Raw genomic sequence first — 40,769 nt, forward strand, 5'->3', positions numbered from 1 at the left:
ATCCACCCTTGTTGTCATGACCGGAAAACCGGTTGCTGATTATTGTGCGAGCCAAGCCTGGAATTTTGCGTCCAGGTCGTCGCGGTAATCAGCCCACCACTCATAGTTATAGAGGAAGGTGTTCTTCGCGTTTGCCGGGTCGGTCGGCATGTGTGGAGCCATGTCAATGCCGAGTTCTGCATGCTTGCCGACAAGCGGAGCAGAGGACTGGCGAGCCGGACCGTAGGAGATGTACTTGGCCTGATCCGCAAGACGCTGAGTGTCAGTTGCAAAGTTCAGGTAGTCCATCACACGCTGTTGACGCTCTTCGGAAAGACCGGCAGGAACAATCCAGCCATCAAGGTCAAACACCTGTGCGTCCCAAAGCATGGCAACCGGCTGCTTCTGCTCTTCGATCAGAGCAAAGAGACGGCCGTTGTATGTGGAGCCGATCACAACTTCCTTGTCTGCAAGAAGCTGCGGTGTTTCAGCACCAGCTGACCACCAGACAACACTGTCCTTGATGGAATCCAGCTTGGCAAATGCCTGCGCCTGACCTTCTTCGGTCTCAAGAACGTCGTAAACGTCTGCTTTAGCTACGCCGTCACACAGAAGAGCCCATTCCATGTTGTTGATCGGACGCTTTTCCAGCGAGCGCTTGCCCGGGAATGTTTCCAGATCAAACACATCACAGATGTCGTCCGGGGTTTTTCCGCCCCACTCGTCTACATCGGTGCGGTAGCCGAAGGTGGTGGAGTAAACGATCTGCGGAATGAAGCAGCCGGATACAATGAGGTCGCCGAAGTCTTCAGAAGCAGGCGTACCATCTGGAGCTGCAGCCAGAGCCTTGTCGTGGTCGATTTCTAGCGCAAGGCCTTCGTCGCACAGACGGATGGCGTCAGATGCGACAACGTCAACCAGATCCCAAGTGATGTTTCCGGCTTCGTTCATGGCGCGAAGTTTTGCCACAGCCTCGGCAGAGGACTCATCATTGATGATGTTGATGCCCGGATTCTTTTCCATGTAAGGCTTGTGATAGGCATTGTTCTGCGAAGCAGAATATGCACCACCCCAAGAGACGATTGTCATGTCTTGAGCGAAGGCAGTGCCTGCCGCCATGGCCAAAGCAGTGCTGGCCAGTACCATAGTCTTGAGCTTCATGTAATTAGCTCCCTCTTTCTGGTTTGGGACGGTCGAGCCGTCTTTGCCACTGGCGCGCTTCAGGGCGCGCCTGTGTTTGTCAGGCAACCGGGTCCAACGCCTTGCAGTCTCCTAGGGACCAACCAATCGGCACGGTATCCCCAACGCTGAGATTGCGCTTTTCACCACGGTTGCGGACCTTTGCAATGAACTCGTCATTGCCGGCGACGTTCATGCGCACACGAATGTGGTCGCCAAGGTAAATCAGTTCTTCGATCCGGCCGTTCATGATGTTGTCCATGGCATCATGTGTGTCGAACTCGACACGTTCCGGCCGAAGGGAAATGGTTGTGCGATCACCCACACCTCCGACATTCACCTTGTCGGCTTTAAGCTGGGTGCCGTCGTCAAGTTCCACACGGCATTCCTCGCCCTGGATTTCGACAACCTTGCCGCTCAGTTTGTTGTTCTCGCCAATAAACTGGGCAACAAACGAGTTCTGCGGATCTTCATAAAGAATGTCCGGGGACGACAGTTGCTGGATCACCCCATCGTTAAACACGGCCACCCGATCCGACATGGTCAGGGCTTCCGTCTGGTCGTGCGTCACATAGACAACTGTAACGCCAAGGTTTTCGTGGATGTGCTTGATTTCATATTGCATCTGCTCGCGCAGCTGTTTGTCCAAAGCGCCAAGCGGCTCATCCATGAGAACCAACTCTGGGTCAAACACGAGCGCACGTGCAACAGCAACACGCTGCTGCTGACCGCCGGAAAGCTGAGCCGGGCGCCGGTTTCCGAAGTCACCAAGCTCAACCATTTCAAGGGCCCGCTTAACCTTCTCTTCCTGCTCAGCCTTGCCCATATTTCGGACTTGAAGCGGGAAGGCCAGATTCTCAGCAACCGTCATGTGCGGGAAAAGGGCGTAGTTCTGAAACACCATGCCGATGCCACGTTTGTGCGGTGGCACGTTGTTGATTGGTCGGTCGTTCAGAAAAATCTCGCCATGGGTTGCCGGTTCAAATCCGGCCAACATCATCAGGCAGGTTGTCTTGCCGGAGCCTGACGGCCCAAGCATTGTCAGAAACTCGCCTGGCGGGATATCGAGGTTCAGGTTTTTGACGACGAGACTTACCCCGTCATAGCTTTTTTGCACGCTCTCATAGCGGACAGCCGCGCCGCGCGTTGTTGCCATGCTTCCCCTCAGAAGTGTTATCGTTATTCCGCTGGTCGATAAGGGGAAATTCTTTTCCCTCCGTCGATGTGCCAGCGGCAATTTGTGCATAAGAAAAGCAAAATCCAAACGGTATTGGAAGGGGGGAGTGAAAAAAATATCGAAAATTATGTGAAGGCGATTTGTTGTTATGCGATGTCTGGCAGGATTTTTGGAAATACTTTCTCGTTCCGCGAAAATGTGAGGAGCATTTTGGCGGATATTTCGTTCAGGTGTATTTTCCTTGCGGGAAAATCCAATAAGAACTTTATGCTTGAAATGATTGAGAGGATTGGGTTGGAAACGACGATGGTTGGCGAGAATTCGTCATTTAACGTACCACGAAACACCTAGACCTCGGGGTTTCTGCGATCCAGTTGTGGTTTGGTGATCAAGTTCTGGCGTGTTTTGGTCAGCAGACCCGGTTTATTTGTGACGTGGAGGTCGTGTAGACAATGCAAGATCACGCAGCGGAAATTTCGCGTGCGATTGTGGTCCCGAATTTCAATCTATGCTCAATGCACGGATTGCATTGGAGGTTAATTGGATGAAAAATTGGAGTGCTCCGGCACTGATTTGCGCCGCACTACTGATAACTGCGACGACCGTTGTAGCTCATCAGGGTGCAACGGGTGTGGTCAAAAAGCGTATGAACCAGATGGGCGAGCTGAAAGAGGCCATGAAGGCCGTTGGTCAAATGCTGAAGTCGGACGATGACCTGAACGCGGATGTAATTGCGGCAACCGCACAAGCGGTTCAGGATAATGCAGGTCATCATTTAACAAGCTTGTTTCCCGATGGCAGTCTTAAGAAGCCAAGCGAAGCGCGCCCGGAAATTTGGAAAAACTGGACTGAATTTCAAAGATTTGCAGATCAATTGAAGGCAGCGGGAGAGAGGCTTGGCAAGACCGCCTCCGGCGATCGCAAGGATGTGGCAGAAGCTTTCAAGGAGCTGGGACAAAGTTGCAAGGCGTGCCACGAAAAATTTCGCTTGAAATCCAACTGACTACGGCATTTGGAACGGAGACTGCCTAGCGTCGCTATTGGATATCTTGCCAATCCGGGTTCCATCAATTACCTGCTGGCGCAACTTGCCTTATGCTGGCCACGAATTGAGTGTTTTTCAGGTCCCTGAAATATGCTGTTTGATGTGCTGCAACAATTGGAGCCCTTCCCGGTATGACCATTCGGTTTCACAAGAACGACCTTTCGGATCTCACACACTATGTCTCTTGTGACGCAGTGGCCGTGGATACGGAAACCCTTGGCCTTAATCTGCTGCGAGATCGGCTGTGTGTCGTGCAATTGTCTCCAGGTGATGGCTCTGCGGATGTGGTGCAAATAGAAAAGGGCATGACCGCAGCACCAAATTTGACTGCGCTCTTGTCAGACCCGGCCAGGACAAAAATCTTCCACTATGCGCGTTTTGATGTTGCAATCCTTCGGCAGAACCTCGGGATTCATGTTGATCCAGTGTGGTGCACCAAGATTGCTTCGAAACTTTGCCGGACTTACACCGACAGGCACGGCCTGAAAGACATTACCCGCGAATTGCTCGGCGTCGATATTTCCAAGCAACAACAAAGTTCTGACTGGGCTGCAGAGCAGTTGACGGATGCTCAATTGGCATATGCTGCTTCGGATGTTCTTCACCTTCATGCTCTTAAGGAGAAGTTGGAGTTTATGTTGCGCCGGGAGGAGCGAACGCATCTGGCAGAAGCGAGTTTCGGGTTTCTCCCGACACGGGCGGAACTGGATCTAAAAGGATGGGGCGAAACTGACATCTTCGCGCATTCCTGATCAAGAGTTGAAAGACAAGACAATGCAAGGGATTGGATAGCCGTTGAGTCTGGGGTCGGAAAATCTGGCAGGACTGGGAGCTGCAGATAGACTTCTGCGTCCGGAAACGCCTGTCCAAAGAGCGGCCCGGCGTCATAGCCGTCTGGTTAAGACATTGCGGTTCCTGTTCCCAGCGCTTGGCGCATTGATTTTCGCAGGAATGATCGGGCTGATCGTTCTCTTTAATCTGTTTTCAAGTATGGGCGCTGCAAATGTCATTTTAACAGCGGACGGCTTGGTCATGGATTACCCGGTCCTGTCCGGTCATGATGGCGAGAAGTCCTACAATGTAACAGCCCGGCGCGCGATACAGCGGCTAAGTGACCCTCGTATCCTCGATCTGGAATTTATCGATGCTGACATCGTTCTGGGTCCGGACGAAAAAGCCAACGTTACAGCAGTCAAAGGCATCTATAACAACGCTGGAGAAACCCTGAAACTTTATGACGGCGTGCAGGTGGACTGGAGCCAAGGTTATGAAGTTGAAGTGAGTGAAGTCGATATCGACATGAAATCAGGTGCCTTGAAGACCTCTGAGCCCGTCGCAATCGATTCCGACAAAGGACGGCTATTGGGCGGAAAAATGGACTATGATCAGGACAACGGTATTGTCCGGTTCACCGACGGCGTAAAGATGACCATTGCGCCGTCCGCTCAAGCCTCACAGGAGCAATAATGTACAATACGCTTTACCGTCTCATGGGAATTGTGGTCACACTTGGGGCCTTGGCAATTGCTCCGGTGTCTGCCCAGACGTTCTCCAACGCCTTTGAAGGCTTCGGGTCAAATGATGATGACCCGATCCAGATCGAAGCGTCCGAGCTGCAGGTCGAAGACAAAAACAATCTCGCCATTTTTACGGGCAATGTTGTGGTCACTCAGGGTGAGGCGCAGCTGAAGACGCATCGTTTGAAAGTCTTTTATGATGGTCAGGGCGGCGGTGCCGGAACCGGAACCGGGCAGCGGGATATCTCCCGTCTGGAAGCGTCAGGGCGCGTGTTCATCTCGTCGGAAGGCCAGACAGCGACTGGCGACGAGGCAAGCTTCGATATGAAGCGGGATATTATGGTCATGACAGGCAAGGAAGTTGTTCTGAGCCAGGGACCAAATGTCGTGGTGGGCAACAAGCTGACGGTTAATCTGGTGACAGGACAAGCTGACCTTCAAGCTCCGAAATCTGGTCGCGTCAAGGTGTTGATTAAGCCAAATTCTGTTGAAGGCAACTAACTTTTTGCCTATTTCCGCAATAGTATGAGTAAGGCCGGTCAAGGCTTCAACAAGGACAACCCACCATCGTGAACTTTCCCGCCCACCCGACTGAAGGTGATCTTGCCAGACCATCGGCATCCGAGCATCCCGATTATGCCAGCGCTCTTGTGGTCAACGGGATTGGGAAAACCTATGGCCGTAGACAGGTGGTGAAATATATCAGCTTGTCCGTGCGTCCGGGGGAATCAGTTGGTCTTCTTGGCCCAAACGGGGCCGGAAAGACGACAACATTTTATATGATCACTGGGCTGGTTCGTCCGGATCAGGGGCAGATCAGCCTTGAAGGATTTGATATCACGCGCCTTCCCATGTACCGGCGGGCGCGCCTTGGTATCGGATATCTTCCTCAGGAAGCTTCAATTTTCCGCGGTCTGACTGTCGAGGAAAACATCCGAGCTGTTCTTGAGGTGATCGAGCCGAACCGGAAGAAGCGGGCCGAAGAACTCGATTCGCTGTTGGAAGAATTCGGCCTCACGTACTTGCGTAAATCACCGTCCATGGCACTGTCTGGTGGTGAGAGACGGCGTGTTGAGATTGCGCGGGCTCTGGCGAGTCGACCATCCTTCATGCTGCTCGACGAGCCATTCGCCGGCATCGATCCGATTGCCGTGGGCGATATTCAGGCGCTGGTTCGGCATTTGACCCAACGTGGTATCGGCGTTTTGATCACCGATCACAACGTTCGTGAGACCTTGGGATTGATCGATAGGGCGTACATCATTGCAGCCGGGGAAGTGCTGACCCACGGTTTGCCAAACGAGATTGTCGCAAATCCGGATGTTCGGAGACTTTATCTCGGAGAACAATTTACTCTTTGAAGACAATTGGCCGAATAGGGTATAGGCAAGAAGCGGACCAATTCCTGAATTGAAGGCTTAAGCTGACCTAAATGGCATTGTCGACAAAGTTGGAGCTGCGTCAGAGCCAGTCTCTGATCATGACGCCGCAGTTGATGCAGGCGATTAAACTGCTGCAGCTTTCCAATCTGGATCTTAGCACCTATGTCGACGCCGAATTGGAGCGAAATCCCTTATTGGAAAAGGGTGAAAACGATGACGCTTTTACTTCAGAAGGTTCCGATGACGGTCCGGACGGAAATGATCTAAACACAGGTGATGCGGAATCTGGTGATTGGCTCGGCACGCAGTTGGAAACGAGCTCAGAAACCATCGCATCACGAATGGACACGGATCTCGGAAACGTTTTTCAGGATGAGCCGGGAACAGCAACGCACAAGGACGCTCCAGTTCTGACATCGTCCGAAAGTATCCGCCCTGTGGCATCGGGTGGCGCGTCGGAAGATTACAATCTGGAGGCCTTTGTTGCGGAAAGCGAAACGCTGACGCAGCTTCTGGAAGACCAAATGCATATTGCGTTTAGTGATCCTCGCGACAAGCTGATTGCAGCTCATCTGATTAATTCTCTGGATGACAACGGTTACCTTGATCTCGATATGGATTTGGTGACTGAAGACCTCGGTGTCTCAAAACCTCGGGTCGAAACAGTCCTGTCTGTCGTTCAGACCTTCGAGCCCGCAGGCGTTTTTGCGCGAAACCTGCCAGAGTGTCTCAAGCTGCAATTGATCGAAAAAAACCGTTTCGACCCAGCTATGGAAGCGATGCTTGAGAACATTGAGCTGCTGGCAAAACGTGACTTGGCAGCGCTAAAACGAATTTGCGGGGTCAATGATGAAGACTTGGTTGAGATGGTGGGGGAAATCCGAGCACTCGACCCAAAACCGGGTGCCGTCTACGGTGCTGCTCCCGTACAGCCACTGATTCCAGACGTGTTCGTTGCCCCTGCAAATGACGGGACGTGGAACGTTGAACTGAACAGTGATGCGCTGCCGAAAGTACTGGTGAACCAGACCTATTATGCCACGGTGAGCAAATCGGCGCGCGGCGACTCGGAGAAGGACTATCTCACTGATTGTCTGCAAACCGCGAACTGGTTGGTGAAGAGTCTGGATCAGCGAGCGAAAACAATTTTAAAGGTGTCCACGGAAATTGTGCGTCAGCAGGATCGTTTTCTGACCCATGGAATTGAGCATTTGAGACCGCTGAACCTGAAGGTGGTTGCTGATGCAATAAGTATGCATGAATCAACCGTAAGCCGCGTTACTTCAAACAAATATATGGCGACGCCGCGCGGGATATTTGAGCTCAAGTACTTCTTTACATCTGCGATTTCTGCGACCGGGGGCGATGAGGCGCATTCAGCTGAATCTGTTCGTTACAAAATCAAGCAATTGATCGATGCTGAAGATCCGAAAAAAATCCTGTCCGACGATACCATTGTGAAGATATTGAAAGACGACGGCGTGGATATTGCGCGTCGCACGGTTGCAAAGTACCGCGAAGCCATGAAGCTTGGGTCATCTGTTCAAAGACGGCGGGAAAAACGAGCCAACCTTTAGAGTGAAGTACTTTTGGGTATAGTAGTCCGGAAACTAAGATTGTCTCTGTGAAAAACACAATTTCCTTTTCACTTCAGGATGCTTGCGTCGTTTTAGAAGTTTTGCTCCGTAGAGCGCTTGATCTTTGAATTGACTCCTTCATTTCTGGCCGTTATACGCCCACCCCAGTTCTGTTGCGTTAGGGGATGGCGCTTCGGCGCAGACTGGTCCATTCTGTAGGCTTGAAACGTCCGCTGTTTCAAGCGCTGTCCGGGAGGGCAGCGACCCAAAGGTCCACACAAAAAGAAGGGGTCCCCATGGCATTGCGGATTTCGGGCAAACACGTTGATGTTGGTGATGCGTTGCGCACTCACATCACAGACAGAGTAGAAGACGCGCTGTCGAAGTATTTCAATGGCGGCTACACTGGGCATGTAACATTGAGCAGAGAAGGGGCGGGGTTCAAATCCGAATGCTCTCTGCATCTGGACACTGGAATAGTGTTGCTGGTCTCCGCACAGGACCACGATCCACGCGCGAGTTTTGATCTCGCCGCAGAGAAGATCGACAAGCGGCTACGCCGATATAAGCGTCGCCTCAAAGATCACCATGCCAACAACGGCAATGGTAAGGAACATTTTGAAGCGGCCTCCTACGTTCTGGCGTCGACCGAGGACGAAGAGGAATTGCCGGAGGACTACAATCCTCTGGTCATCGCTGAAACCGCAGCCAAGGTGAAAACCATGACTGTGGGGATGGCAGTGATGGAGCTGGATTTGACAGAAGCTCCGGTTGTCATGTTCAAGAACGCTGCCAATGGTGGATTGAACGTGGTATATCGCCGCTCCGATGGCAATGTTGGCTGGATTGATCCAGCTCTGGTAGCACAAGCTGCCGCGGAATAATCGAGTATGGCCCGTCCTATCGTGCGATTGGACGGGCCCTGTTTTGAAGAAGATGCGTGTAGGCAAAACCAATGGATCTGAGTGATCTCCTGAGCAAGGAAGCCGTAGTTTGCGGCTTGAAAGCGAAAAGTAAAAAGCAGGTGATTCAAGAACTGGCTGGAAAAGCTTCGGCTGCGACCGGATTGTCCGAACGAGAAATCTTCGATACGCTTTTGCAGCGTGAGCGCCTTGGCTCAACGGGGGTTGGTCAGGGAATCGCGATACCGCATGGAAAGCTCACGCGTCTGGACAAGCTGATTGGGTTTTTCGCCAAGCTTGATCGCCCTATTGATTTTGACGCACTCGATGATGAACCAGTTGATCTGGTTTTCTTGTTGTTGGCTCCTGAAGGGGCTGGCGCGGATCACCTAAAAGCTCTGGCGCGCATTGCCCGCCAACTTCGCGATTCTTCCGTTGCTGAGAATCTGCGCAATGCTGGAGATGAAGACGCAATATACGACTTGCTCGTCCAGCCACTGACGTCTTCCAACGCAGCCTGAGTTTACCACACAGCTTCCCGAACCTGCGACGAAAAAAGCTTGGAAGGCATTATACGTCAGGCTTGAGCCGGTGCGGGGTCGCCCGTGTGATCAGGGTCCCGTGGTTCTTCCGCAATTCCGCCATGTTGGATCAAGCCGAGGTCCCGAATAAGAGGGCTCGGAGCCTGTTCTTCAGGGGTCCGCCAAAGGCCGGATCGTTGGGTGAGGCGACCAAGCCATTCGGTCGAGGTTGCCATTGCAAACGGGATGGCAAACAACGGGCCAAGCGCAATTGGTAAGACGGGCCAAGTCAGAGCGAATGGTTGTGAAACCATCCAGAAGCCTGCCACCAGACCAAAAAGGGTTTGGGGCCAGAGTTTGCTGGCGCACAAGACGAAGGGCAGGCGTTGAAGGTCGCGCGCCTGCGCACCCCAACCGATACTCTTTCCAAACAATAGCCCGATCATGAAAACGGTATGGGCGATCGCCATGATTGGTGCCACAAGGGCAGAAAAGAAGAGCTCGCCAAATGCACTGACAAGCACGCGCACCCCGCCGCCAAAACGCGCACGTGCATGCTTTGAGGACAGAATGTCGATGACAGTGGCAATTTTGGGCGCGAACACCATTGTCATGATGGACAGAAACAAAATGCCACCGGAGGACGTGTTGATCGGCCAATGACCGGGAGGCATCATCAGGGATATGGCGGCAATGCAGCCAAGGAATACCATCCAGGCTGGCGAGCCGATAAACATCAGAATTGCCAAGCCAAGCTGAATGCGGCTGGTTAGCTTGAGGCCCGGCAAGCCCAAAAGGCGCATATACTGCAAATTGCCCTGACACCAGCGCAGGTCACGACGAATGAATTCGAGCAGGTGCGGCGGGTTTTCTTCGTAGCTGCCGCCTTCTTCTGGCACGACGCGGATGTCGTATCCGGCCTTGCGCATCAAGACAGCTTCCACTTGATCATGGGACAATATAGGGCCGGAAAGAGGGCCTTTTCCTGCAAAATGCGGGAGGCGGCAATGCTCCTTGAATGGGGCGATGCGGAAAATGGCATTATGTCCCCAATATGGACCACAATCTCCCTGCCACCACGCGCTGCCGAGCGTATAAGACCGCATACCCAAACGCATGCCAAACTGAAAGATTCGCGCAAAAGAACTTGCAGCTGGAAGACCGACTGCAAGGCTCTGCAGGATACCTAAGTTAGGGTTTGCTTCCATTTTGCGCACAAGGTCCAGCAGGCGGTCGGCGGACATCACGCTGTCGGCATCAAGAGTGATTGCGAAATCATACTGGCCACCCCAGCGGTCGCAAAAATCCATGACGTTTCCGGACTTGAAGCCGGTATTTATGGTCCGCCGTCGATATACGATCTCAATATCCGCCGACCAGTGTTGCTTCAGGTCTGAAACCATCTGCTCTTCAAGGATGGCAACATCCTCATCGGATGTGTCACTCAGAACAAACAGCGAGAATGGTGAGATCGCTTTGTCTCGGACCAGCTCTGCCAGCATCGCTGACAACCGGATATGGAGCGCTTCTACATCTTCGTCGCGAATACATGACAAGAGCGCAGTCTTGGTGGAAATTTGTCGTGAGGCGTCACCCGGTTCAATCGGACATACATTTTTAACCGGGTCTTTGCTCAACCGCATGAGCAAAAGGCCGATGACGGCGTTGAGGAACCCAATGATTGTCCACGGCAGGGTAATCATGAAACAGACAAGCAGCGTGGCATCGAGCAGGCTGAAGCCGCCGGGTGCCAATGTTACGGCCATCAAGGCGGTGAGTGACACAAAAGACAGCGCAAACAAGAGGGTGAAACCAATTCTGCGGCCGGTTACTGATTTTGAATTTGGAACGAAAGCCAGGTCACGCATTCTTGTGCTGTCCAATATTGCTTAAGGGGACAAAATATCTTTTTTTGTAGGCTGTTACGCATCTCTGCGCGTGATAGTTCATCAACCTCGCAACATTCTTCACAAGGGTGACAAGATTGTGTCCGAACCCCGTCACGCAGAAGCGCTTTGGTATGTCGGCGAAAAAACCTGCGAGATCCGCAGTGAGCGGCTGCCGCATCAAAATGAAACTGAAGCTCATGTTGCGACGAGCTATAGCTTGATCAGCCGAGGTACAGAGCGACTTGTTTTTCAGGGGCGCGTTCCGAAAAGCGAGCATGCGCGCATGCGCGCGCCGTTTCAGGTCGGTGAATTCACATTTCCGGTAAAATACGGGTATGCCTGTGTGGGCAAGGTCACAAGTGGCCCGGCCGACTGGCTGGACCGTCCTGTTTTTTGCCTTCACTCTCATCAAACAAGTTTTGTTACGCAAACCAACTACCTGACACCTGTACCTGACACAGTTCCTGTCCGCCGGGCGGTTCTCGCAGCGAACATGGAAACGGCTTTGAATGCTTTATGGGATGGAAAGCCATCACCTGCAGATCAAATTTGTGTGGTCGGGGCGGGCGTGGTTGGATTATTGACTGCGTATCTTTGTCAGAAAATCCCAGGAACGAGCGTGACTGTGGTCGATATTAATCCGGCGCGGGGGGGCTTGGCCAACCGGTTGGGGTGTAAATTTGCGTTGCCGGATAATGCTCCTGAGGAACAAGATATTGTCTTTCATGCCAGTGCAAGTACCGCCGGCCTGCAAACTGCCCTGTCGGCGGCGGGCAAGGGGGCGACAGTCGTGGAATTGAGCTGGTACGGCGACAAACCGGTCACCGTTAACCTAGGGGCAGAGTTTCACAGCCAGCGATTGACCCTCCTTTCCAGTCAGGTCGGCAGTATACCAGCTGACAGGCAAGAGCGCTGGACGTTCAAACGGCGTCTTCATGCGGCAATGAAGCTGTTGAACGATCCCGTCCTTGACGCACTTTTGACCCATGAAGTCGCTTTTCGTGACTTGCTTTCGAGCCTGCCAGCGCTTTTAACCGAGCAAGACGATATCCTCACACCTCTTGTTCGGTATGACTGAGTTTCTCATTAATCAGAAAGTGTCAGAATGTTTGCAGTAGAAGTTCGTGACCACATCATGATCGCCCACTCGTTTCGAGGCGAGCTTTTCGGCCCTGCTCAGGCATTGCACGGGGCGACATTCGTTGTTGATGCTGCGTTCTTTTCAAGGGAACTGGATGCCAATGGTGTTGTGATTGACATTGGCCGAGCCCACGAAGTTCTCAAGGAAATTTTGGCTCCGCTCAACTACAAGAATCTGGATGCGGTGGAGGCATTTGAAGGGCAGAACACAACCACAGAGTTTCTGACCAAACACATCCATGATCGTCTGGCCTTGGCTGCTCGGGAGTTGCGGCTGGGGCGTGCGGACGGCGAAATTACGTTAATCCGAGTAACTCTGTCAGAATCCCATGTGGCGCGTGCTTGGTATGAAGCACCGGTCGAAGGGTGATGAAGCATCTTGTCTTCGCCTATCCGGGTGATCTTGATACTCCAACGGGCGGCTATGTTTATGATCGGCGTATTATCACTAGCCTAGAGCAGCTTGGTTGGGATGTCGAGCTTCTGTCGCTTGGGGAAGGGTTCCCCTTTCCGGAAGAAAAGGTTTTGCGGAAGGCAGAAAAGCGATTGCTCGGTTTGCCGAGAGGCGCCCGTACGGTGATTGATGGGTTGGCCTATGGCGTGATGGACCACAGCGCGCCTCAATTTGCCACCCATCTGGACATAACAGCTTTGGTGCATCATCCGCTTGGATGCGAAACAGGGTTGTCATACGAGCAGGCCGCAGAGTTTATCAATAAAGAACAACGGTCTGTGCAGGCTGCCAAGCGCGTCATCGTGACCAGCCCAGCCACCGCCCAGCAGGTCGAAACCCTTTTTGGTGTCCCGAGGGAGCGCATCCATGTGGTGGTTCCTGGTACAGAGAAAAGCGCGTCTGTGGATCGAGCCCTAGTCCCGTCCAAATCTACCGCACCCAAGCTCCTCTGTGTGGCCACCGTCACACGTCGCAAGGGATATGATTTGTTGGTTCAGGCGCTGGGCCAGTTAGCGGATTTGGATTGGCATCTTGATATTGTCGGAGCGACAGACCGCGATCCTGCGTGTTTTGGTGACGTCACAGAATTGATCGCAAAGCACAGCCTTGAAGGTCGGATCACGTTTCACGGGGCACTGCCAGCGTCAGAACTTGGTCAGTTCTATCGTTCTGCTGATATCTTCGTGCTTGCCAGCCGGTATGAAGGGTATGGCATGGCCTACACGGAAGCTCTCGCCCACGGCTTGCCGGTCATTGGCAGTGGTGGAGGAGCTGTACGCCAAACGCTGCCCGAGGGGGCGAGCCTTTATTGTGAGACGGAAAGTGTTGTCCAGCTAACTGAGGCTCTGAAAAGGCTGATTATGTTTCCGCAAGAGCGGATGCACTTCGCTCAAGCCGCGCGGGAGGCTGCGAATACCCTGCCGACATGGGCTGCTGCAGCAAAGCTATTTGCCAGTGCGCTGGGCGATCAAGCGGAGCGGGGCAGATCATGACCACTTTTGGCGCAGATTGGCTGGGTTTACGCCACCCTTATGATCTTGAAGCGCGGTCTCAAGAAATTGAGAGCCGATTTCTTGAGGCATTGCCTCGTGCAAGCGTTCGGATTCTGGATTTGGCGAGCGGAACCGGAGCAACTGTCAGGGCGTTGAGCGAGAAGTTGCGGCGATCTGGTCGTGTCCATCAACATTGGATCTTGTCAGATTTTGACAGCGGACTTCTAGAAAAAGCTGAGGCCCTTCAGGGCCAAGGTGAAGGCGTCACCATTGAAACAAGACAGGTGAATTTGGCAGAAGACTGCGCAAGCCTGCCGTTTCAATCCGTGGACGGGGTCACAGCCTCTGCTTTCTTCGACTTGGTTAGCTCAGACTTTGTAGAAGAGTTGGTGTCTGGGTTAGCTTCACATCGGCTGCCGCTTTTGGCGGGCCTTAATTATGACGGCCGAACTGCGTGGACGCCCGAACATCCTGCCGATGAAGCTGTTATTTCGTGTTTCAATCACCATCAACGTGGGGATAAGGGATTTGGTCCTGCCTTGGGGCCGACCACCACAGAGTGCCTAACGAACGTCTTAAAAAGTTCCGGGTATACCGTCTCAACCGATCAGTCAGACTGGGTCATCGGTAATGGTCACGGGGATATGCAAAAGGCTCTCCTTTCCGGTTGGATCCAGGTGGCAGAGGAAATGGCGATGGATCCAGCAGAACTTGCGGCTTGGCGAAAAGAACGGACGGCGCAGTTGGCCTCTGATAATCAGTCGATGATGGTTGGCCATATGGACCTTTGCGCTCGAATGGGCGCTGTTTGACCAGTGATAGTGCCGCATCCTGAATGAAGTCAGGCCGTTCAGATTCGGTTAACTATCGCCTGAATAAACAGATTTGCTTACCTGCGCGCATCCGTCTATTTTAACGCTTACTTTAAGTTGGCATTCTACCTGATTACATAGATAAACGTGTCGAGGGTTTTTCATATTCGCCCTCCGCTATTTTAAGGACTGTTCGCAATGCATGATGTTGTTCGCCAATTGCTCGCCAAACATGGTAGCCTTCCGGTTTCCGTTGATGAGATTGCCAATAACGCTGATCTTTATGATGCTGGTCTCTCGTCATTTGCGTCAGTGCAGTTGATGCTCGCTCTGGAAGAGCATTTTGATGTCGAGTTTCCAGAGCATTTGCTGAACCGAAAGTCCTTCTCTTCAATCGACGCAATCGCAGCAGCCGTCTCTGAAATAGCAGACGATCAGGCGGCGTGAGCATGACCGCTGCTGGACCTGTAACTGCTATGAGTTTGCCGGAACGCGCGAAACGTGCCGCAAAGGTTGCCGCCAAATATGCCGATGCTGTCGATCGCGAAGGTAGGTTTCCCAGTGAAGCGCTGGACGCGATGAAAGCCGAGCGCTTGATGGGCGTCATGATCAAGGCTGAACTGGGCGGTGAGGGTGCGAGCCTCTCAGAGGTGGCAGACGTTTGCGTCACCCTCGGCCAGGCATGCGGGTCAAGCGCCATGGTTTATGCCATGCACCAGATCCAGATCGCGAGCCTCAATGACTATGCCGTTGGAAGCGCATGGTATGAGGAATTTCTGGGCCGCGTTTGTGATGAGCAGCTTCTGATCGGATCTGCCACCAGCGAAGCCGGTGGAATTGGCGGCAATCTGCGCAATTCTATTTGTGCTGTTGACGTGGTCGGTGATGTGGTTCGTCTCGAGAAAGACGCCACCGTGATTTCCTATGGTGAAGCTTCTGATGCGATCATGGTCACCTCCAGACGCAACGCGGATGCAGCGCCTTCGGATCAGGTCTCAACGGTTTTCGTCAAAGGGCAGTACACGCTCGAAAAAACGACCGATTGGGACACCCTCGGTATGCGCGGCACCTGCTCGGAAGGTTTTATCTTCCGTGCCGAAGGGGCGAAAGAGCAAATCTTGCCGCGGCCTTTTGCCGAAATTGCGGCTCAATCCATGCTGGCGGTATCGCACCTCCTTTGGAGTGCGCTTTGGTATGGCATTGCCTATGACGCATTCGCGCGCGGGCAATCCTTCGTCAAAGCGGCAGCACGGAAAAACCCGGGCCAGACACCGCCGGGTGCGCTGCGGGTCGCTGAGGCAGCCAATCTCTTGCAGCAGGTCAAGGGCAATGTCGTGTCAGGTCTGAAGCAGTTTGAAGCTGCCAAGGGCAATCCAGATGCCTTGAACGCCATGAGTTTTGCGGTGGCTATGAACAACATCAAGATCGGCACGTCCCAAACGATCCTGACAGTCATCAATCATTGCATGCTGATTTGCGGTATCGCTGGGTACAAGAATGACACGCCCTACAGTTTGGGGCGGCATCTGAGAGATGCTCATTCGGCGCAGCTAATGATCTCCAATGACCGTGTCTTGGGCAACACCTCGACAATGCTTCTGGTCAACAAACCTGACCCGAGCCTTGTGGGGTAAATGATGGAAAAGCCGATTTCATTTCTCGACCAGCTGTTTGAGAAGCGCATTCTCCACGACAGCGGCGTTGACGGCCTTTATGCGCGCAGCGCGCAGTTTGAGGATGTGGTCAGCCGGTTTGAAACCTTCGCGCTCACTTTTGGTGCAGATGAAATCACCGAATCCATGATGTTCCCGCCCGGTATGCCCATGGCTGATTTTGAGACCAGCGGGTATATGAAGAGCTTTCCGCATTTGGCGGGAACGGTTCATGCCTTTTGCGGGTGCGACAGTGACCATATGGGTTTGCTGCAATGCCTGGCCGAGGGTGAGGACTGGACGAAGAATCAAAAGGCAACACAGGTGGCACTGACACCTGCAGCTTGCTATCCGCTTTACCCGATATTGGCGCGCCGCGGTGTTTTGCCGGAAGATGGTGCCTACGTTGCTCTGCAGTCTTATTGTTTCAGGCATGAGCCGTCGAAAGACCCGGCGCGGATGCAAATGTTCCGTCAGCGGGAGTATGTTCGCGTGGGAACCGCTGAACAGACCATGGCCTTCCGGAACACATGGAAAGAGCGGGGGTCGGTGATGATGGAGCGCCTGTGCCTGCCGCATGAGGTCGATGTTGCAAACGATCCGTTTTTTGGGCGCGGTGGCCGCATGATGGGTGTAAGCCAGCGCGAGCAAGCCTTGAAGTTTGAGATGTTGGTCCCGATCAACTCGACGGAAAAACCTACGGCCTGCATGAGCTTCAACTACCACACCGACAATTTTGGCAAGGCATGGGACATTCGGCTTCCCGATGGCAATCCAGCCCATACCGCTTGTGTAGGCTTCGGTCTGGAGCGGATCACGCTGGCCTTGTTCCGCCATCACGGGCTTGACGTCGATGCGTGGCCGGATGAGGTCCGTTCCGCTCTGTGGGGGTGACGGGTCATGTCGCATGCCATTTTCCCGGATCTCAACCCGGCCACCTATCAACGCCACAGTTTGCATTCGGCTGAACGAGACTGGCCGGAAACCAACTGTTATCTGGATGTCTGGATTGAGCTGCTTAATGCAATGGGATTACCGCCCGAGGCCTGCCTGGGGTCGTTGATCACGCAAGATTTTGAGGGCGATCAATTCACTTTCTTCAAGGTGCCACTGGAAGACCTGGAGACTCTATTCGACATTCGTGTCACCGAGTTGGCTATCTATAAACGGGTTGAGGATCATATCCTCGAACAGCTTTCACGGGGGCGTCTATCTCTCGTTGAGGTAGACAGCTATTACCTCCCGGATACGCAGGGCTTTGGCTACAAGCAAGCTCACGGAAAGACCTCAATTTCGGTCAATCGGTTGGATCTTGAAGCTCGGACAATGGATTATTTCCACGGCTTGTCCTTTTACCATCTGGAAGGAGACGATCTGGACGGCATTTTTCAGCGCGGAGCTTTCGCGCGCGAGCTTCCGTTCATGCCGTATGCCGAGTTTATAAAGCTACCGGACCAATTCCCCGCCCGCGAAATGGTTGTCGAGCGGTGCCGCGCCCTTTTAAAGCGCCATATTCGGAGGCGGCCCAAAGAAAATCCGATACGCTCATTTGCTGCCGTGATGCCAGACCATGTCGAAGGACTTGCACAACAGCCTTTCGAGGCTTTTCATCTTTACGCTTTCAATACACTGCGTCAGCTTGGGGCCAATTTTGAACTCTATGCCTCGCACCTGTCTTGGCTGGAAGAGCAGAACAGTGGGCCGGTGACGGAGGCAACAGAAGCTGCCCGCCAAATCTCGCAAACCTGTAAGACGGTCCAATTTCAGCTTGCCCGCGCAGTGATGCGAAAGAAGTTTCAAAATCTGGACCATTTGCTCGACTCAGCGATTGATGCATGGGACGAGCTTGTCCAAACTTTGGATACCATCCCGCAGTCCTGAGGCTTGGACCTAACCTTGACCGAACCCAAAAGTCTTTCTCCGATCTGGTCCCCGTCAGGGATGCATCTGTACGCCGCAGAAGCGGTCCTCAATGAAGGTTGGTCACTGGCGCTAACTGAACCGGATAGATTTTTAGACCCTGAAGAGCTGGCGGATGCGGGGCTGAACTGGGTTGCCGCCAAGGTGCCCGGTACGGGCGCTGCATCATTGGCAGAAGCGGGCCTCTATGACCCGGAAAACCCGCACCCTCTTCATGACCGTGATGTCTGGTACAGAACCCGGTTTGAAGTTGAGCATCCGGGCGCAAAGCGAATTGTTTTCGGCGGTTTGGCTACAATTGCCGAAGTGTTCTTAAACGGCGAAAAACTCTTGGAAACCGAAAGCATGTTTCTGGCTCAAGAGGTTTTCGCCAAGGTCAAAGATACAAACACGCTTGCCATCTGTTTTCGCGCCCTTGAACCACGCCTTGGCAAGAGGGGGCCACGTGCGCGATGGAAAACGCAGCTTACCGCTACGCAAGGCCTGCGCCATTTCCGCACCACCTTGTTGGGGCACATGCCGGGCTGGTGCCCGGAAGTCCATGCCGTTGGTCCGTGGCGCCCCATCACACTGCATGATGCGCAAGCTCCGGTTCTTTCAAACCTGAAAATTCAGTCCGAGCTCTTGCCAGACGGCGCTGGGCGATTGTCCGTGTCTTTTGAGGCAGGCAAGTTAGACGCTGTCCCGCACATTTCGTGCGCGGGCTCTGAGTGCGCGATGACAAGGGGGGGAAATGGTCGATGGGTGGCAAGTGTTGAGCTTGCCGATATCCATCCCTGGATGCCCTCCACACACGGCACACCACATGTGTATGAGGTGGCTTTAGACATCGACGGACAGGCTGTCAGTTTGGGTAAAACCGGCTTCCGGCGCATTGAGGTTGATCGCGGAGCAGATGGAAAAGGCTTCGGCCTCAAGATCAACAGTGTCCCCGTCTTCTGCCGGGGAGCGGTGTGGACGCAGGCCGATTTGCTGGGCCTGTCGGGTACTAAAGAGGCCTATCGCCCGCTGCTTGAGCTTGCCCGTGATGCGGGCATGAATATGCTGCGCATCGGTGGGACTATGACCTACAAGACACGGGCGTTCTTTGACCTGTGTGCGGAGCTGGGTATTCTGGTTTGGCAGGATTTCCAGTTCGCCAATTTCGACTATCCCGTTGCCGATGATGCATTCGCGGACCTCGTACGCGCTGAAACCCGTCATCAATTGCAGATGCTCGAAGGTTGTCCTGCCCTTGCGGTCTTATGTGGTGGCAGCGAAATCTTCCAGCAAGGCGCGATGATGGGGCTTCCGGAAAGCCGTTGGCGGGGGGCGCTCTCTCAAACGCTTTTGGCGGATTGTGCAGCAGAACTTCGGCCGGATGTTCCTTACGTTGAAAACTCCCCGGTCGGCGGACATCTTCCATTTTCTGCCAATGAGGGCATTGCACATTATTATGGGGTTGGGGCCTATCAGCAGCCTCTTGAGGATGCTCGCCGCGCCAATGTCCGATTTACGACCGAATGTCTGGCCTTCTCCAACGTGCCAACGCGGAGAGCATTGGAGCAAAATTTCGCCCTGTCCGTTGATGATCCGAGATGGAAAGCAGGTATCCCGCGTGATCGCGGCGCGGATTGGGACTTTGAAGATGTCCGAAACCACTACCTGAAACGCCTTTACGACATCGAAGGTCCGGACATTCGCGACGCCGATCCCGAGCGCTACCTTGACCTCTCAAGAGCCGTTGTTGCAGACGTTCTGGAGGCAACGATTTCCGAATGGAGGCGCTCACAAAGCTCGTGTCAGGGAGCGCTGGTCTGGACGTTTCAAGATGTGGCAACCGGTGCAGGCTGGGGCGTTGTAGATGCTGCCGGTCATCCGAAGTCCGCTTATTATGCGCTTAAGCGGTCGTACCAACCGCTCCATGTTGCCTTGATCGATGAAGGGACAAACGGTGTTCAGGTTCATCTGACCAATGACACGCCCTTAAGTCAAAACATTCGCTTGGAAGTCACGTGTTTGCGGGGCGGTGCAGTTCCAGTAGTCAAAGGACAACGCGATCTCGTGCTGACGGCCCAAGCTCAAATGGACCTGCCAACGACGGACCTGTTCGGGGCATTTTTTGATACCGGATATGTTTTCAAGTTTGGCCCTGCCTCACATGATGTTGTCGTTGCGCGGCTGATCGCTTCCAACACCGATTTGGTCTTGTCGGAGGCGGTTCATTTCCCGCTTGGTTTTTCAACCGAGCAGTTTCCGCTGAAGGTATCTTTCGAGTTCACGGAGGTGGATGGTGGTGAGTGGGTCTTGAGCCTAGAAACAGAGAAAACGCTTCGGTTCGTGCAACTGGACTTTTTGGACTTTCGAACATCAGATGACGGGTTTACGCTTGTCCCGGGGCGAAAAAAGCAGGTGCGCTTGAAACCGGAACCCGGAACCGAACACACCCGGCCGCAGGGTAGCCTTCGAGCGCTAAACGGTCTTGGAGAACTGAACCTCAGCCCTGACGTATCGAAAAAGACCTAGCGCTCAATCAGGTTTTCCAGATATCCAAAAAACGATTCTCGAGCGGCTGGTGGTGTCAGATTGTGGTCTGCGTTTGGCACCTTGGTCAGGGTCACGTTCGGATAGGCGCGAAGGCCCTTCCGATCTTTGCCAAAATAGAGCGCCAACTGTTCTAGGCTCTGATCGCCCTCACTGCAGAGAAAATACATTGAAACATCACGTGCACGAAGGGCTTTGAAGATCTCATGGCACTCCTGGCGAAACCGTCCATGCTTGGAAATGTTAGGCCAGACTGGTGCAATCATGTGAGAAACACGCGTGACAGCATGGCTGCTCAAGCCGCGCATGACACCGGGAATGCTGATGTCCCCGGTCAAAAGCCGCTTCAAGGTTTTGGGGTCACCAAACCGCTTCTTGTAATCCCCCATGGAGCGCGGCCCCATGCGTGTTGGGTCAGTCAGGCTTTCCTCCGGGTCCCAAATCAATCGGACCTGATTGCACAAAAACAATTGAGTGATCCGATCATCTCGAAACGCGGCCTGAAACGCAGTATAGGCCCCGCTACACCGTCCCACCAAGGTGATCGGGCCGGAGGTCTTTGTTCGGATGAAATCAATGAGCGCGCTGGTGTCCTTGATCGGACCCTCCGTATAAAGCACTTGCTCCGGCTCACTGTTAGCTGGAGGACTATCGCCAATATTGGCGAAATCAGCCCGTAAACAAAGCGCACCTTTCGAGGCACATCGTCGGCTTGCCTCAACCCACGCACGCGCCCAACCACCATGATGGTCGTACCCAGAATTCAAAAAGATAAGTGCAGGCGCATCCGGCTCGGAGGCTTCAGGTGAGCAAAGCACTCCATAAAGCGGCGCGCTTCCTTCAATAATGACACCCTCTTCAATGTAGCCAGAGCCACTTACATGCGTGGACCAGGTGGTCTGAAGCGGGAAAATGCTGGTAGCTGCGGAGGAGTGCTCAATGCACCAGTCAACAATCTGGCTCAATACCTGATCAGGAATAATGGAGGCCGTTGGGTCTTCCAACAATTGAGTGTAGCCATCAAACGCGATTTCTGAAACAGGGCAACCTGCTTCCTTCATTTGCGCCACAAACTTCTGATCGGACGCTTTGTCCTCTCGACTAACCACCAGAGTGGGAATATTGGCAAGTCGAGGCGGAGAAAAGGTCCGGAGATCCTCCGCTAGCCGTGGCTCCATGATAATGCCAGCAATGGACACGTGGCCCAGTAGTATTTGAAAAGCATCAAGGCCTAGGCCATCATGAATGACCTTCGCTCGTAGCTCCACCTCACGCAAATATCTTCTGGGGTTACCAACAGGGGCTGCATGCACAACACCCTTTACAAGGGAGTGGCTATAAATCTGCTGGGCAATAACGCTTCCCAACCCAAACCCGAAAATGATGATTTCATCTGCGCCGCTTACCTTGTGCAAGGTGTCCAGCGCTGACAGGGCTGAGCTTTCCCAGGCTTGCAAACTTTGCCCGTCTCTTGGGTCCAATGCGTCAACGGTGCCGGGGTAGTCAAACCGCAAGGAAGCGATACCCGCTTGCGAGAGTTCTTCGGCGAGTCGGCGGAAAAACTTCCGGGTGCAAAGTTCATCAAAACCCCACGGCCGCAGCATGAGAACCGCTGCGCTACGGCGGGTTTCCAGGTTTGGAGCGGCGAAAATGCCATGACTATCGATCAGTGAAACGGGAACAGGGCGCAGATGATCAATCATTCAGCGAACGCTTCTCTGCAGGAGCCAGAAAATACAGTGATTTAATCGCAACGTCTTGGAGGCGTTCCGGAATAACCTTTGGAAGATTGGCTTCTATTGCCCAAATGTCTTCTACGGGAATGCATTTCAAAAGCCGAAGCGAGAACAGATAGGAGAACGCGCCAGCAGCAATTGCCAAACCCAGACCCCAGATGTCCGGCTGATACGACAGGGTGAAGTGTGCAGCAGCAGCGCAGGCAATTCCCGCTGAAAGCAATCGGATCATTTCCCAGACATCAAATTTCACGTCGAGCTTGAACCAGCAAAAAAGGACGAGCCATAGAAGCCAGATTATGTGGATCGCGGCCCGAACCCAAGCGGCACCTTCGCCGCCGAGCGAGGGAACCACAAGAGCGAGTACGCCAACAGAAAGCACCGCGAGTATGGGAGTGGAGTAAAGGAAAAAGGAGGACATTTCTCTTGCACTGATAGTCAAGGACGGAACCATAGACAGGGCAGTCGCAAGCGCAGAGGCGACAATGATGATGGCCATCGGTATGGCTGCCGCAAATTCAGGGACGAACAAGAGGGGCAGCATTACCGGGATCACAGCTGCCCCGCCGAAGCAAATTGGCATCATCATGAGTGTGATCCATCGCAACACTCTTTGATAAGTCAGGTTTATCTGTTGCACATCGTCGTTATCGTGGTGGCGCCCCATATGTGGGGTCAGGGCGGCGACCATTTGAGTTGGTAGTTGAACAACGAGATTGGACAGGGTCAGCCCTGCGGCGTAGTAGCCGATTTCCGTTGTCGAAAAATATAACCCGAGGAACAGGATTTCGATCCGACCCCAGATCATCAATCCCATAATGTCAGAGAACCACTCATTGCGGGCATGTGCGCGCATTTTGGGTTGGACAACGACGCCTTCTGCAGCAGGTATTTTGATATATTTTGAAAGTTTGACCAATTGCGGAATGTATCTGGCGACATAACCTGCAAGTGCCCCGGGAACGCCAAAAAAATAGGCGCCAATCAGCACGCACGGCAGTTGAAGCAAACACCCAATAAAGACCAGCCGTCCCGTTTCGTCAAAACGATTCAAGCCCCGCGCAGAGGCCTCCGCGATTGAGGCCAAACTGAACACTGCAAAGAACAGCGCTATCATCATCCAGGTTTCAGGAGTGTAGGTAAAAGCTCCATCAGAGTTCTGGAATACGTAACCGTACCCAGCGAACCCCAAGGTAGTCAGAGCAACTGGCATTGCGAAATAGGGAAGCAGCACCCTGGTCAGACCACCACCGGGATTGCCGGGGCGGTCATATCTCGGCATATAGCGGTTCAAAATGTGGGAAATTCCCAAGCCTGCAACCAGCGTCATAGTTGTTGTCAACCACAGGGAAAATGCGATCGCACCGCTGCCGTCAGGCCCCAACAACCGCGCAATACCGATGCTGCAGAGAAAACCGAAGGAAAGGGAAACGAGACCGGCCAATGTACTGAAGGCGGAAGCTGTAATAAAACTGGCCATGGAGTGTTTGTACGCTGGTCTGAAGAATGGGAGGCGAAATCTAGCTTGCGATCTTTGCTATCACATCCGACCTAGCAAAGTCTGCAGGATACGGCGACGAACGGTTCCGCGGGTCAAGGCAAGCCGAAGCATTGTGACAAGGTCTCCCTTGGCGCGGGCCCTATGAAATGCCGCAATAGGTGCCATAAGCGCCATATCCTCTAGTCGTTTGTCCAGCGCTTCAAGCTCTTGCACTGTGAACTTGTGCAGATGCTCGGACCGAAGTTCCTGTAAATGGTGTCGGAGCATCGTCGTATCTGTTGTGCTGCGGGAATAGGGGGAGGCAACTTTACTCAATGGCCCAACCGGTAGCGCATAGATGTAAAGCGGCTCATCTATGAACAGGGCCCGTCCACCAGCTAAGAGAATTTGCAGGTTCAGGAGAAGATCCTCACCCACTCGCACATCTTCGTTATAGCGAAATTCATGAGTCTCGAGAAAAGACCGACGCATGAGCGGCTGAAGATATCCGAGATCATGTTGGTCTTCACGGCCTTGATGCAAGAAATCGAGAAAGGTCAACGCACCGGTTTGCCGCTCGTCATATATCGGACCTGTTTGCTTTCCAGCGACGGCATCAAACCCCATGATATTGTCCGCGATAAAGTCGAAATCAGGTGCTTGGGCCAGCAAAACCTCGAGGCGTTTCGGATGCCAAAGGTCATCAGAATCCAATAGGCCAACCCAAGTGCCTTTCGCTTTATCCAATGCTGCGTTTCTGGCTGCCGAGGGCCCTTGGTTTTTTTCGAAATGTATAAGCGTGACCCTGGTGTCGGTCTCGTAGGTTTTTGAAACAAATTCCGCAGTGCCGTCTGTTGATCCATCATCCACCACGAGAACTTCAACAGAGTGGTTGTGTTGTCCTAGCGCACTGTCAATCGCGTGGTTTACACATGCTTTGGTGTTATAGCAGGGGATGATTACCGAAACTTCAGGTATGGGCATTCAAAGGCTCATTAGGGCGTTGATGAAATACTAAAAACGATCATCGGGTTTATAACCTCGCTAAGTTGACGCAATTTCTGGTAGCTGTCTTTTTGGAGTGGGCATGCCTCTTTTTTTTCAAAATATGCGTCGGGTTTTTAGAGAACTGAATGAAACGCCGCTTTCAGATCTGCCAGTGGCTTTGACGGGGTATGCAAAGCCTAAGATTGAAAAAGGCATTGAAACGGGAGCCTTCAGACTTGGGCTTATGAACTTGTTAAGTTCCCGGTTTCGTGGTCCGGGAATAGCTTTGATGTTTCACGAAATTCAGACGGATGTCGAAAGCGAGTTGTTAACTGGGTGCCCGCCTGAGCAATTGCGCGAGATATTGAGAGCAATCAAAAGCGATGGCCGGGATGTTGTAACAATTGAAGAAGGGCTGGCGCAGCTTGGACAACAGAACCCGAAACCGTTTGCGCTCCTGACTCTTGACGACGCTTATCGTGATAACCTGGAAATTGCGCTGCCCATATTGGAAGAGTTTGCAGCGCCAACCACTCTTTTTGTTCCCACAGGCATGATAAATCGCCAATTGGATGTCTGGTGGCTTGAGCTTCGGGCAGTTCTAAAGCATCACGAAACCTTTGCTTTTCCGCCAATGGATCGCGTGTTTGTGTGTGCTGACACAGCAAGCAAAGCGGCAGCCTTAAGAAAGGTTACCGCTTGGGTCGGCACCGACCAAGGCCGAGTGAACGAACTGACTGCAGCTTTGGCGCCCTACGGGATGAACAAAGCGTCTTTAATTGATAGCTACGCTATGGACGACGCCACTTTAAAGCAGTTTGCGGCGCACCCCTTGGTCACGATTGGTGCCCACACGACCACCCATCGATTTATGTCTCAATTGAGCGATGATGAAGTCATGCGCGAATTTAAAGACAATAAGGAGTTTCTCGAAAATCTCATTGGCCAGAGGGTTGAATTTTTAGCATACCCGTATGGAACCGAGGGGGCTTGCGGCGAGCGGGAAGCAAATCTTGCCAAAGAGGCTGGTTTCAAAGCAGCCTTCACAACAAGGCCCGGTCACGTGTTTGCTGAGCATCTAAAACTGCCGCATCTGCTGCCGAGAATTGATGTGGGTTATTTCCCTCAGCGCAAAGCAGCGTTAGCCAGTCGGCTTTCGGGCTTCCAGAGAGCCATGTTGACCGGATGGAAAGAGCCCATCGCCACCTTGACCTGAGTTTTCAGGCTCTACCAAGCGTTTCATAGAGCTCAATATGTCGTCGAGCGATTACTCGCCAGTCGTATCTGGCTTGAACGTCGGCGAAGTTTTTCGGATACGAGATGTCACCCTCTTTAAACACCTCGGGCTGGGTCACAACACGCAGTGCATCTGCAGGGGAACTGACCTCTTGCGCGATGGTCTTGATCCATTGGGGTGTTGCGTTGCCAAATGTGGTCAACAGTTTACATCCATTGACCAAAACAGCGGCCATGCTTCCGCGCCGTTCATCGGCCCCGGTTGGGAAGGGCAGGTAAGCAAATTCGTGTTCAGCTAGCAGCCTTGCGACCTCATCAGGCGAACGACTCTCATAGAGGTTGAAACCAATGTCTCGGGATTTTTCGCGAATTTGCGCGTGGAAGCGGTCTTTCCCCTGAACGGGTGCTCCGATTACGGAGATACTTGAAGGGTCAATACCTCGGCTTTTCGCAAGAATGGCGAACTCCAAGAACTGCTCCAGCCCCTTGCCCGGCCAAAACAGGCCGAAGAATGCGACTGTTGCCGATTTGCGTGTGATGTCTTCCGCCTTTGGTATGTTGCTTCCAATGGGAATGACGACGTCTTGCCCTTTGCGTGCCGGATAGGTTTTGGCAAATCGATCAAGTTCATCTGATCTGGTGAACACTCTTGCGCTTGTGCCTGTGGCAATCGGCGCAAAGATAAATCGCCAGTAGGCTCGATAAACTTGGAACTCATGAAGGGTGACGAGTGTTGGAATTTTAAGACCAAGATGCCCTGTTACTGCTGGCAGAATGGATCTCTTGTAGCCAAGGCTTGGATACTGAACGTGAACAAGGTCCGCTGCACTATCAGCCAATAGGGACTTGTACTGTGAGGCTTGCAGAAGCGACCAGTTTTTCATCTCTATCTGCTCGACACTGACACCCTCAGCTCGCAGAGCATCCGCCAGACAGTTGCTGTAGTCGCCCACACCGCATTTGCCAGGTGTCCGGGTGCCGCACACGAGGGCAACTTTAATCTGCTTCGCTGGTCTGCTTGTCATTTTGCGACAGGCTGTTCAAGTGGAGTGCAGTTGATCTGGCGCTGGTCAAAAGGTTGCCAATAGGCTGATAGAAGCTTTGTTTGTGGCTGGTCTCCAGCTTCAGTCGGTTGCAACGAGAGATAGTAATCCCCCCACCACTCTCCGGCGGCCCAAGCGGTCCACCCAAGCCATACATCATTGTTGCGATTCAAATAGAGAACAACTTCAGCCAAGCCCTGCAAACAGTCGGAAGACTTCGTGCCGCCGAACTCACCAAGAAAGCCTGTATAGCCATTGTCGCGAAACCACTTTTCCACTCCGCGTAATGCGTTCAGCGCGTCATTCACCCTGGGACAGGTCAAATTCGTGCCGGAAAAATTCTCGTCAAGATACTGGTGAATATCGAACGTGTAATTCTGCAGCGGATCTATAACGTTTTTCATGACCTGGGCGTTTGAGCCACCATCCTGCTGGTCGAACCAATGGATGGCTCCCGTCCAAAGCGTACCTGGAACCATGATCAAGTTGTTTGCGCCAGCCTCTCGTATGGCCGAAATCGCTGCATTGGTTGCTTCTAGCCAATCTGCTGCAGTTATCTCAACAGGCTCATTCATCAAGAGGTAGATAACATTGTCTTTATTGGCGAAAAACGGTGCTAGTTGAGCCCAAAAGTCTGCAAAAGCAGCGACGGTAACGTCGCCACTGCCAATTTTGTGTAATCCATATTCAGCGAAGTTATGGGGGCTCAGGACAACGGTCATGCCCCGTTTTGTCATCCGGTCTACCACATCTATAAGGCGACCAAGTTCAGCCTTGTTGAAGGGGCCATGCAATGAATTTTGCAGGCGTTCCCACCTGAAAGGAAATCTGACCGTGTTGACACCAAGCGCTGCAAAATGATCCAGCGTTTTGTCCGTCGGATAGATGAACTGCTGACCATATACGCCGGGCAAAGACCCAAACTCAGCACCGGCGATATTGATGCCACGAAGACAGGTTGCAGCATGGGCGTTCGCCGCAATTCCAAATGCGGGAAGAAAAAGAGACAGAAACAGCGCGACAGCACACGAGAATTGGCCTGATTGAATACGCAATAGAAGCACCAGATTTTTGAATAGTGATTTTCCCAACCACCGGAACGGGACTGGCTCCCTCATCAAATATTGCGAGGGGTAATTTAATCCAATCATAGGTTGTGAAGGTTACCAGATCCTTTGGCTCGTCACCTGATGCAGTCTTTTCTCTTCGAAGAAAGGGTCATTCACCGGCTCAGGTGTCAGATGCACCATAAGTCTTCTCGTGGCAAAAATCCCGGCAATAGCAAAAAGCACCCCACCTACGGCTTGCCCTATCAATACGCCAGAGGCCCCGAAAAAAGCTGCTCCCAATAGCGCAAATGGCCAGGTTCCAATCGTGTGCCGGGACCAGTTCAGCAACGTAGAATAGATCGGTTTTCCCAAATTGTTGAAGCTGGCATTGCAGACGAAAATGGCTCCATTGAAAAACTGCAGGAGCGCCAGAGGACCGCAGAAGAGGAATAAAAGTGCAGCCATTTCACCGGTCGCACCGAACATATTCGCGATAGGGGTGCGCAGAAGATACAGAACTGCGGAAACGAAAAGGACGTAGAGCCCGACAAAAACGAGGCCATTAATAAATGTCTGTCGAACACGGTCCATTCTGCCTGCGCCAAAGTTTTGGCCTACAATTGGTCCGATTGCACCGGAAAGTGCCAAAACGACTGCAACGGCAAGCGGGGTAAGGCGACCGATTACGGCCATGGCAGCAACAGCAACCTGAGCAGACAGAACAATGAAAGACTGGCTTTCCAATTCCACGTTTTGAAATTCGAGGCTGCTTAACCCTGAGCCGGGTGAATTGGCAAGCACCTGAATCCCACCTTGCGGCTCGATCAGGACTTCCACCCCTGTGCGGTAGGAGGGCGTTTTCAAGGCGAGGAAAGCCAATGCAAGAGGCACCGTGATGAGCGGTCCCAACAGGAGCCAGATCACGTTTCGCCGCAATATTCCCGGAATGTCTGAAATATCGACCATTCGCTTCCATCAAACTACAAAGTCCAGCCCTTGGAAGAGGTGTTCACAGGTCGGGGTTCATCGGATTCCCAAATGCGTGACCAGTTCGAAGGTGTCCAACAATCATCTATGAACAATCATGATTAACAGTTTACAAATATACCGCCTTATGATTGCAATAAATAGCATGAGCAATGAAAAGTTACAAACATAACTGGTAAGCGTTCACGCAGAAAGATCAACAGCCTAGTTAGTCTTTGCAATGTATTTCGCGTGTCGTGGAATGTCTAAAGGTGTGGTTAACCACTAGGGAATTTGGCGGGTGGTGGTAACGGGATTTTTCACGAGGATATGAATTATAGGGAAGTCCTATGCAAACCGTCCATTTCGGGTAAGAACTTGTCCAGCACAAGTACACTAGAAAATGAAAAGAACGTGAATTGTCAAAAGCAACCGGAAACGGGGGCTATTGGACCTTTCCGTCTTCTGTCAATGCACTTGGATAGGGCAGTTTCCCATGTTCGTTCCGCGGTCGACCAACGACGAAAATTGAACATTGCGATCTGCAACGCGCATACGCTTCTAACGGCGTTTGACGACGCTGAATATGCGCACCTCTTACAGTCTATGACACTTTTGAATGATGGGATTGGCGTCAATATTGCTAATAATTTTCTGAACGGACAGAGCTTTCCAGACAATTTAAATGGAACAGATTTTGTTCCTTACATGCTTAAAACAATCGGCGTGCCATTGCGCATCTATTTATTTGGTGCGCATGACGCGCAATTGGTTGGAGCTGCTGCTACAATCCGTGAGCGCTATCCAGACCACATAATTGTTGGGCAAAGATCAGGTTATTTTGAAGCAGGTGAGGTGCCAGCCATTTGCCGTGAAATCTCGGAGGCAAAGCCGGACTTGTTGCTGGTCGCCATGGGCAACCCGCGGCAGGAACGCTTCATCATGGAACATCAGGATAGTTTGGATGTGCCGGTTGCGATCGGCGTGGGCGCATTGTTTGATTTTATGTCCGGCAGTGTTGCGAGAGCCCCAAGGGTTTTGCAGGTGATAGGTCTCGAGTGGCTGTTCCGTCTTACGTTGGAACCAAGACGCTTGTTCAGACGCTATATCATCGGGATACCGCGGTTTCTTTTTGCAATTTTCAAGTTGCGCCTTGGGCGTCGGGGAAAAGCAGCGCCAGAGTCACTTTAGTGTCTGCCGTTATCTCGGCGCCCGCCCTAAGCGGTGCGCCGTTTCTGAAACGATCAGATCAGTGGTCCCATAGGTGTCTGCTTTCGGGAGTTCAGGTCGTTGAACCATGATAACCGGAAGGTTCAAGGCTCGGGCGGCCTCCAGTTTGGCGAATGATCGCGTGCCGCCGCTGTTCTTGCAGACAAGGGTAGATATGTCGTGGCGCTGCATCAGCTCGATTTCGTCCTGAACGGTTTGTGACGGTCGCGCCAGTTCCAGATGCCAATGGTCGGGTAATGGGACGGCGGGCGGCTCGATCATGCGCGTCAGCGCGAAGACGTCTTGTCTATGAACAAACCGTTCGATTTCCTTTCGCCCGACTGCGAGAAACACCCGGCTCCCACTGTGCAATCCGTCCAACGCTGCCTGCATATCGGGCGCGTTTTGCCAATCATCACCCTCTTGAGGCTGCCACTCAGGGCGCTCAAGTCTTATGAGTGGACGGGATGTTAAATATGCAGCCGCGGCTGCATGATGACTCATTTGCGAAGCAAACGGATGCGTAGAGTCAATCACGAGCCGAACATCATGGGTCTCAAGATAGCTTGTAAGACCATCAACACCGCCAAAGCCCCCAATTCGCATGGGAACCGGTAAATCGGGAAGGTCCTGAACGCTTCCGGCATAAGAGGCCACAATTGTGAGATCCGGAAACTGAGCGTTCAGCGCTGCTGCCAAGCGACGAGCTTCAAATGTGCCGCCGAGGAGCAAGATATCAATCTTGTCAGGGTTCAAAGCCGGTCTCTCCCAGCACGTTCCCGGAGCGGTCAATGATCATGACCTCAACTGAAATTGGCGCATCGCGAAGGATGGATCTGACTGCGGATTGGGTCCGAAAGGCGAGCGGTGTGGCAAGATCCACATCATGCGAACGTGCCGCATCCAGAACTTCCTTTGCCGTGTTGGCTTGTTTGGGAAGGGTTACAAGGCCGGCCGGTGCACCTGCCTCACTGAGAAGGTCTTCCAGAAACATAAAGTCCACCTGACTGCGCGCGGAATGTAAATCAAGCGCACCTTGGGCAAGCTTTGTGAATTTGGCAAATCCACCTGCCATAGTGAGCTTTGGAACCGGATGAGCTCTGAGATATTTTAAGAGTCCTCCGGCAAAGTCGCCCATGTCGAGATAGGCAGCCTCTGGCAATTGATAGCGCTCGCGCACGGCGTCTTCTGAAGTGGAACCAGTGGCGCCAATGACATGTTGAATGTTGGTCGCACGGGCAACATCAATTCCGCGATGAATGGATGCAATCCACGCAGCGCAGGAAAACGGTCGCACGACCCCGGTTGTTCCCAAAACCGATAGGCCGCCAACGATCCCGAGACGGGGGTTCAGCGTTTTCTCCGCAAGGGCTTCACCGCCCTCAATGGAAATCTCGACTTCCCAATCGGGAGCCGCACCCAAGGGAGCACAGACCTCCTGTATCGCGGTTTGGATCATTTGCCGCGGGACCGGGTTGATGGCTGGTTCTCCGGGAGGGATCGGCAAGCCGAGACGCGTCACAGTTCCAACGCCGGGACCGGCCTTGAATACGATCCCTTCGCCAGACGCCAAAGGTCTGACGGTTGATGAAACCAAAGCACCATGGGTGACGTCCGGGTCGTCACCGGCATCTTTTATGATTGCGGCTCGGGCGCCATATTCTGTGATCTCGTGACTGGCGAGCGCAAAATCGGTTGTTCCGCCTTTTGGAAGGGTGATGTTGACCGGGTCTGGAAACGATCCGCTCACAAGTGCTGACACTGCCGCTTTTGTTGCAGCGGTCGCGCAAGCGCCTGTCGTCCAGCCCCGTCTGAGCTCGTTCGGTGTCTTGGTCTTCATGGGGTGGTTATAGCGCAGTTTTCTCCGCTTGCCCTTGTTCAATTCGGCAATGTCGGATGTGTGACATTTGCGGGTCTTAATTGCTCTTTTCCAACGGAGGTTTAATGATTACAAGAAGGTATGAGCAACAGTTCTGACATTCTTGGCGCATGTGACGCCCTGCCCGTGTTTGAGGCGGGATGGGTGTGGCTGGCTGGTGCAGGCCCTGGAGATCCGGGCCTGTTGACGCTGCATACACTCAATGGCCTGCGTCAGGCCGATGTCGTTGTTTATGATGCCTTGGTCGATACCTCGATCCTTCAATGGGTCAAGCCGGGCGCACTTGTCGATTATGCTGGCAAGCGGGGCGGAAAACCCAGCCCGAAGCAACGCGACATCACGTTGAAGCTGATTGACTATGCGCGCAGCGGCAAGCGGGTTCTGCGTTTGAAGGGCGGCGATCCGTTCGTCTTCGGACGCGGTGGTGAAGAGGCGCTGGGCCTTGTCGATGCCCGAGTGCCGTTCCGAGTTATTCCGGGTGTGACAGCCGGGATTGGAGGCCTTGCCTATGCGGGCATTCCAGCCACGCATCGCGACTGTAATCAGGCAGTGACTTTTCTGACCGGTCACGATCAAACGGGCCTCACACCTGATGCTGTTAATTGGGACGGGATTGCAAAAGGGTCTCCGGTCATCGTCATGTACATGGCGATGAAGCATTTGGAGACGATTGCTACCAAGCTGATTGCGGGTGGACGATCCGTCGATGAACCGGTGGGCATTGTCTGCAATGGCTCGTTGCCAACCCAAAAGGTACTAGAGACAACATTGGGAAGCTGCGCGGAAGATGCCCGCAATTCCGATCTTGAACCTCCCGCCATCGTGTGTGTTGGCGAAGTGGTTCGTTTACGCGCCGGATTGGATTGGCTTGGAGCGTTAAATGGCCGCGAGCTGATTTCTGATCCACTCGGGATCGAGGGGGGCGCTGGAGTGTCTGCCAGTCAGGCATGACTTTGGGCCAAGCAAAAGGCATCTTGATTGCAGCCCCGTCTTCGGGAAGCGGAAAAACGACGCTCACCCTTGCCGTACTGCGGGCATTGCGGAACGCCGGCCATTCAGTTGTGTCTGCCAAATCCGGACCGGACTATATCGACCCAAAGTTTCACGAGGCAGCGAGTGGTGCGCCCTGCGTTAACCTCGATGCATGGGCGATGCCTGAACTCGGTCTTCGGGCACTGGCGCGTGGTCAGGCTGAAGGACATGATCTCTTTATCATTGAAGCGGCGATGGGCCTGTTTGACGGTGCAGCCAATGGACAGGGATCCGCCGCTGATCTTGCCACAAGTCTCGGCGTACCCGTCTTGCTGGTAATTGATTGCGCCAAACAGGCACAATCGGTGGCGGCTCTTGTCAACGGGTTCGCCTCCTTTCGCTCCGATGTCCAAGTTTGCGGTATTGTGCTGAACAAGGTGGGCAGTGCACGACATAAAGCAATACTTCGCTCCGCCCTTGAGCCATTGGGACTTCCCGTTTTGGGCGCAATTCCAAGAGCTGCTGAGCTTGCTCTACCAGAGCGCCACCTGGGACTTGTGCAGGCAGAAGAACATGAGGGCTTGGAGGGCTTCCTCGGAAATGCAGCGGAGGTCGCCGAACAACATATCGATCTCGGACTGCTGGCAAATCTGTGTCAGCCTTTAGGTCAAACAAGTGATGATCCCAAGCCTCTTATCAAGCCGTTTTCACAGCACATCGCGGTCGCGCGTGATGTCGCCTTTGCCTTTTGCTACCCACATATGGTGAGTGGTTGGCAGGCGGCCGGAACTGAAGTCAGTTTCTTCTCACCACTTGCTGATGAAGCGCCGTCGCCCTCCGCACAGGCGATCTATTTGCCCGGTGGGTATCCGGAGCTACACGCTGAAAGATTGTCTGCGGCAGCCAACTTCAAGGTTGGTATGAGTAACGCTGCATCCTCAGGCAAGCTGATCTACGGCGAGTGCGGCGGCTTCATGACCCTTGGCGAAATCCTGATCAACAAGGATGGTGTCGGCTACGAAATGCTCGGCCTGCTTCCGCTTGAAACCAGATTCGCGCACAGAAAGCGACATTTGGGCTACCGGCAATTGAAAGCGCTGGTCGAGGCACCGTTTACCGGGAGCTATGCGGCTCACGAGTTTCACTATGCATCGACCATCCGCGAGGGAAAGGCAGATCGACTGTTTGCTGCCAGCGATGCAGAAGGGGCATCACTGGGGAAAATGGGCCTGAAGGTCGGCTCGGTCATGGGATCGTTCGCGCATTTGATCTGCGAACGTTAAGACCAACCGTAAATGCGCAGACTTCAGACCTTGATCACTGTACACAATTCGCACTCAACGCCCTCGTGAACATGATAGGGCCGGTGTTCGATGGAGTGGATGGTGACCTTTCCATCCGCTTTCAGCTTCTCGAAATAATCCTTGAAGCCATCTGCCTCCCAAGCGCTGTCACGAACAGTAATGACGATTGGAGCGCCCGGTTTCGTGATCCGGATCAGTTCATCAAGACCGCTTGGTCCCACATGTCCATTCGTGAATACCCCGGCGCTGATGACCCCGTCATACATGTCCGTTTCAAACATATCGAGGCTGGCAGTCATGTCGGCTTCGACGAGGTCGCGGTAAACGCCTTTCTTGGCATGGGCGACCGTCAGCATTTCAGGGGTCAGATCAATTCCGTCGATCAAGAGATCCTTGCCAAGGTCCCGCAAAGCCTGACCGGCCAGTCCCGAGCCGCATCCGGCGTCCAGAATTTCTGCGGTGCCGGAAACCAGCTCTGTCAGCTTTTCTGCCACAAGCCGGGGGGCGACATAGCCGGTTCCTTCCAGCATGTCTTTTTCATATTTATCGGCCCATTCGCCATAAAAGCTGCGAGTGGCTTCCTTGTCTCCGCCGAGAGAGATCGCGCTCTCCAACAGGTCGTTCTGATCGGCCATGACAACTCCTCCAGATTTCTTGTCGGATAAGAGCGTAATCGACCAGAACGTTGGAACGCAAATCAGGCCAATTTCTTTTTGGGTCTGAGCACGTGGACGTGATCGGCATCATAAAGGGCGCTGTCTCGGAAATCCTGTCCGGGCTTCAAGGCATGACCTACAAAAATCAGCGCCGTGCGGGTGATTTTCGCCGCGCGTACCTTTTCTGCTATTGAGGAAAGTGTCCCGTGAATGAAAGCCTCGTCCGGCCAGCCGACACGGTAGGCAACAATCACCGGGCAATCTGCACCGTAATGTGGGCTGAGTTGGCGCTCTACTTCTCGAAGGTTGCGGATCGACAAGTGAATGGCCAGCGTTGCACCACTCTTGCCGAGGGTATCCAGATCCTCGTTGTTTGGCATTGCAGAGCTTTTCATCGCTGTGCGTGTCACGATAACGGTTTGCGCCACTTCCGGGATGGTGAGTTCCGTTTTGAGAGCTGCAGCAGCCGCAGCAAAGGCGGGCACGCCCGGAGTGACGTCATAATCGATGCCAAGGGCTTCCAATCGGCGCATTTGCTCTGCAGTTGCGCCATAAATTGACGGGTCGCCGGAGTGTACACGGGCAACGTTTAGGCCCTTGTCGTGAGCTTGCTTGATCTCATCAATGATCTCGTCCAGCGTCATCGGTGCCGTGTCAATGACACGCGCACCTTCCGGAGCAGCTTCGACAATTTGTTCTGGAACCAGCGAACCTGCATAAAGGCACACAGGGCAGGATTGGATCAGTTTCAGGCCGCGAACCGTAATCAGGTCGGGATCACCGGGGCCAGCGCCAATGAAATGAACGGTCATTCTGCAGCTCCTTGCAGTTCCGGCTTTGGGGCATCAATTCGTTTGGCATAGCCGCGCGGTGTGTAGACAAACGGGCGTCCATCGCCGCGCAGAACAGCCTTTGAGTTGGAGGACCCAACCAGCACGGTTGTCAGCATGTCGACTTCATCCACGGTCAGCGCGCCCAGTGTCGTCACGCGGACGGTTTCCTCTGGGCGCCCCAGATTGACGCCCAGAACAACGGGTGTTTCGGCTGGCCGGTGCTTTAGCAGTATTTCGCGGGCCGCCGCCAGCTGAGACCGGCGGCGTTTGGAGACCGGATTGTAAAAGGCAACCACGAAATCACCGCTAGCGGCCGCATGAAGGCGCTTCTCGATCGCCTCCCACGGCGTCAGCAGGTCGGAAAGGGAGATGGCACAAAAGTCATGGCCAAGCGGTGCGCCGATGCGGGCGGATGCGGCTTGAAGCGCCGAAATGCCCGGTGCATTGGTCACACTGACACGCCGTGCAGCATCAGACACACCGCCATTTGCCTCATCACGATCAAGCAATTCATAGACCAGAGCGCCCATGGCATAGATCCCGGCATCACCGGATGAAATCAGGGCAACGTTCTTGCCCTTGCCGGCTTCCTCCAGCGCAAAACGAACCCGGTCTTCTTCCGCACCAAGCGGGAAGTTGTGGTGGGTCTTGCCTTTGATGTGGCTCGAGACGATGTCGAGATAGAGCGAATAGCCCACCACGTCTTCGGCTTGGGACAGGAGACGTGTTGCCTGCGGGGTTCGCCATTCATCGGCTCCCGGTCCAATTCCGATCACGGACAGATGTCCGCGCGCCCGTCCAACCGAAAGGGGGGCAATCGGGTCTGAAGCGCGTGCAATGGCGCAGGTGGCATTCGTTGTCTTTTGTTTTTCGAGGACCAGCTCGCCGTCTTGCCCAACAGCGGCAAGCGCAGCGCCCTCACTGACGCCATGACAACCGACTTCCTCAAAGACGACATCAGAAGGGTTTTTGAGACGCCGTGCTTCGGTTTCGAGAGTTTTTGCATCAAAGACCCGGAATGGCACACCGAGGTGATCGGCAAGTGCATTCATGGCCGTTTCGTCGGCCTTCAAGTCGATGCTCGTAACGCAGGCGATCGCGCCTTTGGCGATGTTTTGGGTGGTAAGGTGGGTCTCAACCAAACCAATCAGTTCGTCTGCAGCACATCCGCGCGCACAACCAACACCGATCACATGGGTTTGGGGATGGTAGACGAGCCGTGTTGGCGATCCCTGATCCTGCTTTTCTGTGACGGCCAAAGTGATTGCAGCCGAGTCAGAGATTGGAAAGCCCGCTGATGACAGCCAATTCGCGTCACCCTCAATCCAGACAGATGCACCAGACAATAGCTCAGCCATGACCGGTTTTGCATCTTCCGGATTGGCAAGGCTCCAGCCCTTGGGCGGAGCGTCGAGCGCAACTCCAAAGGCGCTATCACCTGCCGTGGTGATGGCTGCATGCCCATCCAGAAGGCTTGAAAGGGAGCGGGCCAGTTCATTGGCTCCTCGGTGACCACCCAGCAACGGAACAACGCTTTGCCCATCCTCGGAGACCGCCAGAACCGGTGGCTCGGTACGCTTATCATTCAAAAGCGGAGCAAGCGCGCGGATCAAGATGCCGCTTGCGCAAACGCCGATGATCGGGTGACCTGCTGAAAAGAGCAGCCGAATATGATCGAGCGTCTCGCTGAACAGCGTGTCCGCTTCGCGAATACGGCCAGCAAGCCCATGAATAGCCGAGCCGGGAAGAGCTTGTTCCAGACGGCGGGCAACGGGCAGTCCTGCGTCATTTAGGACGAGTAGGATGGGGGAAGCGTCCACGCTTCGTCTCCCTTGTAGATGAGGATCATGGAAAAATACGGGGCGCGATCTGAGGGCACATCAGCGAGGCGGGTGACCTTTTGCTCCGGCAAGCTGGCGCGTTCGACATATCCGGCTTGGTCAAGAAGGCCCATGTCATTCAGAAGCGCTTTAAGTCGCGGCAGGTGACGACCAACCTTCATGATGGCAATCGCCTGTGCCTGCTCAATCCTGGGGCGTAACTCAGCATCCTCCAGCGGTCCGGGGAGAACCGTCAGAACGTCGGTCCGACTGGTAAGAGGACGCTGGAGCTGCACTGCGCAGGCTGTCAATGATGTAACGCCGGGAACAATCTCGCAGGCATAGTTTCCCGAGAGCCGTTCAAACAGGTACATGAACGAGCCATAAAAGAAAGGATCACCCTCGCAAAGGGTAATCACATCTTCGCCGGCATCCAGCGCCGCTGCAATCTCCTCGGCAGCTTTGTCATAGATCTCTTGTGCCGGAAAACGATCCACCCGCATGGGGACGATTATCGGGATTTCCCAGGCTGTTTCTGGAATAACGGATGCGGCGATGGAGCGCGCGAAGCTGTCACCAGAATCAGGGGCCGGATAGGCGATGACTTTCGCGGATGAAATCAGCCGATGGGCCTTTAAGGTCATCAATTCCGGATCGCCGGGACCAAGGCCAACGCCAAAAAGCGTTCCCGTCATGACTTTACAAAACTCCATTGTGTCACCGGCATCAGGGGGCGCCAACCTGTCAGCCCACCGACAGCGCTGGCACGTTGAACCGAAAGCCGTGTCAACTCGCCGCCAAAGGTGGTCCAGGCTGACTGTATGACCGCTTCGCCTTCAAGCGTCACCGCATTGGCAACAAGCCGCCCGCCGGGTTTCAAGGCCTTGTGACAGATCTCGACAATGCCCGGTGTCGTTAAACCGCCGCCGATGAAGATCGCATCCGGCGTCGGCAGGCCATCCAGCCCATCTGGGGCAGAAGCGTTGCGGACATCAAACTGTGGTACGCCTAACTCAAGCGCATTCAGATCGGCCATAGCACGGCGCTCGTCATGTGGCTCAAGACCAATGGCTTTGGTGCGTGGCGCAGCACGCAGCCACTCAATTCCGACCGAACCGCATCCAGCTCCAATATCCCAGAGCACAGCACCTGGATGCGGCTCAAGAGCAGACAGGGTAACGGCCCTGATCTCGCGTTTGGTCATCTTGCCGTCATGGTGGAAGGCATCGTCGCTCAGGCCCGGTGTGACAGCCAAAAATCGTTGCCCCGGCGTCGATCGAACCTCGATTGCCAGTGTATGAAAGTCGGCTACATCTTCACGCCAGCTCTCGGCGACACCGGAGACAATCCGTTCCTGAGCGCCGCCCATATGCTCCAACACAGTCATGCGTGATGGGCCAAACCCAGCATCCGTCAATATGTCGGCAACACGTGTGGGAGTTTCAGAATTGCTGGTCAGAGCCAGTATTTGTGCGCTGGGATAAAGGGATGGCTTCAGCGTCTCCACCGGGCGACCGTGAAGGGAAAGGCACTCTGTGTCCTGTACGGCCCAGCCAAGGCGGCTTGCGGCCAGCTGAAACGCAGAAAGGGATGGGAGGACGTCCATTTCGGAGGCCGGGAAATGCTTTGCCAGAGTAGAGCCAATCCCAAACCATTGTGGATCACCGGTCGCCAGAACCGCTACCTTTTTCCCCCTCAAGGCCTTTAGATGGTCATAAACATCGGAAAACGGGCTGGGCCATGTGCGTTGCTCAGCTGAAACAGGTCCGACCAACTCAAAATGGCGGGCACCGCCGTAGATTACCTCCGCCTCTGAAAGCATATGGCGGGCCGCTGACGGTAAACTGCCGTCTTCGCCCATCCCGATCAGGCTTAACCATTTTCCGGAGGTCATGATTTGCGCTCCAGATTGAACGGACGAATAGTGGGCTTTGTCGCCAGCTCCTTGGATTTTGCGTCGGAGTTTGGCGCGATCTTGCGTTTGCCACGCGATTTGTGATGGGCTTTTGGGTCTTCGCCCGGCGCACCTTCAGGCCCGCCATGGGAGAGAAACCCGTACGAGCGCATGGGGGCGCCTTTGCGTGTCGACTTTCGCTCACTCATATCCGCTCCTCCGGCAAACCGGCCGCGAGCGCATTGACGGCCGCAGCTGCAATTGCAGACCCGCCGCGTCGTCCCTTCAGGGCAAGAAACGGTAGGTCAAGAGCGTTGGCAGCCAGCGCATCCTTGGATTCTGCCGCGCCGACAAATCCAACTGAAAACCCCAGTATGGCAGCCGGTTTTGGCGCTCCGGAAGTGATCATTTCCAGCAAATGAAAAAGAGCCGTTGGAGCGTTTCCAATGGCGACAACCGAGCCTTCAAGATGCTCGCGCCAATGCTCAACAGCAGCGGCAGACCGCGTGGTTCCCATGCGTTGAGCCAGTTCCGGTACATCATCGTGATTGAGGGTGCAGATGACCCGATTGTTCGCAGGCAAGTGTCTTTGGATGATCCCATGCACCACCATCTCCACATCGCAGAGCACAGGTGCGCCCCTCATCAATGCGTCATGCGCGGTTTCGGCTACTTCGTCAGACCACATCAGGTCGTGCGGAATGTCCGTCATCCCGCAGGCGTGGATCAGACGAATGGCAACAGGTTGCAAGGCAGGAGGCAGGACGTCGAGCTCTGCCTCACTGCGCACAATTGAAAAAGACTGCCGGTAGATGGCAGCTGGGTCTTTTTCATAATCGTACCCCTCGCCGCCCGTTGCATCGTCAAGTGTCACTCGGGCTTGCTCATGGAGTTTGGCCCCAGCGGATGATCCGCATGCGGGTAGGGGTGATGGTGGTGATCGTGTCCATGGTCGTGCCCATGATGGTGATGGTGATGGTGATGACCACCCTTGCGCACCTCTTTCTCACAGGCACCGGTGCAGATTTCATCACAAAGCTTACA

The 40,769-nt window shown here is 53.8% G+C and carries 39 protein-coding genes; 21 read left to right on the top strand and 18 right to left on the bottom strand.

Features of this window, described 5'->3' with window-relative positions:
• Window positions 1-39 precede the first annotated feature (39 nt).
• Both TRICHSKD4_RS07055 and TRICHSKD4_RS07060 read right to left on the bottom strand, forming a co-directional pair.
• Window positions 40-1,140 carry an extracellular solute-binding protein gene (locus tag TRICHSKD4_RS07055; RefSeq protein WP_009466799.1) on the bottom strand — a complete coding sequence of 367 codons (1,101 nt, stop codon included), beginning with the start codon at window positions 1,138-1,140 and terminating at the stop codon, window positions 40-42.
• 79 nt (window positions 1,141-1,219) lie between these two features.
• Window positions 1,220-2,314, bottom strand: a complete 1,095-nt coding sequence (locus TRICHSKD4_RS07060; protein WP_009466800.1) for an ABC transporter ATP-binding protein — start codon at window positions 2,312-2,314, stop codon at window positions 1,220-1,222.
• Window positions 2,315-2,879: 565 nt separating this feature from the next.
• Between TRICHSKD4_RS07060 and TRICHSKD4_RS07070 the strand changes: the two genes are divergently transcribed.
• The 8 genes from TRICHSKD4_RS07070 to ptsN all read left to right on the top strand — a co-directional run bounded on the left by TRICHSKD4_RS07070 (window position 2,880) and on the right by ptsN (window position 9,279).
• Window positions 2,880-3,338, top strand: coding sequence for a cytochrome c (locus TRICHSKD4_RS07070; RefSeq protein WP_009466802.1), 459 nt, complete (start codon window positions 2,880-2,882; stop codon window positions 3,336-3,338).
• A gap of 173 nt (window positions 3,339-3,511) precedes the next feature.
• Window positions 3,512-4,132 carry a ribonuclease D gene (locus TRICHSKD4_RS07075; protein WP_009466803.1) on the top strand — a complete coding sequence of 207 codons (621 nt, stop codon included), beginning with the start codon at window positions 3,512-3,514 and terminating at the stop codon, window positions 4,130-4,132.
• Between the two features lie 43 nt (window positions 4,133-4,175).
• Window positions 4,176-4,847 carry an LPS export ABC transporter periplasmic protein LptC gene (gene lptC / locus TRICHSKD4_RS07080; protein WP_009466804.1) on the top strand — a complete coding sequence of 224 codons (672 nt, stop codon included), beginning with the start codon at window positions 4,176-4,178 and terminating at the stop codon, window positions 4,845-4,847.
• The gene (gene lptA / locus TRICHSKD4_RS07085) at window positions 4,847-5,398 is read left to right on the top strand and encodes a lipopolysaccharide transport periplasmic protein LptA (protein ID WP_009466805.1); all 552 of its coding nucleotides are present in this window, start codon (window positions 4,847-4,849) and stop codon (window positions 5,396-5,398) included. The genes lptC and lptA overlap by 1 nt, the downstream gene beginning before the upstream one ends.
• A gap of 68 nt (window positions 5,399-5,466) precedes the next feature.
• Complete coding sequence (gene lptB, locus TRICHSKD4_RS07090) at window positions 5,467-6,258, top strand: LPS export ABC transporter ATP-binding protein (protein ID WP_009466806.1); 792 nt, start codon at window positions 5,467-5,469, stop codon at window positions 6,256-6,258.
• Window positions 6,259-6,329: 71 nt separating this feature from the next.
• Window positions 6,330-7,856 (top strand): RNA polymerase factor sigma-54, encoded by a 1,527-nt coding sequence (rpoN, locus tag TRICHSKD4_RS07095; RefSeq protein WP_009466807.1) that lies wholly within the window; start codon window positions 6,330-6,332, stop codon window positions 7,854-7,856.
• A gap of 296 nt (window positions 7,857-8,152) precedes the next feature.
• Window positions 8,153-8,740 (top strand): ribosome hibernation-promoting factor, HPF/YfiA family, encoded by a 588-nt coding sequence (hpf, locus tag TRICHSKD4_RS07100; RefSeq protein ID WP_009466809.1) that lies wholly within the window; start codon window positions 8,153-8,155, stop codon window positions 8,738-8,740.
• A gap of 71 nt (window positions 8,741-8,811) precedes the next feature.
• Entirely contained in the window at window positions 8,812-9,279 is a 468-nt protein-coding gene (gene ptsN, locus TRICHSKD4_RS07105; protein WP_009466810.1) for a PTS IIA-like nitrogen regulatory protein PtsN, read from the top strand.
• A gap of 56 nt (window positions 9,280-9,335) precedes the next feature.
• Here the strand turns inward: ptsN and mdoH are convergent, their stop codons facing one another.
• The gene (gene mdoH, locus TRICHSKD4_RS07110) at window positions 9,336-11,147 is read right to left on the bottom strand and encodes a glucans biosynthesis glucosyltransferase MdoH (protein ID WP_139051999.1); all 1,812 of its coding nucleotides are present in this window, start codon (window positions 11,145-11,147) and stop codon (window positions 9,336-9,338) included.
• A 118-nt stretch (window positions 11,148-11,265) separates the two neighbouring features.
• Between mdoH and TRICHSKD4_RS07115 the strand changes: the two genes are divergently transcribed.
• The 9 genes from TRICHSKD4_RS07115 (at window position 11,266) to TRICHSKD4_RS07155 (ending at window position 20,643) form a co-directional block, all read left to right on the top strand.
• A complete protein-coding gene (locus tag TRICHSKD4_RS07115; protein WP_168156986.1) occupies window positions 11,266-12,246 on the top strand; it encodes a zinc-binding alcohol dehydrogenase in 981 nt (326 codons plus the stop codon).
• Window positions 12,247-12,273: 27 nt separating this feature from the next.
• Window positions 12,274-12,678, top strand: coding sequence for a 6-carboxytetrahydropterin synthase (locus TRICHSKD4_RS07120; RefSeq protein WP_009466814.1), 405 nt, complete (start codon window positions 12,274-12,276; stop codon window positions 12,676-12,678).
• Window positions 12,678-13,754: a glycosyltransferase family 4 protein gene (locus tag TRICHSKD4_RS07125; protein WP_009466815.1), complete on the top strand. Its 1,077-nt coding sequence runs from the start codon at window positions 12,678-12,680 to the stop codon at window positions 13,752-13,754. The genes TRICHSKD4_RS07120 and TRICHSKD4_RS07125 overlap by 1 nt, the downstream gene beginning before the upstream one ends.
• Window positions 13,751-14,566, top strand: a complete 816-nt coding sequence (locus TRICHSKD4_RS07130) for a class I SAM-dependent methyltransferase (RefSeq protein WP_009466816.1) — start codon at window positions 13,751-13,753, stop codon at window positions 14,564-14,566. Before TRICHSKD4_RS07125 ends, TRICHSKD4_RS07130 begins: the two co-directional genes overlap by 4 nt.
• Before the next feature lie 198 nt (window positions 14,567-14,764).
• Window positions 14,765-15,013, top strand: coding sequence for an acyl carrier protein (locus TRICHSKD4_RS07135; RefSeq protein ID WP_009466817.1), 249 nt, complete (start codon window positions 14,765-14,767; stop codon window positions 15,011-15,013).
• A gap of 2 nt (window positions 15,014-15,015) precedes the next feature.
• A complete protein-coding gene (locus TRICHSKD4_RS07140; protein ID WP_009466818.1) occupies window positions 15,016-16,200 on the top strand; it encodes an acyl-CoA dehydrogenase family protein in 1,185 nt (394 codons plus the stop codon).
• A 3-nt stretch (window positions 16,201-16,203) separates the two neighbouring features.
• Complete coding sequence (locus TRICHSKD4_RS07145) at window positions 16,204-17,112, top strand: amino acid--[acyl-carrier-protein] ligase (RefSeq protein ID WP_040616543.1); 909 nt, start codon at window positions 16,204-16,206, stop codon at window positions 17,110-17,112.
• Between the two features lie 6 nt (window positions 17,113-17,118).
• A complete protein-coding gene (locus TRICHSKD4_RS07150) occupies window positions 17,119-18,099 on the top strand; it encodes a DUF1839 family protein (protein ID WP_009466820.1) in 981 nt (326 codons plus the stop codon).
• Between the two features lie 15 nt (window positions 18,100-18,114).
• Window positions 18,115-20,643 (top strand): glycoside hydrolase family 2 protein, encoded by a 2,529-nt coding sequence (locus TRICHSKD4_RS07155; RefSeq protein WP_247642787.1) that lies wholly within the window; start codon window positions 18,115-18,117, stop codon window positions 20,641-20,643.
• On the opposite strand, the gene TRICHSKD4_RS07160 is transcribed toward TRICHSKD4_RS07155, so the two are convergent.
• Genes TRICHSKD4_RS07160 through TRICHSKD4_RS07170 form a run of 3 tightly spaced genes read right to left on the bottom strand, consistent with a single transcriptional unit; the run spans window position 20,640 to window position 24,861 of the window.
• A complete protein-coding gene (locus TRICHSKD4_RS07160; protein ID WP_009466822.1) occupies window positions 20,640-22,364 on the bottom strand; it encodes an alpha/beta hydrolase in 1,725 nt (574 codons plus the stop codon). The genes TRICHSKD4_RS07155 and TRICHSKD4_RS07160 overlap by 4 nt on opposite strands.
• The gene (locus TRICHSKD4_RS07165) at window positions 22,357-23,877 is read right to left on the bottom strand and encodes a lipopolysaccharide biosynthesis protein (protein ID WP_009466823.1); all 1,521 of its coding nucleotides are present in this window, start codon (window positions 23,875-23,877) and stop codon (window positions 22,357-22,359) included. The genes TRICHSKD4_RS07160 and TRICHSKD4_RS07165 overlap by 8 nt, the downstream gene beginning before the upstream one ends.
• A 60-nt stretch (window positions 23,878-23,937) precedes the next feature.
• Window positions 23,938-24,861 carry a glycosyltransferase family 2 protein gene (locus TRICHSKD4_RS07170; RefSeq protein ID WP_009466824.1) on the bottom strand — a complete coding sequence of 308 codons (924 nt, stop codon included), beginning with the start codon at window positions 24,859-24,861 and terminating at the stop codon, window positions 23,938-23,940.
• Between the two features lie 103 nt (window positions 24,862-24,964).
• Between TRICHSKD4_RS07170 and TRICHSKD4_RS07175 the strand changes: the two genes are divergently transcribed.
• Complete coding sequence (locus tag TRICHSKD4_RS07175; protein WP_009466825.1) at window positions 24,965-26,080, top strand: polysaccharide deacetylase family protein; 1,116 nt, start codon at window positions 24,965-24,967, stop codon at window positions 26,078-26,080.
• Between the two features lie 4 nt (window positions 26,081-26,084).
• Here TRICHSKD4_RS07175 and TRICHSKD4_RS07180 read toward each other — a convergent pair whose 3' ends face one another.
• From TRICHSKD4_RS07180 to TRICHSKD4_RS07190, 3 genes are read right to left on the bottom strand one after another with little or no spacing between them, the layout of a single operon-like run.
• Window positions 26,085-27,125, bottom strand: a complete 1,041-nt coding sequence (locus TRICHSKD4_RS07180) for a glycosyl transferase group 1 family (protein WP_009466826.1) — start codon at window positions 27,123-27,125, stop codon at window positions 26,085-26,087.
• Window positions 27,122-28,294, bottom strand: a complete 1,173-nt coding sequence (locus TRICHSKD4_RS07185) for a glycoside hydrolase family 5 protein (RefSeq protein ID WP_139052000.1) — start codon at window positions 28,292-28,294, stop codon at window positions 27,122-27,124. Before TRICHSKD4_RS07185 ends, TRICHSKD4_RS07180 begins: the two co-directional genes overlap by 4 nt.
• 12 nt (window positions 28,295-28,306) lie before the next feature.
• Window positions 28,307-29,158, bottom strand: coding sequence for an MATE family efflux transporter (locus tag TRICHSKD4_RS07190; protein WP_009466828.1), 852 nt, complete (start codon window positions 29,156-29,158; stop codon window positions 28,307-28,309).
• Window positions 29,159-29,686: 528 nt separating this feature from the next.
• Between TRICHSKD4_RS07190 and TRICHSKD4_RS07195 the strand changes: the two genes are divergently transcribed.
• Window positions 29,687-30,349, top strand: coding sequence for a WecB/TagA/CpsF family glycosyltransferase (locus TRICHSKD4_RS07195; protein WP_208993023.1), 663 nt, complete (start codon window positions 29,687-29,689; stop codon window positions 30,347-30,349).
• 9 nt (window positions 30,350-30,358) lie between these two features.
• On the opposite strand, the gene TRICHSKD4_RS07200 is transcribed toward TRICHSKD4_RS07195, so the two are convergent.
• Window positions 30,359-31,123, bottom strand: a complete 765-nt coding sequence (locus tag TRICHSKD4_RS07200) for a cobalt-precorrin-6A reductase (RefSeq protein ID WP_009466830.1) — start codon at window positions 31,121-31,123, stop codon at window positions 30,359-30,361.
• Window positions 31,113-32,207 (bottom strand): cobalt-precorrin-5B (C(1))-methyltransferase, encoded by a 1,095-nt coding sequence (locus tag TRICHSKD4_RS07205; RefSeq protein WP_040616479.1) that lies wholly within the window; start codon window positions 32,205-32,207, stop codon window positions 31,113-31,115. Before TRICHSKD4_RS07205 ends, TRICHSKD4_RS07200 begins: the two co-directional genes overlap by 11 nt.
• Before the next feature lie 120 nt (window positions 32,208-32,327).
• Between TRICHSKD4_RS07205 and cobA the strand changes: the two genes are divergently transcribed.
• Complete coding sequence (gene cobA, locus TRICHSKD4_RS07210) at window positions 32,328-33,197, top strand: uroporphyrinogen-III C-methyltransferase (protein WP_009466832.1); 870 nt, start codon at window positions 32,328-32,330, stop codon at window positions 33,195-33,197.
• Entirely contained in the window at window positions 33,194-34,501 is a 1,308-nt protein-coding gene (locus TRICHSKD4_RS07215; RefSeq protein ID WP_009466833.1) for a cobyrinate a,c-diamide synthase, read from the top strand. The genes cobA and TRICHSKD4_RS07215 overlap by 4 nt, the downstream gene beginning before the upstream one ends.
• A gap of 23 nt (window positions 34,502-34,524) precedes the next feature.
• Here TRICHSKD4_RS07215 and TRICHSKD4_RS07220 read toward each other — a convergent pair whose 3' ends face one another.
• From TRICHSKD4_RS07220 to TRICHSKD4_RS07250, 7 genes are all read right to left on the bottom strand, one after another.
• Window positions 34,525-35,157 (bottom strand): class I SAM-dependent methyltransferase, encoded by a 633-nt coding sequence (locus TRICHSKD4_RS07220; RefSeq protein WP_009466834.1) that lies wholly within the window; start codon window positions 35,155-35,157, stop codon window positions 34,525-34,527.
• Window positions 35,158-35,219: 62 nt separating this feature from the next.
• Complete coding sequence (gene cobM / locus TRICHSKD4_RS07225; RefSeq protein WP_009466835.1) at window positions 35,220-35,990, bottom strand: precorrin-4 C(11)-methyltransferase; 771 nt, start codon at window positions 35,988-35,990, stop codon at window positions 35,220-35,222.
• Entirely contained in the window at window positions 35,987-37,831 is a 1,845-nt protein-coding gene (gene cobJ / locus TRICHSKD4_RS07230; RefSeq protein ID WP_009466836.1) for a precorrin-3B C(17)-methyltransferase, read from the bottom strand. Before cobJ ends, cobM begins: the two co-directional genes overlap by 4 nt.
• Window positions 37,801-38,526 carry a precorrin-2 C(20)-methyltransferase gene (gene cobI, locus TRICHSKD4_RS07235; protein WP_009466837.1) on the bottom strand — a complete coding sequence of 242 codons (726 nt, stop codon included), beginning with the start codon at window positions 38,524-38,526 and terminating at the stop codon, window positions 37,801-37,803. The genes cobJ and cobI overlap by 31 nt, the downstream gene beginning before the upstream one ends.
• Window positions 38,523-39,725: a bifunctional cobalt-precorrin-7 (C(5))-methyltransferase/cobalt-precorrin-6B (C(15))-methyltransferase gene (locus tag TRICHSKD4_RS07240; RefSeq protein WP_009466838.1), complete on the bottom strand. Its 1,203-nt coding sequence runs from the start codon at window positions 39,723-39,725 to the stop codon at window positions 38,523-38,525. The genes cobI and TRICHSKD4_RS07240 overlap by 4 nt, the downstream gene beginning before the upstream one ends.
• Window positions 39,722-39,934, bottom strand: coding sequence for a hypothetical protein (locus tag TRICHSKD4_RS07245; RefSeq protein ID WP_009466839.1), 213 nt, complete (start codon window positions 39,932-39,934; stop codon window positions 39,722-39,724). Before TRICHSKD4_RS07245 ends, TRICHSKD4_RS07240 begins: the two co-directional genes overlap by 4 nt.
• Complete coding sequence (locus TRICHSKD4_RS07250; RefSeq protein WP_009466840.1) at window positions 39,931-40,599, bottom strand: precorrin-8X methylmutase; 669 nt, start codon at window positions 40,597-40,599, stop codon at window positions 39,931-39,933. The genes TRICHSKD4_RS07245 and TRICHSKD4_RS07250 overlap by 4 nt, the downstream gene beginning before the upstream one ends.
• Window positions 40,600-40,769: the final 170 nt, after the last annotated feature.

The organism is Roseibium sp. TrichSKD4, assembly GCF_000148725.1.
Taxonomy (GTDB): Bacteria; Pseudomonadota; Alphaproteobacteria; order Rhizobiales; family Stappiaceae; genus Roseibium.

Bases quoted from the DNA above. Each gene is read 5' to 3' on its own strand.
- TRICHSKD4_RS07170 (WP_009466824.1), bottom strand. From the start codon at position 24,861: ATGCCCATACCTGAAGTTTCGGTAATCATCCCCTGCTATAACACCAAA.
- TRICHSKD4_RS07060 (WP_009466800.1), bottom strand. From the start codon at position 2,314: ATGGCAACAACGCGCGGCGCGGCTGTCCGCTATGAGAGCGTGCAAAAA.
- TRICHSKD4_RS07240 (WP_009466838.1), bottom strand. From the start codon at position 39,725: ATGACCTCCGGAAAATGGTTAAGCCTGATCGGGATGGGCGAAGACGGC.
- TRICHSKD4_RS07120 (WP_009466814.1), top strand. From the start codon at position 12,274: ATGTTTGCAGTAGAAGTTCGTGACCACATCATGATCGCCCACTCGTTT.
- hpf (WP_009466809.1), top strand. From the start codon at position 8,153: ATGGCATTGCGGATTTCGGGCAAACACGTTGATGTTGGTGATGCGTTG.
- TRICHSKD4_RS07245 (WP_009466839.1), bottom strand. From the start codon at position 39,934: ATGAGTGAGCGAAAGTCGACACGCAAAGGCGCCCCCATGCGCTCGTAC.
- TRICHSKD4_RS07190 (WP_009466828.1), bottom strand. From the start codon at position 29,158: ATGGTCGATATTTCAGACATTCCGGGAATATTGCGGCGAAACGTGATC.
- lptA (WP_009466805.1), top strand. From the start codon at position 4,847: ATGTACAATACGCTTTACCGTCTCATGGGAATTGTGGTCACACTTGGG.
- TRICHSKD4_RS07175 (WP_009466825.1), top strand. From the start codon at position 24,965: ATGCCTCTTTTTTTTCAAAATATGCGTCGGGTTTTTAGAGAACTGAAT.
- TRICHSKD4_RS07215 (WP_009466833.1), top strand. From the start codon at position 33,194: ATGACTTTGGGCCAAGCAAAAGGCATCTTGATTGCAGCCCCGTCTTCG.
- TRICHSKD4_RS07145 (WP_040616543.1), top strand. From the start codon at position 16,204: ATGGAAAAGCCGATTTCATTTCTCGACCAGCTGTTTGAGAAGCGCATT.
- TRICHSKD4_RS07075 (WP_009466803.1), top strand. From the start codon at position 3,512: ATGACCATTCGGTTTCACAAGAACGACCTTTCGGATCTCACACACTAT.
- ptsN (WP_009466810.1), top strand. From the start codon at position 8,812: ATGGATCTGAGTGATCTCCTGAGCAAGGAAGCCGTAGTTTGCGGCTTG.
- TRICHSKD4_RS07140 (WP_009466818.1), top strand. From the start codon at position 15,016: ATGACCGCTGCTGGACCTGTAACTGCTATGAGTTTGCCGGAACGCGCG.
- rpoN (WP_009466807.1), top strand. From the start codon at position 6,330: ATGGCATTGTCGACAAAGTTGGAGCTGCGTCAGAGCCAGTCTCTGATC.
- TRICHSKD4_RS07055 (WP_009466799.1), bottom strand. From the start codon at position 1,140: ATGAAGCTCAAGACTATGGTACTGGCCAGCACTGCTTTGGCCATGGCG.
- TRICHSKD4_RS07070 (WP_009466802.1), top strand. From the start codon at position 2,880: ATGAAAAATTGGAGTGCTCCGGCACTGATTTGCGCCGCACTACTGATA.
- TRICHSKD4_RS07150 (WP_009466820.1), top strand. From the start codon at position 17,119: ATGTCGCATGCCATTTTCCCGGATCTCAACCCGGCCACCTATCAACGC.
- TRICHSKD4_RS07180 (WP_009466826.1), bottom strand. From the start codon at position 27,125: ATGACAAGCAGACCAGCGAAGCAGATTAAAGTTGCCCTCGTGTGCGGC.
- TRICHSKD4_RS07165 (WP_009466823.1), bottom strand. From the start codon at position 23,877: ATGGCCAGTTTTATTACAGCTTCCGCCTTCAGTACATTGGCCGGTCTC.
- cobM (WP_009466835.1), bottom strand. From the start codon at position 35,990: ATGACCGTTCATTTCATTGGCGCTGGCCCCGGTGATCCCGACCTGATT.
- mdoH (WP_139051999.1), bottom strand. From the start codon at position 11,147: ATGCGTGACCTGGCTTTCGTTCCAAATTCAAAATCAGTAACCGGCCGC.
- TRICHSKD4_RS07185 (WP_139052000.1), bottom strand. From the start codon at position 28,294: ATGATTGGATTAAATTACCCCTCGCAATATTTGATGAGGGAGCCAGTC.
- TRICHSKD4_RS07125 (WP_009466815.1), top strand. From the start codon at position 12,678: ATGAAGCATCTTGTCTTCGCCTATCCGGGTGATCTTGATACTCCAACG.
- TRICHSKD4_RS07135 (WP_009466817.1), top strand. From the start codon at position 14,765: ATGCATGATGTTGTTCGCCAATTGCTCGCCAAACATGGTAGCCTTCCG.
- TRICHSKD4_RS07130 (WP_009466816.1), top strand. From the start codon at position 13,751: ATGACCACTTTTGGCGCAGATTGGCTGGGTTTACGCCACCCTTATGAT.
- cobI (WP_009466837.1), bottom strand. From the start codon at position 38,526: ATGACGGGAACGCTTTTTGGCGTTGGCCTTGGTCCCGGCGATCCGGAA.
- cobA (WP_009466832.1), top strand. From the start codon at position 32,328: ATGAGCAACAGTTCTGACATTCTTGGCGCATGTGACGCCCTGCCCGTG.
- TRICHSKD4_RS07205 (WP_040616479.1), bottom strand. From the start codon at position 32,207: ATGAAGACCAAGACACCGAACGAGCTCAGACGGGGCTGGACGACAGGC.
- TRICHSKD4_RS07220 (WP_009466834.1), bottom strand. From the start codon at position 35,157: ATGGCCGATCAGAACGACCTGTTGGAGAGCGCGATCTCTCTCGGCGGA.
- TRICHSKD4_RS07160 (WP_009466822.1), bottom strand. From the start codon at position 22,364: ATGATTGATCATCTGCGCCCTGTTCCCGTTTCACTGATCGATAGTCAT.